Source organism: Geodermatophilus sp. Leaf369 (assembly GCF_001424455.1).
GTDB lineage: Bacteria > Actinomycetota > Actinomycetes > Mycobacteriales > Geodermatophilaceae > Klenkia.
On sequence record NZ_LMQA01000003.1, the window covers coordinates 1 to 55,002 of the forward strand.

The 55,002-nt window shown below is 72.7% G+C and carries 63 protein-coding genes and 1 pseudogene; 21 read left to right on the plus strand and 43 right to left on the minus strand.

What is annotated here, in order from left to right:
* Positions 1-467: 467 nt before the first annotated feature.
* From dapB to ASG36_RS14365, 7 genes are all read right to left on the minus strand, one after another.
* Positions 468-1,268, minus strand: coding sequence for a 4-hydroxy-tetrahydrodipicolinate reductase (dapB, locus tag ASG36_RS14335; RefSeq protein ID WP_055765229.1), 801 nt, complete (start codon positions 1,266-1,268; stop codon positions 468-470).
* Positions 1,269-1,308: 40 nt separating this feature from the next.
* On the minus strand, positions 1,309-1,671 hold the full coding sequence (locus tag ASG36_RS14340) for a hypothetical protein (RefSeq protein ID WP_055765232.1): 363 nt from the start codon (positions 1,669-1,671) through the stop codon (positions 1,309-1,311).
* The gene (locus ASG36_RS14345) at positions 1,668-3,050 is read right to left on the minus strand and encodes a pitrilysin family protein (RefSeq protein WP_235495032.1); all 1,383 of its coding nucleotides are present in this window, start codon (positions 3,048-3,050) and stop codon (positions 1,668-1,670) included. The genes ASG36_RS14340 and ASG36_RS14345 overlap by 4 nt, the downstream gene beginning before the upstream one ends.
* Positions 3,047-5,302 carry a polyribonucleotide nucleotidyltransferase gene (locus tag ASG36_RS14350; RefSeq protein ID WP_055765235.1) on the minus strand — a complete coding sequence of 752 codons (2,256 nt, stop codon included), beginning with the start codon at positions 5,300-5,302 and terminating at the stop codon, positions 3,047-3,049. Before ASG36_RS14350 ends, ASG36_RS14345 begins: the two co-directional genes overlap by 4 nt.
* Positions 5,303-5,593: 291 nt before the next feature.
* Positions 5,594-5,863, minus strand: coding sequence for a 30S ribosomal protein S15 (rpsO, locus tag ASG36_RS14355; RefSeq protein ID WP_055765237.1), 270 nt, complete (start codon positions 5,861-5,863; stop codon positions 5,594-5,596).
* Between the two features lie 269 nt (positions 5,864-6,132).
* Positions 6,133-7,104, minus strand: coding sequence for a bifunctional riboflavin kinase/FAD synthetase (locus ASG36_RS14360; RefSeq protein ID WP_055765240.1), 972 nt, complete (start codon positions 7,102-7,104; stop codon positions 6,133-6,135).
* Between the two features lie 2 nt (positions 7,105-7,106).
* Positions 7,107-8,252, minus strand: a complete 1,146-nt coding sequence (locus tag ASG36_RS14365) for a branched-chain amino acid aminotransferase (RefSeq protein WP_082523156.1) — start codon at positions 8,250-8,252, stop codon at positions 7,107-7,109.
* A gap of 127 nt (positions 8,253-8,379) precedes the next feature.
* Between ASG36_RS14365 and ASG36_RS14370 the strand changes: the two genes are divergently transcribed.
* Complete coding sequence (locus ASG36_RS14370) at positions 8,380-9,357, plus strand: alpha/beta fold hydrolase (protein ID WP_055765243.1); 978 nt, start codon at positions 8,380-8,382, stop codon at positions 9,355-9,357.
* Here ASG36_RS14370 and ASG36_RS14375 read toward each other — a convergent pair.
* Positions 9,332-9,658, minus strand: a complete 327-nt coding sequence (locus ASG36_RS14375) for an antibiotic biosynthesis monooxygenase (RefSeq protein WP_055765245.1) — start codon at positions 9,656-9,658, stop codon at positions 9,332-9,334. The two genes, ASG36_RS14370 and ASG36_RS14375, sit on opposite strands and share 26 nt — an antisense overlap.
* A gap of 43 nt (positions 9,659-9,701) precedes the next feature.
* Here ASG36_RS14375 and larB point away from each other — a divergent pair, with 43 nt between their 5' ends.
* A complete protein-coding gene (gene larB, locus ASG36_RS14380) occupies positions 9,702-10,376 on the plus strand; it encodes a nickel pincer cofactor biosynthesis protein LarB (RefSeq protein ID WP_055765249.1) in 675 nt (224 codons plus the stop codon).
* On the opposite strand, the gene larE is transcribed toward larB, so the two are convergent.
* Entirely contained in the window at positions 10,367-11,206 is an 840-nt protein-coding gene (gene larE, locus ASG36_RS22710; protein WP_235495035.1) for an ATP-dependent sacrificial sulfur transferase LarE, read from the minus strand. The genes larB and larE overlap by 10 nt on opposite strands.
* 31 nt (positions 11,207-11,237) lie before the next feature.
* Between larE and ASG36_RS22715 the strand changes: the two genes are divergently transcribed.
* On the plus strand, positions 11,238-12,059 hold the full coding sequence (locus ASG36_RS22715; RefSeq protein ID WP_055765252.1) for a hypothetical protein: 822 nt from the start codon (positions 11,238-11,240) through the stop codon (positions 12,057-12,059).
* On the opposite strand, the gene truB is transcribed toward ASG36_RS22715, so the two are convergent.
* From truB to rimP, 11 genes and pseudogenes are all read right to left on the minus strand, one after another.
* Positions 12,037-12,951 (minus strand): tRNA pseudouridine(55) synthase TruB, encoded by a 915-nt coding sequence (truB, locus tag ASG36_RS14395; RefSeq protein WP_055765255.1) that lies wholly within the window; start codon positions 12,949-12,951, stop codon positions 12,037-12,039. The genes ASG36_RS22715 and truB overlap by 23 nt on opposite strands.
* Positions 12,952-12,964: 13 nt before the next feature.
* Complete coding sequence (locus ASG36_RS14400) at positions 12,965-14,260, minus strand: MATE family efflux transporter (protein WP_055765258.1); 1,296 nt, start codon at positions 14,258-14,260, stop codon at positions 12,965-12,967.
* The gene (locus tag ASG36_RS14405; protein ID WP_235495037.1) at positions 14,257-15,237 is read right to left on the minus strand and encodes a bifunctional oligoribonuclease/PAP phosphatase NrnA; all 981 of its coding nucleotides are present in this window, start codon (positions 15,235-15,237) and stop codon (positions 14,257-14,259) included. Before ASG36_RS14405 ends, ASG36_RS14400 begins: the two co-directional genes overlap by 4 nt.
* 5 nt (positions 15,238-15,242) lie before the next feature.
* Entirely contained in the window at positions 15,243-15,563 is a 321-nt protein-coding gene (locus ASG36_RS14410; RefSeq protein WP_055766194.1) for a hypothetical protein, read from the minus strand.
* Positions 15,560-16,096 (minus strand): 30S ribosome-binding factor RbfA, encoded by a 537-nt coding sequence (gene rbfA, locus ASG36_RS14415; RefSeq protein WP_055765262.1) that lies wholly within the window; start codon positions 16,094-16,096, stop codon positions 15,560-15,562. Before rbfA ends, ASG36_RS14410 begins: the two co-directional genes overlap by 4 nt.
* Before the next feature lie 9 nt (positions 16,097-16,105).
* A complete protein-coding gene (locus ASG36_RS14420; protein ID WP_055765265.1) occupies positions 16,106-16,402 on the minus strand; it encodes a DUF503 domain-containing protein in 297 nt (98 codons plus the stop codon).
* A 40-nt stretch (positions 16,403-16,442) separates the two neighbouring features.
* A complete protein-coding gene (gene infB / locus ASG36_RS22720; RefSeq protein WP_235495127.1) occupies positions 16,443-18,278 on the minus strand; it encodes a translation initiation factor IF-2 in 1,836 nt (611 codons plus the stop codon).
* Between the two features lie 984 nt (positions 18,279-19,262).
* Positions 19,263-19,406 (minus strand): annotated as a pseudogene (locus ASG36_RS22910) (translation initiation factor IF-2 N-terminal domain-containing protein); the annotation flags it as partial.
* 166 nt (positions 19,407-19,572) lie between these two features.
* Positions 19,573-19,860: a YlxR family protein gene (locus ASG36_RS14430; RefSeq protein WP_055765271.1), complete on the minus strand. Its 288-nt coding sequence runs from the start codon at positions 19,858-19,860 to the stop codon at positions 19,573-19,575.
* Between the two features lie 8 nt (positions 19,861-19,868).
* The gene (gene nusA / locus ASG36_RS14435) at positions 19,869-21,014 is read right to left on the minus strand and encodes a transcription termination factor NusA (RefSeq protein WP_055765273.1); all 1,146 of its coding nucleotides are present in this window, start codon (positions 21,012-21,014) and stop codon (positions 19,869-19,871) included.
* Positions 21,011-21,700 carry a ribosome maturation factor RimP gene (gene rimP, locus ASG36_RS14440; RefSeq protein WP_082523158.1) on the minus strand — a complete coding sequence of 230 codons (690 nt, stop codon included), beginning with the start codon at positions 21,698-21,700 and terminating at the stop codon, positions 21,011-21,013. The genes nusA and rimP overlap by 4 nt, the downstream gene beginning before the upstream one ends.
* Positions 21,701-21,923: 223 nt before the next feature.
* On the opposite strand from rimP, the gene ASG36_RS14450 reads away from it, so the two are divergent.
* Genes ASG36_RS14450 through ASG36_RS14460 form a run of 3 tightly spaced genes read left to right on the plus strand, consistent with a single transcriptional unit; the run spans position 21,924 to position 24,480 of the window.
* Positions 21,924-22,433 (plus strand): hypothetical protein, encoded by a 510-nt coding sequence (locus ASG36_RS14450; protein WP_055765279.1) that lies wholly within the window; start codon positions 21,924-21,926, stop codon positions 22,431-22,433.
* The gene (locus ASG36_RS14455) at positions 22,430-22,921 is read left to right on the plus strand and encodes a ferritin-like domain-containing protein (RefSeq protein ID WP_082523159.1); all 492 of its coding nucleotides are present in this window, start codon (positions 22,430-22,432) and stop codon (positions 22,919-22,921) included. Before ASG36_RS14450 ends, ASG36_RS14455 begins: the two co-directional genes overlap by 4 nt.
* A 47-nt stretch (positions 22,922-22,968) precedes the next feature.
* Positions 22,969-24,480: an Nramp family divalent metal transporter gene (locus tag ASG36_RS14460; protein ID WP_235495039.1), complete on the plus strand. Its 1,512-nt coding sequence runs from the start codon at positions 22,969-22,971 to the stop codon at positions 24,478-24,480.
* Between the two features lie 68 nt (positions 24,481-24,548).
* On the opposite strand, the gene ASG36_RS14465 is transcribed toward ASG36_RS14460, so the two are convergent.
* Genes ASG36_RS14465 through dxr form a run of 5 tightly spaced genes read right to left on the minus strand, consistent with a single transcriptional unit; the run spans position 24,549 to position 31,123 of the window.
* Positions 24,549-26,468 (minus strand): penicillin-binding transpeptidase domain-containing protein, encoded by a 1,920-nt coding sequence (locus tag ASG36_RS14465; RefSeq protein WP_055765284.1) that lies wholly within the window; start codon positions 26,466-26,468, stop codon positions 24,549-24,551.
* Positions 26,469-26,498: 30 nt separating this feature from the next.
* Positions 26,499-27,350, minus strand: coding sequence for a DUF4081 domain-containing GNAT family N-acetyltransferase (locus ASG36_RS14470; protein WP_055765287.1), 852 nt, complete (start codon positions 27,348-27,350; stop codon positions 26,499-26,501).
* Positions 27,351-27,374: 24 nt separating this feature from the next.
* Positions 27,375-28,511 carry a flavodoxin-dependent (E)-4-hydroxy-3-methylbut-2-enyl-diphosphate synthase gene (gene ispG, locus ASG36_RS14475; RefSeq protein WP_055765290.1) on the minus strand — a complete coding sequence of 379 codons (1,137 nt, stop codon included), beginning with the start codon at positions 28,509-28,511 and terminating at the stop codon, positions 27,375-27,377.
* A 34-nt stretch (positions 28,512-28,545) separates the two neighbouring features.
* Positions 28,546-29,925 (minus strand): RIP metalloprotease, encoded by a 1,380-nt coding sequence (locus ASG36_RS14480; protein WP_369794095.1) that lies wholly within the window; start codon positions 29,923-29,925, stop codon positions 28,546-28,548.
* Between the two features lies 1 nt (position 29,926).
* Positions 29,927-31,123 carry a 1-deoxy-D-xylulose-5-phosphate reductoisomerase gene (gene dxr, locus ASG36_RS14485; protein WP_055765295.1) on the minus strand — a complete coding sequence of 399 codons (1,197 nt, stop codon included), beginning with the start codon at positions 31,121-31,123 and terminating at the stop codon, positions 29,927-29,929.
* A 67-nt stretch (positions 31,124-31,190) separates the two neighbouring features.
* On the opposite strand from dxr, the gene ASG36_RS14490 reads away from it, so the two are divergent.
* Positions 31,191-31,505 carry a DUF2631 domain-containing protein gene (locus ASG36_RS14490; RefSeq protein WP_235495044.1) on the plus strand — a complete coding sequence of 105 codons (315 nt, stop codon included), beginning with the start codon at positions 31,191-31,193 and terminating at the stop codon, positions 31,503-31,505.
* 55 nt (positions 31,506-31,560) lie between these two features.
* On the opposite strand, the gene rlmN is transcribed toward ASG36_RS14490, so the two are convergent.
* The 3 genes from rlmN to ASG36_RS14505 all read right to left on the minus strand — a co-directional run bounded on the left by rlmN (position 31,561) and on the right by ASG36_RS14505 (position 34,455).
* Positions 31,561-32,784: a 23S rRNA (adenine(2503)-C(2))-methyltransferase RlmN gene (rlmN, locus tag ASG36_RS14495; protein ID WP_055766206.1), complete on the minus strand. Its 1,224-nt coding sequence runs from the start codon at positions 32,782-32,784 to the stop codon at positions 31,561-31,563.
* Between the two features lie 83 nt (positions 32,785-32,867).
* Positions 32,868-33,704 carry a hypothetical protein gene (locus tag ASG36_RS14500; RefSeq protein ID WP_157498827.1) on the minus strand — a complete coding sequence of 279 codons (837 nt, stop codon included), beginning with the start codon at positions 33,702-33,704 and terminating at the stop codon, positions 32,868-32,870.
* 106 nt (positions 33,705-33,810) lie between these two features.
* Complete coding sequence (locus ASG36_RS14505) at positions 33,811-34,455, minus strand: RNA methyltransferase (RefSeq protein WP_200944507.1); 645 nt, start codon at positions 34,453-34,455, stop codon at positions 33,811-33,813.
* Positions 34,456-34,499: 44 nt separating this feature from the next.
* Here ASG36_RS14505 and ASG36_RS14510 point away from each other — a divergent pair, with 44 nt between their 5' ends.
* Entirely contained in the window at positions 34,500-34,832 is a 333-nt protein-coding gene (locus ASG36_RS14510; protein WP_055765304.1) for a DUF952 domain-containing protein, read from the plus strand.
* Here ASG36_RS14510 and ASG36_RS14515 read toward each other — a convergent pair.
* The 5 genes from ASG36_RS14515 to rpsB form a co-directional block, all read right to left on the minus strand.
* Positions 34,829-35,848: a phosphatidate cytidylyltransferase gene (locus tag ASG36_RS14515; protein WP_082523201.1), complete on the minus strand. Its 1,020-nt coding sequence runs from the start codon at positions 35,846-35,848 to the stop codon at positions 34,829-34,831. The two genes, ASG36_RS14510 and ASG36_RS14515, sit on opposite strands and share 4 nt — an antisense overlap.
* A gap of 37 nt (positions 35,849-35,885) precedes the next feature.
* Positions 35,886-36,443: a ribosome recycling factor gene (gene frr / locus ASG36_RS14520; RefSeq protein ID WP_055765307.1), complete on the minus strand. Its 558-nt coding sequence runs from the start codon at positions 36,441-36,443 to the stop codon at positions 35,886-35,888.
* A gap of 89 nt (positions 36,444-36,532) precedes the next feature.
* Positions 36,533-37,282, minus strand: coding sequence for a UMP kinase (gene pyrH / locus ASG36_RS14525; RefSeq protein WP_055765310.1), 750 nt, complete (start codon positions 37,280-37,282; stop codon positions 36,533-36,535).
* A 173-nt stretch (positions 37,283-37,455) separates the two neighbouring features.
* Positions 37,456-38,271, minus strand: coding sequence for a translation elongation factor Ts (gene tsf / locus ASG36_RS14530; RefSeq protein ID WP_055765312.1), 816 nt, complete (start codon positions 38,269-38,271; stop codon positions 37,456-37,458).
* 93 nt (positions 38,272-38,364) lie between these two features.
* Positions 38,365-39,327 carry a 30S ribosomal protein S2 gene (gene rpsB / locus ASG36_RS14535; protein WP_055766215.1) on the minus strand — a complete coding sequence of 321 codons (963 nt, stop codon included), beginning with the start codon at positions 39,325-39,327 and terminating at the stop codon, positions 38,365-38,367.
* 329 nt (positions 39,328-39,656) lie between these two features.
* On the opposite strand from rpsB, the gene ASG36_RS14540 reads away from it, so the two are divergent.
* Entirely contained in the window at positions 39,657-40,175 is a 519-nt protein-coding gene (locus ASG36_RS14540; RefSeq protein WP_055765315.1) for a M23 family metallopeptidase, read from the plus strand.
* 4 nt (positions 40,176-40,179) lie between these two features.
* On the opposite strand, the gene ASG36_RS14545 is transcribed toward ASG36_RS14540, so the two are convergent.
* From ASG36_RS14545 to ASG36_RS14575, 7 genes are all read right to left on the minus strand, one after another.
* On the minus strand, positions 40,180-40,557 hold the full coding sequence (locus ASG36_RS14545) for a DUF4267 domain-containing protein (protein WP_055765319.1): 378 nt from the start codon (positions 40,555-40,557) through the stop codon (positions 40,180-40,182).
* Positions 40,554-41,117, minus strand: a complete 564-nt coding sequence (locus tag ASG36_RS14550; protein WP_055765322.1) for a hypothetical protein — start codon at positions 41,115-41,117, stop codon at positions 40,554-40,556. The genes ASG36_RS14545 and ASG36_RS14550 overlap by 4 nt, the downstream gene beginning before the upstream one ends.
* On the minus strand, positions 41,114-41,740 hold the full coding sequence (locus tag ASG36_RS14555) for a class I SAM-dependent methyltransferase (RefSeq protein WP_055765325.1): 627 nt from the start codon (positions 41,738-41,740) through the stop codon (positions 41,114-41,116). Before ASG36_RS14555 ends, ASG36_RS14550 begins: the two co-directional genes overlap by 4 nt.
* A gap of 60 nt (positions 41,741-41,800) precedes the next feature.
* On the minus strand, positions 41,801-42,613 hold the full coding sequence (gene whiG / locus ASG36_RS14560; RefSeq protein ID WP_082523163.1) for an RNA polymerase sigma factor WhiG: 813 nt from the start codon (positions 42,611-42,613) through the stop codon (positions 41,801-41,803).
* 59 nt (positions 42,614-42,672) lie between these two features.
* Complete coding sequence (locus tag ASG36_RS14565) at positions 42,673-43,629, minus strand: tyrosine recombinase XerC (RefSeq protein WP_082523164.1); 957 nt, start codon at positions 43,627-43,629, stop codon at positions 42,673-42,675.
* 31 nt (positions 43,630-43,660) lie between these two features.
* Complete coding sequence (locus tag ASG36_RS14570; protein WP_055765328.1) at positions 43,661-44,161, minus strand: DNA-processing protein DprA; 501 nt, start codon at positions 44,159-44,161, stop codon at positions 43,661-43,663.
* A gap of 141 nt (positions 44,162-44,302) precedes the next feature.
* Complete coding sequence (locus ASG36_RS14575) at positions 44,303-45,166, minus strand: toll/interleukin-1 receptor domain-containing protein (protein WP_055765331.1); 864 nt, start codon at positions 45,164-45,166, stop codon at positions 44,303-44,305.
* An 882-nt stretch (positions 45,167-46,048) separates the two neighbouring features.
* Here ASG36_RS14575 and ASG36_RS14585 point away from each other — a divergent pair.
* Complete coding sequence (locus tag ASG36_RS14585) at positions 46,049-46,843, plus strand: hypothetical protein (protein WP_157498828.1); 795 nt, start codon at positions 46,049-46,051, stop codon at positions 46,841-46,843.
* Between the two features lie 86 nt (positions 46,844-46,929).
* Complete coding sequence (locus ASG36_RS14590; RefSeq protein WP_055765342.1) at positions 46,930-47,265, plus strand: hypothetical protein; 336 nt, start codon at positions 46,930-46,932, stop codon at positions 47,263-47,265.
* A 479-nt stretch (positions 47,266-47,744) separates the two neighbouring features.
* Here the strand turns inward: ASG36_RS14590 and ASG36_RS21985 are convergent, their stop codons facing one another.
* Both ASG36_RS21985 and ASG36_RS21990 read right to left on the minus strand, forming a co-directional pair.
* Entirely contained in the window at positions 47,745-48,716 is a 972-nt protein-coding gene (locus tag ASG36_RS21985; RefSeq protein WP_157498829.1) for a hypothetical protein, read from the minus strand.
* A gap of 6 nt (positions 48,717-48,722) precedes the next feature.
* Entirely contained in the window at positions 48,723-49,160 is a 438-nt protein-coding gene (locus ASG36_RS21990) for a hypothetical protein (RefSeq protein WP_157498830.1), read from the minus strand.
* Positions 49,161-50,233: 1,073 nt separating this feature from the next.
* Here ASG36_RS21990 and ASG36_RS14595 point away from each other — a divergent pair.
* The 10 genes from ASG36_RS14595 to ASG36_RS22360 all read left to right on the plus strand — a co-directional run bounded on the left by ASG36_RS14595 (position 50,234) and on the right by ASG36_RS22360 (position 54,603).
* Positions 50,234-50,539, plus strand: a complete 306-nt coding sequence (locus tag ASG36_RS14595; protein WP_055765345.1) for a hypothetical protein — start codon at positions 50,234-50,236, stop codon at positions 50,537-50,539.
* A 149-nt stretch (positions 50,540-50,688) separates the two neighbouring features.
* On the plus strand, positions 50,689-50,844 hold the full coding sequence (locus ASG36_RS21995; RefSeq protein WP_157498831.1) for a hypothetical protein: 156 nt from the start codon (positions 50,689-50,691) through the stop codon (positions 50,842-50,844).
* A 54-nt stretch (positions 50,845-50,898) separates the two neighbouring features.
* Positions 50,899-51,105: a hypothetical protein gene (locus ASG36_RS14600; RefSeq protein WP_055765349.1), complete on the plus strand. Its 207-nt coding sequence runs from the start codon at positions 50,899-50,901 to the stop codon at positions 51,103-51,105.
* Between the two features lie 299 nt (positions 51,106-51,404).
* Entirely contained in the window at positions 51,405-51,665 is a 261-nt protein-coding gene (locus tag ASG36_RS14605) for a hypothetical protein (RefSeq protein WP_055765352.1), read from the plus strand.
* 59 nt (positions 51,666-51,724) lie between these two features.
* The gene (locus ASG36_RS14610; RefSeq protein WP_055765355.1) at positions 51,725-52,096 is read left to right on the plus strand and encodes a hypothetical protein; all 372 of its coding nucleotides are present in this window, start codon (positions 51,725-51,727) and stop codon (positions 52,094-52,096) included.
* A gap of 10 nt (positions 52,097-52,106) precedes the next feature.
* On the plus strand, positions 52,107-52,691 hold the full coding sequence (locus tag ASG36_RS14615) for a hypothetical protein (RefSeq protein ID WP_157498833.1): 585 nt from the start codon (positions 52,107-52,109) through the stop codon (positions 52,689-52,691).
* On the plus strand, positions 52,688-53,131 hold the full coding sequence (locus ASG36_RS14620; protein WP_055765361.1) for a hypothetical protein: 444 nt from the start codon (positions 52,688-52,690) through the stop codon (positions 53,129-53,131). Before ASG36_RS14615 ends, ASG36_RS14620 begins: the two co-directional genes overlap by 4 nt.
* 297 nt (positions 53,132-53,428) lie before the next feature.
* Positions 53,429-53,974, plus strand: coding sequence for a hypothetical protein (locus ASG36_RS14625; RefSeq protein ID WP_055765364.1), 546 nt, complete (start codon positions 53,429-53,431; stop codon positions 53,972-53,974).
* Positions 53,971-54,396, plus strand: a complete 426-nt coding sequence (locus ASG36_RS14630; RefSeq protein WP_055765367.1) for a hypothetical protein — start codon at positions 53,971-53,973, stop codon at positions 54,394-54,396. The genes ASG36_RS14625 and ASG36_RS14630 overlap by 4 nt, the downstream gene beginning before the upstream one ends.
* A gap of 42 nt (positions 54,397-54,438) precedes the next feature.
* Entirely contained in the window at positions 54,439-54,603 is a 165-nt protein-coding gene (locus ASG36_RS22360; RefSeq protein WP_200944508.1) for a hypothetical protein, read from the plus strand.
* On the opposite strand, the gene ASG36_RS14635 is transcribed toward ASG36_RS22360, so the two are convergent.
* Positions 54,600-54,878, minus strand: a complete 279-nt coding sequence (locus tag ASG36_RS14635; protein WP_157498834.1) for a hypothetical protein — start codon at positions 54,876-54,878, stop codon at positions 54,600-54,602. The genes ASG36_RS22360 and ASG36_RS14635 overlap by 4 nt on opposite strands.
* Positions 54,879-55,002 lie beyond the last annotated feature (124 nt).

Consider the following 55,002-nt stretch of genomic DNA (forward strand, 5'->3'; position numbering starts at 1 on the left):
GAGCCAGGATCAAACTCTCCGTAGATGATTTGATCACGGCTGAGAACCAAGAGTTGGCACTCTCGATGTCAATCAACCAAAGGAACCCATCCTGGCAAACCCAAAGGCACCCCAGGACTGGGGTAAAACATATGGCACTGACTTTCAGCACGCTGTTGAGTTCTCAAGGAGCGGACACTCAGGAACGCCAGCCCCAGAGGAGCTTCGTCTTCCCAGTGGATTGTCCTGCTCGGCGTCTCAGGCCCGACCTCGCGGTCGTTCCCGGCGCAGAGAGAAAGTTACGTGCCCGGACACCTGCCGTCAACCACGCAAGGGGCGGTTTCGTCGTCCTCCGGGCCCGTCCGGGTGCACCCGGAGGCAAACGTGCAGGTCAACCGGTTTCGATCCGGCCCGGTCTGCGAGGCAGGTCACGTGTCGCGGGTGTGTCCGGGGCGCGTCGCGAGGGTGTCGGCGCGCCCCGGCACCCGTCAGAGACCGAGGAGAGCGTCGATCCCGATGGTCAGACCAGGCCGGCGGGACACCTCGCGCACGGCCAGGAGCACCCCGGGCATGAACGAGGCCCGGTCGTAGGAGTCGTGCCGGAGGGTGAGCGTCTCCCCCGTGGCACCGAGGAGCACCTCCTCGTGGGCGACGAGTCCCGCCAGCCGGATCGAGTGCACGGGCACCCCGTCGACGTCGGCGCCACGGGCACCGGGGAGGGAGGACTCCTCCTGGGTGGCGTCGGGCGCCGGGGCCATGCCGGCCGCCCGGCGCGCGTCGGCGATCACCGAGGCCGTCCGGGACGCGGTGCCCGACGGGGCGTCGACCTTCCCGGGGTGGTGCAGCTCGATGACCTCGACGGAGGGGAAGAAGCGGGCCGCCTCGGCGGCGAAGCGCATGAGCAGGACCGCGCCGATGCCGAAGTTGGGCGCGATCAGCACACCGAGCTCGGGCTTGGGCTCCAGCCACTCCCGGATGGTGGCGATCTTGGCGTCGTCGAAGCCCGTCGTCCCCACCACGCAGTGGATGTTCTGGTCGATGCAGAAGCGGATGTTCTCCATGACCGACTCGGGCCGGGTGAAGTCGACGGCCACCTGGGCTCCCCCGTCGGCGACGTTGAAGAGCCACTCGCTGCCCTCGACCATGGCGACGAGCTCGAGGTCGTCGGCGTCGTTGACGGCCTTGCAGACCTCGACGCCCATGCGCCCGCGGGCACCCAGGACGGCGACCGAGGTGAGCGGGACCTCGGGGGTCGGGGTGGTGACGGCTTCGGGGGTGCTGGTGGTCATGTCGGCACTCTCACCAACCCCGCCCCGGGATGCAACCCGGTCAGGCGGGCGGGCGGACCCGGGCGACGGACCGCCACAGCAGGAGGCCCAGCGCGACCCCCACGACATCGGCGACCCAGTCGCCGGCCGAGGCGTCCCGGCCCACCAGGTCGGTGCCCTGCACCACCTCGCTCACGGCGGCGTACCCGACGAGGGCGACACCCACGAGCACCTCGCGGATGCCGGCCCACCGGGAGGTGAACGCCAGGACCAGGAAGAGACCGGCGTGCACGAGCTTGTCGACCCCGGGCGGGGAGGAGGGCACGTCGGAGGGGGGTGCGAAGAGCACGGCCAGCGACACCAGCACCGCGACGGCGAACGCGCCGCGGGCCAGCGCCCCGTGCTCGACGAACCACTCCCTCATGCGGCGAGCGCCTCCAGGTCCTTCTGCCGGTAGGGGCCGACCACGGCCAGGCACAGGTCGCGGGTGAGCAGGTCGGCAGCGACCGCGCGCACCGCCGCGGTGTCCACCCCGTCCAGCCGGGCCAGCACCTCGGGCACCGGCACGTACTCCCCGTAGGACAGCTCGCTCTTGCCGAGTCGACTCATCCGCGACCCGGTGTCCTCCAACCCCAGGACGAGACCACCCCGGAGCTGCCCGATCCCCCGGGCAACCTCCTCGTCGGAGATCCCGTCGGCCGCCACCTCGGTCAGCGAGGCGCGCACCAGGCGGAGCACCTCGGGCACCCGCTTGGGCGCACACCCCGCGTAGACCGAGAACACCCCGGTGCCCGCGTAGTGGGTGAGCGACGAGCCCACGCTGTAGACCAGTCCGCGCTTCTCGCGGACCTCCTGGAACAGCCGGGAGCTCATCCCCCCACCGACGGCGGCGTCCAGCACGGCCGCGGCGTACCGGCGGTCGTCCAGCCGCCCCAGCCCGATCCCGCCCAGCAGCAGGTGGGTCTGCTCGGTCTTCCGGTGGATCAGACCCGTGCGGTGCGCCGGCGTCGTCAGTGCCACGTCCTCCCCCGACCGCAACGGGTCGGGCCGGGCCGGGCCTGACAACCGGTCGCCGAAGGCGGCGTGCACCAGCGCCAGCACCTGGGCGTGGTCCACCCGCCCTGCCGCGGCGACGACGATAGAGGGGGTGGCGTAACGGCCCCGGTACCAGCCGTCGACGTCGTCCCGGGTCAGGGACTCGATGGACTCCACCGTGCCCAGCACCGACCGCCCGAGCGGGGTGTCGCCGAACAGGGTGTCGGAGAACAGGTCGTGCACGGCGTCGGCTGGCTCGTCGTCGCGCATCGCGATCTCCTCGAGCACCACCGTGCGCTCGGACTCCAGGTCCGGCGCGGTGTTGAGCGCATCGGTGACCAGGTCGCCGAGCAGCGTCACCGCCAGGGGGAGGTCGCTGGCGAGCACGTTGGCGTAGTAGCAGGTGTGCTCCTTGGCGGTGAAGGCGTTCATCTCACCGCCCACCGCGTCCATGGCGGTGGCGATCTCGAGGGCACTGCGGCTGCGGGTGCCCTTGAAGAGCAGGTGCTCCAGGAAGTGCGAGGAGCCGGCCAGGCCCGGGGTCTCGTCGCGCGACCCCACGCCCACCCAGATGCCGACGGTGGCCGAGAGGACACCGGGCATCAGCTCGGTGATCACCCGCAGGCCGCCGGGCAGCGCGGTGCGCTCCACCCGGCCGCCGAACTCGTCGACGTCCAGCAGCTCGGTGTGCCCGACGGCCACCGGGGTGGGCGCGGCCGCAGCCGCACCCACCCCGGTGCCGTTCAGGCTGGTGTCAGCCGTGGTCACTCACCCGCGGGTGCAGCGGCCTCGGCCGGCGCGTCCTCGGAGGAGGCGCCGCCCTCGACGACCGGGACCAGGCTGATCTTGCCGCGGGCGTCGATGTCGGTGATCTCGACCTGCAGCTTGTCGCCGACGTTCGCGACGTCCTCGACCTTGGCGATCCGCTTGCCGTTGCCCAGCTTGCTGATGTGCACCAGGCCGTCGCGGCCGGGCAGCAGCGAGACGAAGGCACCGAAGGCGGTGGTCTTGACGACCGTGCCCAGGAACCGCTCGCCGACCTTGGGCAGCGTCGGGTTCGCGATCGCGTTGATCTTGTCCACCGCGGCCTGGGCCGACGGGCCGTCGGAGGCACCGACGTAGATCGTGCCGTCGTCCTCGATGGTGATGTCGGCGCCGGTCTCGTCCTGGATCGCGTTGATCATCTGGCCCTTGGGCCCGATGACCGCACCGATCTTGTCCACGGGGATGCGGACCGTGGTCACCCGGGGGGCGAACGGGCTCATCTCGTCGGGGCCGTCGATCGCCTCGAGCATCACGTCGAGGATGTGCAGCCGGGCCGCGCGGGCCTGGGTCAGCGCAGCCGCGAGGACGTCGGAGGGGATGCCGTCGAGCTTGGTGTCCAGCTGGAGGGCGGTCACGAAGTCCTTGGTGCCGGCGACCTTGAAGTCCATGTCACCGAAGGCGTCCTCCGCGCCGAGGATGTCGGTCAGCGCGACGTACTCGGTCTTCCCGTCGACCTCGTCGGAGACCAGGCCCATGGCGATGCCGGCGACCGGGGCGCGCAGCGGCACACCGGCGTTGAGCAGCGACAGGGTGGAGGCGCAGACCGAGCCCATCGACGTCGAGCCGTTGGAGCCCAGCGCCTCGGACACCTGACGGATCGCGTAGGGGAACTCCTCGCGGTCGGGCAGCACGGGCAGCAGCGCCCGCTCGGCCAGCGCGCCGTGGCCGATCTCGCGGCGCTTGGGCGAACCCACGCGACCGGTCTCACCGGTGGAGTACGGCGGGAAGTTGTAGTTGTGCATGTAGCGCTTGCGGGTCACCGGGTTCAGCGTGTCCAGCTGCTGCTCCATGCGGAGCATGTTCAGCGTGGTGACGCCCATGATCTGGGTCTCGCCACGCTCGAACAGCGCCGAACCGTGCACCCGCGGGAGCACCTCGACCTCGGCCGACAGGGGCCGGATGTCGGTGACGCCGCGGCCGTCGATGCGGACCTTGTCGCGCAGGATGCGCTGACGGACGACCTTCTTGGTCACCGCGCGGAAGGCACCGGAGACCTCCTTCTCGCGACCCTCGAACTGGTCGGCCAGCGCGGCCTTGACCTCGTCCTTGAGCGCGTCGGTGGCGTCGTCGCGGTCGGCCTTGCCGGGGATCGCCTGGGCGACGGCGAGCTTCTCGGCGGCCTGGGCGTCCACGGCGGCGTACACGTCGTCCTGGTAGTCCAGGAAGCGCGGGAAGGTGCCGACCGGCTTGGCGGCGGCCTCGGCGAGCGTCGCCTGGGCGTCGCACAGCGCCTTGATGAAGGGCTTGGCGGCCTCGAGGCCCTGGGAGACGACCTCCTCGGTGGGCGCGGTCGCGCCACCGGCGATGAGCTCGATCGTCTTCTCGGTGGCCTCGGCCTCGACCATCATGATCGCGACGTCGCCGTCGGGCAGGACCCGACCGGCCACGACCATGTCGAAGACGGCGTCCTCGAGCTCGGCGTGCGTCGGGAAGCCGACCCACTGCCCGTTGATCAGGGCCACCCGGGTGGCACCGACCGGGCCGGAGAAGGGCAGACCGGACAGCTGGGTCGACGCCGAGGCGCCGTTGATCGCCAGCACGTCGTACAGGTGGTCGGGGTCCAGCGACAGCACGCTGATGACGACCTGGACCTCGTTGCGCAGGCCCTTGGCGAAGGTCGGGCGCAGCGGGCGGTCGATCAGCCGGCAGGTGAGGATCGCGTCCTCGGAGGGGCGACCCTCACGACGGAAGAAGGAACCGGGGATCTTCCCGATCGCGTACATCCGCTCCTCGACGTCCACGGTCAGCGGGAAGAAGTCCAGCTGCTCGCGGGGGGAACGGCCGGCCGTCGTGGCCGACAGCAGGGTGGTGTCGCCCATCGAGACGACGACCGAACCGGCGGCCTGCTTGGCGAGGCGGCCGGTCTCGAAGGTGATGGTGCGGGAGCCCAGGGCCCCGTTGTCGATGACGGCGGAGGCGGTGAAGACGCCGTCCTCGAAGTCGTCGGTGAAGGTGTCTGTGGTGGGTGCGGACATCGTGTCCTCTTCCTGCGCCGCATGCGGCGGCGCCCTCTTGGTCGGCGGGGTGCGCCGGTGGTCCGGGAGACCGGTCTTCGATCGAAGCCCTCGGGTCGCGCGGTCGGGAGGCCCGGCGCGTCGTGCGCCGGACGTCCGCTGCGTCCCGGGGGCCACCACCGAGGACCGGGCCTGTGCGTTCCAGGGGGACCTGCCGGCGGACGGACCGCCTGGGGGGTGATGCCCCGTCCGGCGGGTGCCGGACGAGTGAGGGGACCGACCCGGCAGTGCCGGAGCGGTCCCCTCGACGTGCTAGCGGCGCAGGCCGAGCCGCTCGATCAACGTGCGGTACCGGCCGATGTCGGTCTTGGCCAGGTAGTTCAGCAGCCGGCGACGCCGGCCGACCAGCAGGAGCAGGCCCCGCCGGCTGTGGTGGTCGTGCTTGTGCATCTTCAGGTGCTCGGTCAGGTCGCTGATCCGTCGGGTCAGCATCGCGACCTGCACCTCGGGGGAACCGGTGTCGCCCTCGACCGTCGCGTACTCGGTCATGATCTGCTTCTTCGTCGCACTCTCGAGTGCCATGTGGTGCCTCCTGGGCAGGTCACGTGTGGCCCCCGGTCGGTGTCACGGGGGCAGCATGCACACGCGTCGGTTGCCCGACGCTGTGCCCAGGGTACATGTCTGACTGTCGCCCTCCGGGCTCCGACCGCGGCCAGGAGCCGTGCCCGACCTGGGACGAGTCCGTCGTGCCGGTCCTCGGGGACCCTCCGGGCCCCCTCGTCTCGGCATTCCGGGGACGGCCGTCTCGACGTCGTCCCACCCGGGTCCCGAGGGAGACCTCGGTCGGGCTCTCAGGTGAGGCGGAGGACCTTTCTCGTGTCTTCCACGTCGGTCGCCATCTGGACGACGAGGGCCTCGGCGCCCTCGTAGGCGGTCATGGGGCGCAGGCGCTCGACGAACTCGACGCCGACGTGCTCGCCGTAGAGGTCGCCCGTCCAGTCCAGGAGGAAGGCCTCGACGGTGCGGCGGGTGCCCTGGAAGGTGGGGTTGGTGCCGACGGAGATGGCCGCCGGGTGGGTGCCCTGGTGCCGGCCGCGGGAGTCCTTGAGGACCAGGGTGCCGGCGTACACCCCGTCGGCGGGGACGGCGGTGTACAGCGGGGACTCGACGTTGGCCGTCGGGTAGCCCAGCTCCCGGCCGCGCCGCTCCCCCCGGACGACGACGCCGTCCACCCGGTGCGGGCGGCCCAGCGCGCGGGCCGCGGACAGCAGGTCACCGGCGGCCACGCAGGCCCGGATGTAGGTGGAGGAGATGGTGACCTCTCCCCCGTCGGCGCCGTCCACCGCCATCGCGGTCTCCAGCGCCAGCCCCTCCACGCCGAAGCCGAAGCGCCGTCCCTCGCGGGTCAGCGAGGCGACGTCGCCGGCGGCCCGGTGGCCGTAGCTGAAGTTCTCCCCCACCACGACGGCCGCGGCGTGCAGGTGCTCGACCAGCACGGTGTGCGTGAAGCCCTCCGGGGACAGCCGGCTGAACTCGGGGGTGAAGGGCAGCACGCACATCGCGTCGACACCGAGCTCGGCGACCAGCTCGGCCTTGCGGTCGGCCGAGGTCAGGATCGCCGGGTGCGCCCCGGGCCGGACCACCTCGGCCGGGTGCGGGTCGAAGGTGAGCAGCAGGGCCGGGCGGCCCAGGCTGCGCGCCTTGGCCACCGCGGCCGCGATGAGCTGCTGGTGGCCGCGGTGCACCCCGTCGTACATCCCGACGGTGACCACGGTGCGTCCGAGGTCACCGGGAGTGGCCTCCAGGCCACGCCAGAGCTGCACGGTCAGCCGGCGGTGACGGTGTGCAGCCAGCCGTGGTCGTCGGCGACCCGGCCGTGCTGGACGTCGAGCAGCCGCTCGCGCAGCGCCATCGTGAGCGTGCCGGGGGTGCCGTCGCCGACGGTGAAGTCACCGGTGCGCGCCTTGACCTCGCCGACCGGGGTGATGACGGCGGCGGTGCCGCAGGCGAAGGTCTCGGTGATCGACCCGTCGGCGACGCCGGCCCGCCACTCCTCGACGGTGAACCGGCGCTCGGTGACCGTGTGCCCCATCTCGCGGGCCACGGTGATCAGCGAGGCCCGGGTGATGCCGGGCAGGAGCGTGCCGGTGAGCTCGGGGGTGACCAGCTCGGCGTCGGCACCGGAGCCGAGGACGAAGAACAGGTTCATCCCGCCCATCTCCTCGACGTACTTCTTCTCCGTCGCGTCCAGCCAGACGACCTGGTCGCAGCCGGCCGCGATGGCCTGCTCCTGGGCCAGCAGGCTCGCGGCGTAGTTGCCGGCGCACTTGACGTCGCCGGTGCCGCCGGGAGCGGCCCGGATGTAGTCCTCGGAGAGGTAGACCGACACCGGCTGGACCCCGCGCGGGAAGTAGGCACCGGCCGGGCTGGCGATGACGACGAACAGGTACTCCGCGGCCGGCCGGACGCCGAGGAACGGCTCGATCGCCAGCTCGTAGGGCCGGATGTAGAGCGTCTGGTCGGGGCCGGTGGGCACCCAGTCGCGGTCGGCGTCGACGAGGGCGTCGACGGCGGCGAGGAAGCCGTCACGCGGGACCGGGGGCATGGCCATCCGGACCGCGCCGCGGGCCATCCGGGCGGCGTTCTGCTCGGGCCTGAAGACCGCGACCGAGCCGTCGGGCTGGGCGTAGGCCTTGAGCCCCTCGAAGATCGACTGGGCGTAGTGCAGCGCGGCGGTGCTGGGGTCCAGCTGCAGCGGGGCGTACCCGGTCAGCTTCGCCTCGGTCCAGCCCTGCCCGGCGACGTAGCGGGCCACGACCATGTGGTCGGTGAAGACCTTGCCGAAGCCGGGGTCGGCGAGCAGCTGCTCGCGGTCGGCGGCGGACCGGCGGGGAGCCTCCTCCACCACCAGCGGCACGCCCTCGCTGAAGAGGCGAGAGGAGGCGCGGCTGTCGGTGAGCGTGTCGGTCATGGCTCCCACTCGGGCGGTACGGGCGGCACCGTCCGGCTGCCCGGACGACGCGTCGGGCACGGCGCCCGGCTCCTGCACCCTAGCCGCGCGACCCGTCGGGAGGAGAGCGCGCACCTACCCTGGCCGCATGCAGCCACCGGGTACGCCGTGGACGTCGTCCGGGGTGCGCCGGGTGCAGGTGCGGTTGCACGGGCACGACCTCTCGGCCCGGGTCGGCGGCACCGACGGTCCGGTGCTCCTGCTGCTGCACGGGCTGCTGGGCTCGGGCGCCGCGTTCGGCCCGGCACTGGACGAGCTGGCCCGCACCCACCGGGTGGTCGCCCCGGACCTGACCGGCCACGGGGAGTCGGAGAAGCCGCCCGGGGACTACAGCCTGGGCTCCTTCGCCACCCTGGCCCGCGACCTGCTCGTCGTGCTCGGGGTGGACGCCGCCACCGTGGTCGGACACAGCCTGGGTGGTGGCGTCGCACTCCAGTTCGCCCACCAGTTCCCGGCGATGGCGCAGCGGCTGGTGCTGGTGGACTCCGGCGGCCTGGGCCGGGACGTGAGCCCGGCGCTGCGCGCGGTCACGCTGCCCGGGGCCGAGTGGGTGCTGCCGGCGGTGTTCAACCGGTACACCCGGGCGGCCGGACGACGGGTGCTGGCCCCGCTGCAGCGCTGGACGCCGCCGGGCACCGCCCAGGTGGTCTCCGGCCTGGACACCCTGGCCGACGCCGACGCCCGGGCCGCGTTCGTGCTCACCGCCCGGGCCGTGCTGGACCTCGGCGGGCAGCGGGTCAGCGCCGCCGACCGGGTCTACCTGGCCGAGGCCCTGCCGGTGCTCCTGGTGTGGGGCGGCAGGGACACCGTCATCCCCGCCCGGCACGCCGACGAGCTGCACGCGCTGCTGCCGGGCAGCCGGCTGGAGGTCTTCCCCGGCGCCGGGCACTTCCCGCAGGTCGACGACCCCGGCCGGTTCGCCGCCGTCGTCAGCGACTTCGTGGCGACGACGGCGGACCGGGTGCTCGACCCCACCGAGCGCGAGGCCCGGTGGGCCGCCGCGGTGCGGGGGGCCTCGGCGGTGGTCGACGCGCCGGACGTCAGGCCCTCGGCGACGCCTGGGTGACGACCTCGAAGGACCAGATGCTCGAGCCGGTGGCGGCCGGGCCCTGGCCCTCGGGGGCGCTGCGCGCCTGCGCGTGGCCGCGGGCGAAGTCCTGGCCGTTCTGCCAGGCCTCGAAGTCGGCCTCGCTGCGCCAGCGGGTGTAGACGAGGTAGGAGTCGGTGCCCTCCACCGGGCGCAGCAGCTCGAACCACTCGAACCCGTCGGAGGACTCGACCGCCCCGGCCCGGTTGCTGAAACGCTCCTCCAGTCGCTCGCGGGCCTCGGCGGGCACGGTCAGCACGTTGATCTTCACGACGCTCATGCCCCCGAGTCTGCCCACCCGCCGCGCCCACGACACTGGGGCGGTGACCGAGAACCGCACCGCCGACGTCGGCGTCGCCCGGCTGGACGTCGACCGCGCCGCCCGCACCGGCACCCCCGAGGTGGTCTACGCCGAGGGCAAGACCCCGGCGCAGACCGTCACCTGCCTGGCCGGCCTGCTCGACGCCGGCGCCCCGCTGGCCTGGGCCACCCGGGTCTCCCCCGCCACCGCGGCCGCGGTGCTCGAGCGCTGGCCCGAGGCGCACGTCGACCCGGTCGCCCGCGTGGCCCGGGTGGGCACCGTGCCGCCGCCGGTCGGTGAGGTGCTCGTCCTGACCGCCGGGACGTCGGACGACGCGGTGGCCGCCGAGGTGGCCGCGACCCTCACGGCCAGCGGCGTGGGCTGCCGGCGGGTGGACGACGTGGGCGTCGCCGGCATCCACCGGGTGCTCGCGGTGGCCCCGGACCTCGCCCGGGCCGACGCGGTGGTCGTCGTGGCCGGCATGGACGGCGCGCTGCCCAGCGTGGTGGCCGGGCTGACCGACCGGCTGGTCGTCGCCGTCCCCACGTCGGTGGGCTACGGCGCGGCCTTCGACGGGCTGGCCGCGCTGCTGACCATGCTCACCGCCTGCGCCCCGGGGGTGCTGGTGGTCAACATCGACAACGGGTTCGGCGCCGGGGTGGCCGCGGCGCGGATCGCCCGCTCGGCTCAGCGGTAGCGGGCGGGGTCGGCCAGCAGCTCGTTCATCGAGCCGGACCGGAAGCCGCGGGGGTCGAGCTCGACGGTGTCGAACCCGCGCACCACCGCCAGCAGCTCGGGACCGACCAGCGGGACCAGCTGCGCGTCGAGCTCCACCCGGGCCCGGTCGCCGAGGTCGCGCACCCGCAGGTCGCGCACGGTCAGCCCGGCGTCGGCCAGCGCCAGCCGCAGCGCCACCTCGGCGGCCTCCACCCGGGCCAGCCGGGGCGCCGACACCGGCACCCCGTAGGCGATCCGGCTGGCCAGGCACGCCGCGGCCGGCTTGTCGGCCAACGGGAGACCCCAGGCGCGGGCGGCGGCGCGGACGTCGGCCTTGGTCATCCCCGCGTCGGCCAGCGGGGTGCGCGCCCGGCGTTCGGCGGCGGCCCGGATGCCCGGCCGGAAGCCGGCCACGACGTCGTCGGCGTTGGTGCCGGTGGCCACGTCGGCGATGCCCAGCTCGGTGGCCAGCGGCCGGAGGGTGTCCATCAGCTCGGCCTTGCAGGAGAAGCACCGGGCCCCGCTGTTGGCCACGTAGTCGGGCCGGGCGAGCTCGTCGGTCGAGGGCTCCTCGTGCCGCACCCCGAGGCCGGCGGCGAAGGCCCGCGCCGCCGTCCGCTCGGCGGCGGGCAGGGACGCCGAGACCGCGGTGGCGGCGACCACCCGGTCGGCGCCCAGGGCCCGGACGGCGGCGGCCAGCACCACGCCGGAGTCCACCCCGCCGGAGAACGCCACCAGGACGGCGGGCATCGACCCGAGGTCGGCGTGCAGGGCCGCGACCCGGTCAGCGACGATCTGCTCCAGCACCACGCCTTCGAGGGTGTCACGGACGGGAGTGGGTGTGACGGTCTGGTTCGTGCTCGCCGCGGTCGCGGCGATGGTCGTGAACAGCGCTGCGTCGCTCCTGGAGGCCGAGGGCAGTCGGCGGGTGCGGCCCGGGCGGCCGGTGTGGACCCAACCGGTCTGGGTCGGTGGTCTGCTGCTGGACGCGACGGGCTGGGTGCTGTCGGTGGTGGCCCTGCGCGGGCTGCCGGTCGTGACCGTGCAGTCGGTGCTGGCCGGGGCCGTGGCGGTGACCACGGTCGCCGGGCAGCGGGGCCGCCCCGGTGGGCTGCCCGCGAGGCAGGTGGCCGGGGTGGTCGCCGTCGTCCTCGGGCTGGTGGTGGTCGCGCTGTCGGCGCAGCCGGGCCGGGCCGCGGCGCTGCCCCCGGCCGCGGTCCCCGTGCTGCTCGGCGCGGCGCTGCTGTGTCTGCTGGCGCTGGAGCCGGTGCGCCGCTCGGTGCACCCGCTGCGCATCGCCGCGCTGGCCGGGCTCGCCTACGGCGGGGTGGCGCTGTCGGTGCGCGCGCTGCACGTGCGCTCGGGGGTGTGGGCCAGCGTGCTGGAGCTGGCCGCGGAGCCCCTGGCCTACGCCGTGCTGGTGTTCGGCCTCTGCGGCACCCTCTGGCTGGCCGCCGCGCTGCGGTACGGCGTGGTCGGCACGGTGAGCGCGGTGCAGTCGGTGAGCCAGGTGGTGGTGCCCGGCCTGATCGGGCTGGTGCTGCTCGGTGACCGGGTGCGACCGGGGTGGGTGCCCGCCCTGGGGCTCGGTCTGGTGCTCACCGTGGCCGGGGTCGCCGTGCTGGCCCGGGCCACGGCGCTCAGGCCGGGAAGCCCACGCTGACCCGGGCGGTCGACCCCGCGTCCTCGACCAGGGCGACCAGCCGGCCGTCGGGGGCTACGGCGGCGTGCAGCCCGGGCGCCCCGGAGGCCGGGACCCGCTTCCCGTGGCCCAGGTCGACCGCCTCGGCCGCGGTCACCGGCCGCTCGGGGAAGACCGCGGTGGCCGCGGCGGTGAGCGGGACGAACCCGGGCCCCTCCCCCGCGAGCAGCGCGGCCGCGGCCTCCTCCACGACGAGCGCGCGCGCCTGGTCGAAGGGACCCGAGCGGGTGCGGCGCAGCGCGGTGAGGTGCCCCCCGACGCCGAGCAGCGCCCCGGCGTCCCGGGCGATGGCCCGCACGTAGGTGCCGGTGGAGCAGGTGACGGTGACGTCGACGTCGACCAGGTCCGGTGTCGGGCGCTCGATGCGGTGCACCTCGAGGGCGTGCACGACGACCGAGCGGGCGGTGAGCTCGAACTCCTCCCCCGCTCGCACCCGGTCGTAGGAGCGCACGCCGTCGACCTTGACCGCGCTCACCGACGAGGGCACCTGCTGCAGCGGCCCGGTCTGCGCGGCCAGGGCAGCCCGGACCTCCTCGTCGGTGAGGTGCCCGGCCGGCGTCGTCACCAGCACGTCGCCCTCCCGGTCGTCGGTGACCGTGGTCTGCCCGAGGCGGACGGTGGCCTCGTAGGTCTTGTCGTTGCCGGACAGGTGGCCCAGCAGCCGGGTCGCCGCCCCGACGCCGAGCACCAGCACGCCGGTGGCCATCGGGTCCAGCGTGCCGGCGTGCCCGACCTTGCGGACGCTCAACGCGCGCCGGGCCCGGGCGACCACGTCGTGGGAGGTCATGCCCGGCGCCTTGTCGACGACCAGCAGGCCAGGGGCGACGTCGGCGTCGGGCTTCCGCGGACTCATGGGTGCACCACGCTCATGCCCCCACCGTGACAGAGGCGCGCGTCCACCGGTCACCCAGCACCCGGACGACGACGGCGACCAGCCGCAGCGCGATGAACAGGGTCAGCCCGCTCCACACCCCGGCCAGCCCCCAGCCCAGCGGCACCGACAGCAACGAGAGCGGCACGAACCCGACCAGGGCCGCCCCGATGGTCACCGTGCGCAGGTAGCCGACGTCCCCGGCGCCCATGAGCACGCCGTCCAGGGCGAAGACCACCCCGGCCAGCGGCTGCATCAGGGCCAGGAACCACCAGACGACCGCGGCCTGGGCGAGCACCGCGGGGTCGTCGGTGAACACCCCTGGCAGCACCGGTCGCACGGCGAGGAGGACGGCGGCGACCAGCACCCCGGTGCCCAGCCCCCACCAGACGACCCGCAGCGCGGTGGCGCGTGCCTCGGCGACCCGGCCGGCACCCAGGGCCTGACCGACCAGGGTCTGCGCGGCCACGGCGTAGGCGTCGAGCACGAGGGCCAGGAACAGCCAGAGCTGCAGGGCGATCTGGTGCGCCCCGAGCTCGGCGGTGCTCGAGCGGGCCACCACCCCCGCGGCGGTGGCGAAGGCCGCCTGCAGCACGAACGCCCGCAGCAGGAGGTCCCGGCCGATGACCAGCTGCACCCCGAGGGCTCGCGGACGGGGGCGCCACGCGACCCGCTCGGAGGCCAGCGAGCGGAGGAAGAGCAGCGCGGTCACGGTCTGACCGGCGACGTTGGCCCAGGCCGAGCCGACCAGGCCCATGCCCGCGGTGTAGACCAGCAGCGGGTTGAGCACCAGGGACAGCAGGCTGCCGGCCAGCACGAAGACCACCGGGCGGCGCAGCTCCTGCACCCCGCGCAGCCAGCCGTTCCCCGCCAGTGACACCAGCAGCAGCGGCAGACCCAGCGAGGCGATCCGCAGCCAGCCCTCTGCCGCGGTGGCGACCGGCCCGGCGCCGCCGGCCAGCAGCCGGGTGAGCGGGCCGGCGGCGAGCTGGAAGCCCAGCGTCACGACCACGCCGATCCCGAGCGCCAGCCAGGTGGCCTGCACGCCCTCGGCGACGGCGCCCGCCCGGTCCCCGGCGCCGGCTCGGCGGGCGGCGCGGGCGGTGGTGCCGTAGGCCAGGAAGTTCAGCAGCGCGGCGGCCCAGGCGAGCAGTCCCCCGCCGACGGCCAGCCCGCCCAGCGCCGTCGTCCCGAGGTTGCCGACGACGGCGGTGTCCACCAGCAGGTACAGCGGCTCGGCGGCCAGCACGACCAGCGCCGGGAGCGCCAGGGAGGGGACCGACCTGCTCACAGCGCAGCGCGGATCGCGGCGACCGTCTCCTCGAGGTCGCGGTGGGAGGTGAAGCCCGCGGCCATCCGGTGCCCACCACCGCCCAGGGACTGGGCCACCGCCGAGACGTCGGTGCCGCCCCGGGACCGCAGCGACACCGACCAGCTGCCGTCCGCGGCGCCCTTGAGCACGCAGGCCACGTCGGCCTCCTGCGCCGAGCGGACGACGTCCACCAGCGCCTCGAGCTGGTCGGCAGCCAGGCCGTGCTCCCCGGCCTCGGCGACGGTGGCCCAGGTCCAGACCAGGCCCGCGCCGGTGTCGGGTTCGAGCACCGCGCGTCCGGTCGCGGTCGACAGCAGCCCCAGCCAGCCGAAGGGCGCGGTGTCGAAGAGCCGCTGGCTGATCCGGGCGTGGTCGATGCCGGTGTCCAGCAGCCGGGCCGCCAGGTGGTGCGTGCCGGGCGCGGTGTTGCCGAACCGGAAGGACCCGGTGTCGGCGGCGAGGCCGGCGTACAGGCAGGTGGCGAGCGTGGCGTCCAGCGGGACGCCGAGGCCGTCGAGCAGGTCGGCGACCAGCGCGACGGTGGCCGCGGCGTCGGGGTCGATCAGCGTGACGTGGCCGAAGCCGGGGTTGGAGGCGTGGTGGTCGACCACCAGGGACGCCGGGGCGGCCAGCAGCACCGGCCCGACGTCGCCGAGGCGACGCAGGTCGGCGGCGTCCAGGCTGACCACCAGGTCGGGGTCGGCGGGCAGCCGGTCGCTGGACACCAGGGCGTCGGCCCCGGGCAGCCACCCCAGCGAGGCCGGCAGCACGAAGGGTGCCGGGAAGGTCGCGGTCACCCGTGCCCCGCGCCGGCGGAGTCCCTCGGCCAGGGCCAGCGTGCTGCCCAGCGCGTCCGCGTCGGGCTGCACGTGCCCCGACAGCACCACGGTCGCGCCGTCGTCGGCGGCGCGGGTGAGCAGCGCGACGGCGGCCTCGAGGGCGCCGACCGGGGCCACCGGGGTCAGCTGTCGGTGGGGCCGGGGTCGGCCACCGGCACCTCGTCGGGCTCCTCGCCCGGTGATCCGCCGGCGACCGGGATGGCCGGGCCGCCGTCGGAGGGCTCGTCGGCGGCGATCGAGGCCGCGTTCGCGTCGGTGGCCGGGTCGGCGTCCCCTGCCATGCCCTGCTTGCCGCCGGCGGTCGGGTCGGCGGAGTCGGGGCTGCCGGCCTGGTCCCCGGGCACGCTGCGCCCACCCAGGGTCGACTCGGGCTGGGACTCCGCCGGGGTGTTCGGGTCCGGGTCGACGGCCTCGGTCGCGGCGCGGTCCTGGGGCTCGGTCACGGGGTGCTCCTCTGGTCCAGCGTGTGGGCCCGCAGGTCGTGCAGGTCGCCCGCGGTCGGGTCGGCGGGGGTCTCCTCGGACCCGCTGGCGTCGTCGTCCTCGTCGTCGTCCTCGAGGGCCGGCTTCTTGTACGGGTCGGGCTCACCGGCGTACGCGGCGCCCTCGCGGGCCCGGGCCAGCTCGGCGTCGGCGTGCCGGGCGCGCTCAAGGGCCTCCTCGAGCTCGCGGGCGGTGTCCGGGACGACGTCGGCGATGAACTCCAGCGTCGGGACGAACTTGATCCCGGTCTGCTTGCCGACCGTGGACCGCAGCACCCCGGTGGCGCTGGCCAGCGCGGTCGCGGAGTCCGCGACGGTCTGGGCGTCGCCGTAGACGGTGTAGAACAGCGTGGCCTCGCGGAGGTCGCTGGTCACCCGCGCGTCGGTGATGGTGACCATCCCCAGCCGCGGGTCCTTGATCTGCATCTCGATCGTGGCGGAGACGATCTGGCGGATGCGCACCGCCAGCCGGCGTGCCCGGGCGGGGTCGGCCATCGGAACTCCTCAGGAATCGGTCGAGCTGATCAGTTGGCGGTGCGTGGCGAGCAGCGTCACCTCGGGGCGGTCGGCCAGCAACCGCTCGCACGCGTCGAGCACATCGGTGACCTGGGCGGCCTCGCCGGCCACCGTGGCGACCCCGACCTGCACCCTGCGGTGCAGGTCCTGGTCGCCGACCTCGGCGGCCGCGACGGCGAAGCGGCGCCGCAGCTCGGCCACGATCGGCTTCACCACGGCGCGCTTCTCCTTCAGCGAGTGCACGTCGCCCAGCAGCAGGTCGGCGGTCAGCGAACCGGTGAACACCCGTCCGCCTCCCGCCGACCTGCTGTCGTGGAGATGTCGATCAGACCCGCGGCTTCTCGCGCAGCTCGAACGTCTCGATGACGTCCTCGGGCTTGATGTCGTTGAACGACCCCAGCCCGATGCCGCACTCGTAGCCCTCGCGGACCTCGGTCGCGTCGTCCTTGAAGCGGCGCAGCGAGTCCACCGACAGGTTGTCGGCGACGACCGCACCGTCGCGGATGAGCCGGGCCTTGCTGTTGCGCACGATCGTGCCGCTGCGCACCAGCGAACCCGCGACGTTGCCGATCTTGGGCACCCGGAAGACCTCGCGGACCTCCGCGCGGCCCAGCTGGACCTCCTCGTAGATCGGCTTGAGCATGCCCTTGAGCGCGGCCTCGATCTCCTCGATGGCCTGGTAGATGACCGAGTAGTACCGGACGTCCACGCCTTCGCGGTTGGCGAGCTCGGTGGCCTGACCCTCGGCCCGGACGTTGAAGCCCAGGACGATGACGTCGTCGGCCAGCGCGAGGTCGATGTCGCTCTTGGTGATGCCGCCGACGCCGCGGTGGATGACCCGCAGCGACAGGTCGTCGTCGACCTCGATCTTCATCAGCGCCTCTTCCAGCGCCTCGACGGTGCCGGAGTTGTCGCCCTTGATGATCAGGTTGAGCTCGCGGCTCTCCTTGAGCGCTGCGTCCAGGTCCTCGAGGCTGATCCGCTTGCGCGCCGAGGCGTTCTGCGCGTTGCGGATCCGGGCCTCACGGCGACCGGCGATCTGCCGGGCCGTGCGGTCCTCCTCGACGACGAGGAACGTGTCGCCCGCGCGGGGGACCGAGGTGAGGCCCACGACCTGCACGGGGCGGGCCGGCAGGGCCTCCTTGAGCTTGTTGCCGTGCTCGTCGAGCAGCGACCGGACGCGCCCGTAGGCGTCACCGGCCACGATCGAGTCGCCGACGCGGAGCGTGCCGCGCTGGACCAGCACCGTGGCGACGGGGCCACGACCCTTGTCCAGCTTGCCCTCGATGACGACGCCCTGCGGGTCCTGCTCGGTGTTCGCGCGCAGGTCCAGCGAGGCGTCGGCGGTCAGCAGCACCGCGGCCTCGAGCTCCTCGAGGCCCTGGCGCGTGGTGGCCGAGACGTCGACGAACATCGTGTCGCCGCCGTACTCCTCGGCGACCAGGCCGTACTCGGTGAGCTGCTGGCGGATCTTGGCGGGGTTGGCCCCCTCCTTGTCCACCTTGTTCACCGCGACCACGATCGGCACCTGGGCGGCCTGGGCGTGGTTGAGCGCCTCGACGGTCTGGGGCATGACGCCGTCGTCGGCGGCCACGACCAGCACCACGATGTCGGTCACCTTGGCGCCACGGGCACGCATCGCGGTGAACGACTCGTGACCCGGGGTGTCGATGAAGGTGATCGGCCGCTCGTTGCCGTCCAGCTCGGTGACGATCTGGTAGGCGCCGATGTGCTGGGTGATGCCACCGGCCTCCTTCGCCACGACGTTCGTGTGGCGGAGGGCGTCCAGCAGCTTGGTCTTGCCGTGGTCGACGTGACCCATGACCGTGACGACCGGCGGACGCCAGTCCCAGTCGCTCTCGTCGCCCTCTTCGTCGCCGAAGGTCAGGTCGAAGGTCTCGAGCAGCTCGCGGTCCTCGTCCTCGGGGCTGACGACCTGGATGACCCAGTCGATCTCGGCACCGAGGAGCTGCAGCGTGTCCTCGTTCACCGACTGCGTGGCGGTGACCATCTCGCCCAGGTGGAACAGGGCGGTCACCAGCGCGGCCGGCTGGGCGTCGATCCGCTCGGCGAGGTCGGTCAGCGAGGCACCGCGGGGCAGCCGGACGGTCTGCCCGTTGCCGCGGGGCAGGCTGACGCCACCCATCGAGGGCGCCGACATGGAGTCGAACTCCTGACGCCTCTGCTTCTTGCTCTTGCGTCCACGGACGGGTCCGCGGCCACCGGGACGCCCGAAGGCACCCGCGGTACCGGCACCGGAACCACCGCGACCACGGCCACGGCCGCCGCCACCGCGGAAGCCGCCGGCAGGAGCACCGCCACCGCCGCCGCCGGGGCGGAAGCCGCCACCGGCACCGGGCGGGCCGCCGGGACCGCCACCGGGACGACCACGGCCGCCGGGGGCACCGGGACGACCGGGCGCACGTGCGGGCATCATGCCTGGGCTCGGACGCTGCGGCATCATGCCCGGGTTGGGACGGGGCCCACCGGGACCAGCAGCAGGACGCGGGCCGCCGGGGCCCGACGGCGGACGGGGACCGCCGGCGCCGGGAGCCGGGCGGGGACCGCCGGCACCGGGGCCGGGACGGGGACCGCCCGGACCGGGCGTGCCCGGGGAGGCCGGAGCCTGGCCACCGGGAGCGCTCGGCGCACCGCCGCCGGGGCGGGGAGCCGCCGGACGCGGGGCACTGGAGAAGGGGTTGTTGCCCGGACGCGGCGCGGGACGGGGTCCCGGACGCGGGCCGGCGGCACCGGGACGCGGCGCGCCCTGGGCCGGGGCGCCACCCTGGCCGGGCCGCGGGGCGGCCGGACGGGACGGCGCGGGAGCCGGCGCCTGGGCAGCAGCTGCCTGGGCCGCGGGGGCCTGGGGAGCGGGTGCCTGGACGGCCGGGGTCTCGACGACCGGGGGCTGCGGTGCCGGGCGGGGGCCCGGACGCGGGCCGGGGGCACCGGGACGCGGAGCGCTGGAGGGCGCCGAGGGTGCTGCGGGAGCAGCAGCCTGCGGGGCCGGGGCCGACGGGGCGGCCTGCACCGGGGCAGGTGCGGCAGCAGCCGGTGCCTGCGGCGCGGGGGCGGCCGGACGGGGACCGGGGCGGGGCCCCGGGGTCGGTGCACCGTTGCCGGCACCGGTGGACCCGTAGGCCTCACGCAGGCGGCGGGCCACGGGGGCCTCGACGGTGGACGACGCGGACTTCACGAACTCGCCCTGCTCCTTGAGCTTGGCGAGCACTGCCTTGCTGTCGACACCGAGCTCTTTAGCGAGCTCGTGTACGCGGGCTTTGCCTGGCACGGGTCTCCTCAGTGGTGAGGCCGGCGGCTGGCCCGCTCGACCTCGTTGCTAGTTGTGCATTGTCTGCCCAGTCACAGGTGCGACTTCACGGGTGGGTCATCCGAGGACGTCCTGCTCTCGAGGACGGACCGGCCGGGTGCCGGTCCGACGGTGGTGCGGGTGGGGCTCAGGCCCCGGCCGGTGCGGTGTCGGGTGACACCGCGCTGACGTGGGACTCGAGCAGGTCGGTCTCCACCGGGATGCTGCTGCGCAGCGCCCTGGGGAAGGCCCGACGTCGGACCGCTGCCCGCAGGCACTCCGGGGTGGGGTGCAGCGAGGCACCCCGACCGGGGAGGCGTCGAGCGGGGTCCGGGATGAGCCGGGAGCCCTGCACGACGACGCGCAGCAGTCCGGTGACCGGAGCGCGTCGTCGGCAGCCCACACAGGTGCGGACCGGGATCAGCGGTTCGGCCATCGTCGAGTCTAGCGCGCCGAGGGCCCGCGGTGTTCCGGCCGGCGCACGGTCGGCCGCTGACCACCCCGCGGGCCGCCCCGCGGGTCACGACCGGGCAGACCGCCGGTCTCCCCCGCCGGACGGGGGGCCGAGCGCAGCGGGGCGCGGCCGACGCCCGGGGACACGGTGTCCTCGCCCTCGGGCTGGGCGTCGCTGCGGATGTCGATCCGGCAGCCGGTCAGCCGGGCGGCGAGGCGGGCGTTCTGGCCCTCCTTGCCGATGGCCAGCGACAACTGGTAGTCGGGGACGACGACGCGGACGGCCCGGGCGGCCGGGTCGACCACCCGGGCGCTGGTCACCCGGGCCGGGGAGAGCGCCGAGGCCACGAAGGCGGCCTCGTCGTCCACCCAGTCGACGATGTCGATCTTCTCGCCGTTCAGCTCGCTCATCACGTTGCGCACCCGCTGGCCCATCGGGCCGATGCAGGCGCCCTTGGCGTTGAGCCCGGGCACCCGGGTGCGGACGGCGATCTTGGACCGGTGTCCGGCCTCACGGGCCACGGCCACGATCTCGACGCTGCCGTCGGCGATCTCGGGGACCTCGAGGGCGAAGAGGGTGCGCACCAGGTTGGGGTGGCTGCGCGAGACGGTCACCTGCGGACCGCGGAAGGTGCGCGCGACCGAGACGACGTAGGCCTTGAGCCGGCTGCCGTGCGGGTACTCCTCGCCGGGCACCTGCTCGGTGGGGGGCAGGTTGGCCTCCACCTTGCCGATGTCGACCAGCACGGTGCCCTCGTGGTTGCGCCGGTCGTGGGCCTGGACGATGCCGCCGACGACGTCGCCCTCCTTGCCCACGTACTCACCGAAGGTCTGCTCGTGCTCGGCGTCGCGCAGCCGCTGGACGATGACCTGCTTGGCGGTGCTGGCCGCGATCCGGCCGAAGTCGGTGGGGGTGTCGTCGTACTCGTGCACGACCTCGCCGTCGGGGCCGAGCTCCTGGGCGAGCACGGCGACCTCGCCGCTCTTGCGGTCGATCTGGACCCGCACGTGCTTGGCTGCGCCCTCGGCGTGCCGGTAGGCCGTCACCAGGGCGCTCTCGATCGCCTGGAGCACCGTGTCGGCGGGGATGCCCTTCTCGCGCTCGACCGCCTTGAGGGCGGTCACGTCGATGTTCACTTGTCTCCTCTGTCCCGGGCACCGGCCGCGGTCGGCCGGTCGCCCTCGTGCTGCTCGTCGAGCTCGTCGTCGACGTCGTCGGCGGTGAGCTCGGTGTCGTCGTCCTCGGACCCGTCCTCGGGCCCCTCGTGCACCAGGTGCTCGTCGCGGTGCCCGGCCGGCCGGTTGAACTCGACCTGCACCCGGCCCTCGCCCAGCTCGGCCCAGGTCAGCACGCGGTCGCCCACGGCCTTGCGGACCTGGCCCTTCTTGGCCCCGCCCTTCTCCACGGCGAGGGTCACCCCGTCGCCGTCCACGGCCACCACCCGGCCGACCAGCTCGGCCCCGCCGGCGCTGGTGGTGACCAGGCGGCCGATGTTGCGGGCCCAGTGCCGGGGCAGGGTCAGCGGCCGGTCGACGCCGGGGCTGGTGACCTCCAGGACGTAGGGCGAGCGCCCCAGGTCACCCTCCTCCTCGGCGTCCAGCACGTCGGACAGCGTGCGGCTGACCTCGGCGACGTCGTCGAGGCTCACCCCGCTGTCCCGGTCCACGACCACGCGGACGACGAACCGGTTGCCGGCGGCCCGGACGTGGACCTCCTCGAGGTCGTACCCGGCCAGGGCGACGACCGGTTCGATGGACGCGGTGAGCCGCTGCGTGGCGGCGACGCCGGTCCTGCCCTGCTGCGGGTCGGGGTGGCTGGACACCGGGGGCCTCCTCGGGCTGTTCGCGGGCGTGGCACCGACACGGGGGTGGCGGTCGACGACCGGGACGGGCCCGACGGCACCGACGGGCGCACGGGCGTGGCGGCGGGAGGGGACCCGCCGGACCGGACTGCCCACGGTACCGCCCGGGGGGTGGTGACGGGCGCCTCGCCGTCGGCACCTCCCGGCACGCCCGACCGGGTGCGGGCTGCCAGGATGGCCACCGATGTCCGCCCCCGCTCCCCCGCCCAGTGAGGCCCCCGCGGTCACCCGCCGGGCCCTGCTGGTCGCCGGCGTCCTGCTGCCCGGCCTGCTGGCCGTCGGCTGCTCGACCGACGAACCGGCCGGCGCCGACGCGGTCACCCCGGCCCAGGTCGACCAGCTCGCCGGGCAGCTCGCGGTCCAGGAGCAGCTGGTCGCCGCGTTCGCCACGGCGTTCGCGGCGTCGGCGGAGCTCGCCGCGGCGGCGTCGGTGCTGGCCACCCAGGCAGGGGAGCAGCTGGAGCAGCTGCGGCAGGCGGCGCCGACCGCGACCACGGCCGCCGCGTCTGGCACCCCCTCGTCGGCCCCGGCCGTCGCCGTGGACGCCGCGGCGGCCCGGGCCACGCTGCGCGCCCAGGTCGCGGCCGCGGCCACCTCGCACGCCACCGCGTGCCTGGACTTCACCGGCGCCCGCGCCGCACTGCTGGGCAGCATCGCCGCCGGGCTGCGCGGCCAGGACGGACAGCTCGCATGACGACGCCCAGCACCTCCACGACGACCGCGCCGACCAGCGGGGAGGCCGGGTCGGTGCGCGCCGAGCAGGACGCCCTCCAGCTGGCCCTGGCCGCCGAGCACGCCGCGGTGTGGGGCTACGGGACCGTCGGTGCGGCGCTGGCCGAGGGGACCCGGGCCGAGGTCGTCCTCGCCCAGCAGGCGCACCGCGACCTGCGCGACCGGGTGGCCGAGCTGCTCCGGGCGGCCGGGGTGGACCCGGTCGCGAGCTCGGCGGCCTACGCGCTGCCCTTCCCCGTGCTCAGCGCGGTGGACGCCGCCGCGCTGGCGGTGACCCTGGAGGACGGCACCACGGTGGCCTGGGTGTACGTGCTGGACCAGGCTGCGGCACGGGACACCCGGGAGCTCGCGGTGACCTCGGCGTCGGCCGCGGAGGTGCGCGCGGTGTCGTGGCGGGCGCAGGCCAGCCGGACCCCGGTCACCAGCGCGACCCCCGGCCTCGGCGGCTGACCGACGCCGACCTGCGCGTCGGCTGTGTGCCCTCGATGATCACCGGCATGGCACGCAGCGGCGCCGACGCCGACCCCACCCCGACCACCGGCGCGAGCCCCGGCACGGACCCCGGCGGGGACCCGTTGGCCGCCCAGGAGCCCGGACGCACCTTCCCCACCGGGGGCGGTGCGTTGCCCATGCCCGGCACCGCCGACCTGCCCGAGCCCCGGCCGCTGCGCAAGGTGCTCGGCCCCGGCGTCATCGGTGCCGGCATCGGACTGGCGTCGGGTGAGTTCGTGCTCTACCCCTACATCGCCAGCGAGGTGGGGCTGTCGTTCCTGTGGGCGGCCTTCGTCGGGGTCACCCTGCAGCTGTTCATCAACATGGAGATCGAGCGCTACACGCTGGCCACCGGGGAGACCGCGCTGACCGGGTTCTCCCGGCTCTGGCGCCACTGGGGCCTGGTGTTCGCGCTGCTGACGATCCTGGCCAACCTCTGGCCGGGGTGGGCCACCAGCTCGGCGACGGTGCTCACCTACGCGGTGGGCGGCGGGAACGTCACGCTCATCGCGCTGCTCATGCTGGCCTCGATCGGGCTGGTGCTCACCCTCTCGCCGGTGGTCTACACCGCGGTGGAGCGGATCGAGTTCGTCAAGGTCGGCGCCGTGCTGGCCTTCATCGTGATCGCGTTCATCGCCGTGGTCGGGGCCGACGACGTCGCCGAGACCCGGCGGGTGGTGACCGACTTCGGGTCGGTGCCCAGCCAGCTCGGCCTGGCCTTGGTGCTCGGTGCGCTGGCCTTCGCCGGCGGTGGTGGCGGGCAGAACCTGGTGCAGAGCAACTGGATCCGGGACAAGGGCTTCGGCATGGGCGCCCGCATCCCCCGCCTGGTCTCCCCCGTCACCGGCGAGGACCAGGCGAAGCCCTCCACCGGGTTCCTGTTCCCGGCCACCCCGGACAACCTGCGCCGCTGGAAGGGCTGGTGGCGGGTCGCCAACACCGAGCAGATGGTCAGCTTCTGGTTCCTGACCTGGCTGACCATCTCGGCCACCTCGGTGATCGCCTACGCCACCGTCTTCGGCCGGGACACCCCGGGCAACGACATCAGCTTCCTGCAGACCGAGGGCCAGGTGCTGGCCGACACCGTGGGCGGCTGGTTCGGCACGTTCTTCTGGTGGATCGGCGCGGTGTCGCTGTACGCCGCGGCGCTGGGCATCTGTGACTACACCGCCCGGCTGGTCGCCGACACGGTCAAGGTGAACTACCTGGCCCGCTCCGAGCGGTGGAGCGAGAGCCGGGTCTACTCCTTGGTCGTCTGGGGCCTGCTCGTCGTGGGCGCCGTGGTGCTGCTCTCCGGGTTCGACCAACCGCTGGTCCTGCTGGTGATCAGCTCGGTGGTCGGCGGGTTCATGATGTTCGTCTACTCGATCCTGCTGATCCGGCTCAACCGGACGGCGTTGCCCAAGGCGATCCAGGTGCGCGGCTACCGGCTGGCCGTCATGGTGCTGGCGGTGCTGGTCTTCGGCGGGATCTCCGCGGTCATCATCGGCAACCAGGTGCTCAACCCAGGGGGCTGACAGAAGGACCTCATCGCCCCCCAGGACGCGCTCCGCACGTCCCGGGCCCCTACGACGAGGCCGTTCCATCAGGTCGCGAGGTTCGACAGGAAGGCGTCGGCGACGCCGACCGCGACGCTGCTGGACTGGCCGGCCTCGACCAGGACGGCGAAGGCCAGGTCGCCCTGGGGGCCGCCGAGCTGGTAGCCGACGAACCAGCCGTGCGAGTCCGGCGGGGTGTTGGTGCCGAACTCCGCCGTCCCGGTCTTGCCGTAGACCTCGCCCTGGTCGGCCAGTGCGGTCGCGGTGCCCGACAGCACCACCTCGCGCATCATCGGCCGCAGCTGGTCCAGCACCGCCTGCCCCGGTCCCGCGGGGGCTGCACCGGCCGGCTCGGCGCCGACCACCTCGACGGGGGCGGCCGGGGTGCCGCTGGCGATGCCGGCGGCGACCAGCGCCATCTGCGCCGGGCTCATGAGCACCTCGCCCTGCCCGATCGCGTCGGCGGCCTTGGTCGTGCCGGTGCTGGTGGCCGGCACCGTGCCGGAGAAGACCCCGACGGGCAGCTGCCAGTCGGTGCCGACGCCGTAGGACGCCGCCGCGGCCGACAGGGCGTCGTCGGGCAGGGTCAGGCCCTGCTGGATGAAGGTGGTGTTGCAGGACTGCGCGAAGGCCTCGGTGAACGGCACCGTGCCCAGGTCGAACTCGTCCTCGTTCTCGAACTCCCGGCCGTCGACGACCGTGGTGCCGGGGCAGGCCACGGCGGTGTCGGGGGTGACCGTGCCGGCCGAGAGCAGCGCGGTGGCCGTCATGGTCTTCATGCTGGACCCGGGCGGGAACTGGCCCGACAGGGCGTTCGCCGCGGTGGCCGCCTCGTTGGAGCTGACCGCCAGCACCTCCCCGGTGCCGGGGCGGACCACCACGAGGTGGGTGGCCAGCGCCTGACCGGCGACGGCGGCATCCGCGGCGTTCTGCACGGCCGGGACCAGCGGCGTCTGCACCGGGGTGCCGGGGACCGGGTCGACGGTGTCCACGACCCGTCCGGTGTCCCCGGTGGCGGTGTCCAGGCTGATCACCGCGACGCTGAACCCCGCCGTCCCGGCGAGCTGCTCCTGGTAGGCCCGCTGCAGGCCCGACAGACCCAGCTGGTCGCCCTCGGCGTACAGCGGCTGGTCGTCGTCGCCGGTGGTCTCCTCGAGCACCTCGGCGGTGGCTGCACCCACCCGACCCAGCAGCGCGGCGCCGAAGCGCGGGCTGGGGGCCAGCAGTCGGGTGTCGGTGGGGAAGACCGCGCCGGGCAGGTCGAACACCTGGGCCCGGATGGCCTCGAAGTCCGGGCGGCGCAGCGTGATGACCGGGACGAACTGCCCGCTGGGAGCGGCCTGCACGTCGGCGGTGATCTCCTCGGCGCTCACCCCGGTGGCCGCGGACAGACCGGCGGCCAGGGCGGGCAGGTCGGTCACCTGGGCGGTGTCGACGCCGACGTTCACGACCTCGGTGGGGCTGAACAGCGGCGCCCCGGTGGCGTCGGTGATCGCGGCGCGGTCGGGCAGCGTGCGGGTGAGCTGCAGGTGCTGCCCCTGGGCCAGCTCGGGGTGCACCAGCGTGGGTTCGGCCGTCACCGTCCAGCTGTCGCTCTCCCCGTCGCGGGTCAGGTCGAGGGTGGCCTGGTAGGTCCAGTCGGGCGCGGCCGCCAGGTCCCACGTCGCCGTCCACGTCGCGGTGGCCGTGGACCCCTCGTCGGTGTCGACGGAGACGTCGCCGAGGTCGGCGGCGAGCGTGGCGCCGGGGAGGTCGGTGGCGGTCTGGTCGAGCAGGGTGGTGGCGAGCGCCTCGTCGTCGGTGCGGGCCGCAGCACCGGCGGTGTCACCGCCGGACCAGTCGGCCAGGAACGCCTGGGCGGTGTCCCGCACCTCGTCGGTGGGGTCGGCCGAGGTGCAGGCGCTGAGCACGGGCCCGGCCAGCACCGCCGTCGTCACCAGCAGGACCGTTCCCCGTCGAGTCGCCACCCGGGCACTCTGACAGACGGGTACGACGATTCAGAACAGGACGGAGGAGTACGTGCCGACGTCCCGGAAACCGACCTTGGCGTAGGCCGCCCGGGCCCCGGCGTTGAAGTCGTTGACGTACAGGCTCACGACCGGCGCGATCGCCCGGCGGGCGTACTCCACGACCGCCGCCGTCCCGGCCTGGCCGATGCCGCGGCCCCGGTGGCGCGGCGCCACCCAGACGCCCTGCACCTGGCAGGCCGCACGGGAGACGGCGCCGATCTCGGCCTTGAACACGACCTCGCCGAACTCGATCCAGGCCAGCGACTGCCCGGCCCGCACCAGTTCGGTGACCCGGGCCCGGTAGCCCGCGCCGCCGTCGACCCGCAGCGGGCTGACGCCCACCTCCTCGGTGAACATCGCGATGGCTGCGGGCAGCAGGGTCTCCAGCTGCTGGAGCCGGACCGGCTGCACCCGGGGCTCGGCGGGCACCAGCGGCGGGCCGTCGATGGCCAGCAGCGGCTGGACGGCGCGGACGTCGCGGGCCGGGCCCCAGTGCGGCTGCAGCCGCTCCCACAGCGGGTTCACCGCCTGCGCCGGCCCCACGATGGTGGAGCACCGCCGCCCGCCGCGGCGGGCCCGGTCGGCGAAGGCCCGGGCCGCCTCGAGCTCGGCACCGGGCCGGGCGAACGGGATCAGGTTCGCCCCGGCGAGGCAGACGGCGTCCAGCTCGGCCCCGGACCCCAGACCCCAGAGCGGGGCCCCGAGGGTCGCCGGGGCCACGCCGTGGGTCTCGATCCGGCCGGCGAGCATGCAGGCCGCGACCGGGTCGGTGGCCAGCAGGTCGCGGACGGCCCGCTCGTCGTCGGCGTCCAGCACCCGGGCCGGGAGGGCGCGCAGCACCGCCTGACTCCCCTTCCTACGGGGTCAGGAGACGCTGACGACGGGCGCGCCGGAGGCCACGCCGTCGTCGGCCTGCTGCTCGGCGATCCGGAAGGCCTCCTCGATGAGGGTCTCCACGATCATCGACTCGGGCACGGTCTTGACCACCTCGCCCTTGACGAAGATCTGGCCCTTGCCGTTGCCCGAGGCGACGCCGAGGTCGGCCTCGCGGGCCTCCCCCGGGCCGTTGACGACGCAGCCCATGACGGCCACGCGCAGCGGGATCTCCATGCCCTCCAGGCCCGCGGTGACCTCGTCGGCGAGCTTGTAGACGTCGACCTGGGCGCGGCCGCAGGACGGGCAGGACACGATCTCCAGGCCACGCTGCTTGAGGTTCAGCGACTCCAGGATCTGCAGCCCGACCTTGACCTCCTCGACCGGAGGGGCCGAGAGGGAGACACGGATCGTGTCGCCGATGCCCTTGCTCAGCAGCGCACCGAAGGCCACGGCGGACTTGATCGTGCCCTGGAACTGCGGGCCGGCCTCGGTGACGCCCAGGTGCAGCGGGTAGTCGCACTGCTGGGCCAGCAGCTCGTAGGCGCGCACCATCACGACCGGGTCGTTGTGCTTGACCGAGATCTTGATGTCGCGGAAGTCGTGCTCCTCGAACAGCGAGCACTCCCACAGCGCGGACTCGACCAGCGCCTCCGGGGTGGCCTTGCCGTACTTGGCCAGCAGGCGCTTGTCGAGGGACCCGGCGTTGACCCCGATGCGGATGGGGGTGCCGTGCTCCTTGGCCGCCTTGGCGATGTCGCCGACCTTGTCGTCGAACTTCTTGATGTTGCCCGGGTTCACCCGGACGGCGGCACAGCCGGCCTCGATCGCGGCGAACACGTACCGCGGCTGGAAGTGGATGTCGGCGATGACCGGGATCTGCGACTTGGTCGCGATCGCCTTGAGCGCCTCGGCGTCGTCGGTGTCGGGGACGGCGACCCGCACGATCTGGCAGCCCGAGGCGGTGAGCTCGGCGATCTGCTGGAGCGTGGCGTTGATGTCGGCGGTCTTGGTGGTGCACATCGACTGGACGCTGACGGGCGAGTCGCTGCCGACACCGACCCCGCCCACGTCGAGCTGACGGGTCTTCCGGCGGGGTGCGAGCACCGGCGGCGGAGGGGTGGGCATGCCCAGGCTGACTGTCACGGAGTCGATTCTCCTCTTACTGCAGCGTGATGGGGTTGACGAGGTCGGCCACCAGGAGCAACCCGGACAGCGCGATGAACAGTCCCGCGACGACGTAGGCCACCGGCATGAGCCGGGCGATGTCGAACGGGCCGGGGTCGGGCTTGCCGCGCACCCGGGCGACCGACGACCGGGCCTTCTCGTACAGGGCGCCGGCGACGTGCCCGCCGTCCAGCGGGTAGATGGGCACCAGGTTGAACAGGAACAGCACCAGGTTGACGCTGGCCAGCAGGGACAGGAAGAAGCTGAGCTTCTCCTGGCCGGTGAACTCGGTCAGCGCGAACACCTCGCCGGAGATCCGGCCGACCCCGACGATGCCGATCGGGCCGTTCTCGTCGCGCTCGTCGCCCAGGAAGGCGGCGCCGAACAGGGCCGGCACCCGCTCCGGGATGCCGATCAGCCGCTCCACGGACTGGCTGACGGTGTTGGCGAAGTAGCCGGGCAGCTCGGTGATCGACTGCCGGGCGAACGCGCCGACCGGGCTGATCCCGACGTAGCCGGCGGTGATCGTGTCCTCGGCGGTCTGGTCCTCGTAGACGGTGTTCGGGATCGGGGTGACCGTCAGGTCGGTCTGCGTGCCGTCCCGGTCCACGGTGAACTGCAGCGGCTCACCCGGGCTGCTGCGGATGGCCTGCTGCACCGTCGTCCAGCTGTCCCACGCGGTGGGGTCGACCTGCTGGCCGTCGATGGCGACGATCGTGTCGCCGGGGCGCAGCCCGGCCTCGGCGGCCGGGCTCGCGACCGGCAGGGCGCAGTTCGCGCTGCCCGCGGTGCACTCCTGACCGGCGTCTGCCCCCGAGGTGACGATGGGGACGTCGCAGGCGTCGTCCTGGGCGGCGGTGGCGGCGTTCGCCGGGAGCACACAGGCCGGCACGGTGCCCACCTGGGTGGTGAGCACGCTGGTGCCGATCGTGGTGAGCGTCAGGGTGAAGAACAGCACCGCCAGCACCAGGTTGTTCACCGGCCCGGCGGCCATGACGATGACGCGCTGCCACCAGGGCTTGGCGTAGAAGACCCGTCCGCCGTCGGTGGGCAGCACGTCGTTGAGCGCCTGCCCGCGCACCTCGGCGATGAAGCTGCGCATCCGGGTGGCGCGCTTGCTCTCGTGGGGCTCGGCCGGCGGGATCATCCCGACGATCCGGATGTACCCGCCCAGCGGGATGGCCTTGACGCCGTACTCGGTCTCACCGCGGCGGCGGGAGAACACGGTCGGCCCGAAGCCGACCATGAACTGCGGCACGCGCATGCCGAACTTCCGGGCCCAGAAGAAGTGGCCGAACTCGTGGAAGCCGATGGAGAACAGCAGCCCGACGAAGAAGGCGACGATCCCCAGGACGGTCAGCAGGAACCCGCTCAGCTCAGCCTCCGGCGATCGCGCCGCGAGCGTGCTCCCGGGCCCACTTCTCAGCGGCCAGCACGTCCTCGACGCAGGTGGGTACGCCGAGGTCCGGCGCCTGGTCGAGGGTACGCGCGATCGTCTGGACGATCCCTGGGAACGGCAGGCGGCCGGCCAGGAAGGCGGCGACCGCCTCCTCGTTGGCGGCGTTGAACAGCGCCGGGACGACGCCCCCGGCCTCCCCGGCCGCGCGGGCCAGGCGGACGGCGGGGAACGCCTCGTGGTCCAGCGGCGCGAACTCCCACGTGCTGGCGGTCGACCAGTCCAGCGCCGGCTGCACGTGTGGGAGCCGGTCGGGCCAGGCCAGCGCCAGGGCGATCGGCAGCCGCATGTCCGGCGGGCTGGCCTGGGCGATGGTCGCGCCGTCGGCGAAGGTGACCATCGAGTGCACGATCGACTGCGGGTGCACCACGACGTCCACGTCGGCGTACGGGACGCCGAAGAGCAGGTGCGCCTCGATCAGCTCGAGGCCCTTGTTGACCAGGGTGGCCGAGTTGATCGTCACCACCGGGCCCATCGCCCAGGTGGGGTGGGCGAGGGCGTCCTCGACCGTCACGTCGGCGAGCTCGGCGGCCGGACGCCCCCGGAACGGCCCGCCGCTGGCGGTGAGCACCAACCGGGCGACCTCGCCCCGGGCGCCGCCGCGCAGGCACTGGGCCATCGCGGAGTGCTCGGAGTCCACCGGCACGAGCTGTCCCGGTGCCGCGGCGGCCAGCACCAGGTCACCGCCGGCGACCAGGGACTCCTTGTTGGCCAGCGCCACCGTGCGCCCGGCGCGGAGTGCCGAGAGCGTCGGCCCCAGGCCGATCGAGCCGGTGATGCCGTTGAGCACCACGTCGGCCGGCCGGGTGGCGAGCTCCTCGGCCGCCCGGGGGCCGGCCAGGATCTCCGGCAGCCGGTACTGGCCCTGCGCCCACCCGCGCTGCTGGGCCGCGGCGTAGAAGGCCAGCTGCAGGTCCTGGGCGGCGGTGGCCCGGGCGACGGCGACCGTGTCCACCTCGAGGGACAGCGCCTGCTCGGCCAGCAGGGCGACGTCGCCCCCGCCGGCGGCGAGGCCGGTGATCCGCAGCCGGTCGGGGTTGGCCCGGGCCACCTCGATCGCCTGGGTGCCGATCGACCCGGTCGAGCCCAGGACCGTCACCGTGCGGGGGGTGCTCATGGCGCCCATCCTGGCCGACCGGCCCGGCCGACGGGTGTGCCGGGTGCGGGCCTGCCATGATGTGCCGGTGAGCCAGCGAGACCCAGGTCAGCAGACCTCCGCAGCCGTCGTCGCCCAGCCCGACCGCGAGGAGGCGATCGTCCGTGCCGGCTCCGAGCCGCTGCACGACACCGACCGCCCCGAGGACTGGGGCTGGCACGGGGAGACCGGCAAGAAGGGGCGCATCGGCGTCTTCCTCGCCGCCCTCGTGCTCTTCTCCTTCCAGTTCACCAACCACGAGGGCAATGTCGAGAACCTCTGGGTGAACTTCTTCGTCCTGGTCCTGCTCGGCATCCTGGTGTGGGACTGGCGCCGCCGGAAGAACGCCTGGCGTTCCGAGTAACAGACGGCGCAGACGAGGCCGGTCCCCCCGCGGGGGACCGGCCTCGTCTGCGTCCTCAGCCCAGGTCGGCGCCGAGCTCCACGGTCTCCTCCAGCTGCGGCTGGGGCAGGGCGACGGCGGGGATCCCGGCGCTCTGCGCCAGGTCGGCGGCCGCGAGCTGACCGCAGGCGCCGTCGATGTCCTGACCGCGGGTGTCGCGCACCGTCGTCGACACCCCGTGGGCGCGCAGCCGGGCAACGAACTCGCGCTGCGCGGGCAGCGGGCTGGCGTCCCACTTGCTGCCCGGGGTCGGGTTCAGCGGGATCAGGTTGACGTGCGCCAGCCGCTTGGCCAGCCGTGAACCCAGCAGGTCGGCCCGGAACGGCTGGTCGTTGACGTCCCGGATGAGGGCGTACTCGATGGAGTAGCGGCGGCCGGTCTTCCGGGCGTAGGCGTCGGCGGCCTCGAGCACCTCGGTGACGTTCCACCGGGTGTTGACCGGCACCAGGGTGTTGCGCAGCTCGTCGTCGGGGGCGTGCAGGCTCACCGCGAGGGTGACGTTGAGACCCTCCTCGGTGAGCTTGTGGATCGCCGGCACCAGGCCGACGGTCGACACGGTCACCGAGCGCTGGCTCAGCCCCAGCCCCCACGGCGCCGGCGTCAGCAGCGCGTCGAGGGTCTTGCGCACCCGGGCGTAGTTCGCCAGCGGCTCCCCCATGCCCATGAACACGACGTTGGACAACCGGCCCGGGCCGCCCGGGATCTCCCCGGCGGCCATGTCCGCGGCGGCCGCGACGGCCTGGCCGATGATCTCCGCGGCCGACAGGTTGCGGGTCAGCCCGCCCTGCCCGGTCGCGCAGAACGGACACGCCATCCCGCACCCGGCCTGGCTGGAGATGCACACCGTGGCCCGGTCGGGGTAGCGCATGAGCACGCTCTCCACGAGCGCGCCGTCGTGCAGCCGCCAGAGGGTCTTGCGGGTGCGGCCGCCGTCGGCGCTCTGGTGCCGGACGACGGTCAGCAGCCCGGGCAGCAACGCCTCGGTGAGGTCGGCCCGGACCGCGGCGGGCAGGTCGGTCATCAGCGCCGGGTCCGTGACCCCGGCGTAGTGGTGCCGGGCCAGCTGCTCGGCCCGGAACGCCGGCTGGCCCAGCTCGACGACGGCCGCGCGGGCCTCCTCGCGGGTCAGGTCGCTCAGGTGCCGGGGTGGCTTCGAGGCCCGCCGGGGCGCGTCGAACACCAGGGGCAGCGTCACCGGGGCGCGCTCGGGCTCGGTCAGGGTCGGGGGTTCAGCAGTCATGGCGGGTCCCACTGTCCCACCGCCTGGCCAGGAGCGGTCCGGTCGGTGGGGGTGAGATGCCTCCCCGGAGGTGGCGGCAGGGCTCAGGGGGCGGCCGTGGTGGACGCCGTGCCGGCCGTCGGGGCGGCGGTGGTCGGGGCGGCCGTGGTCGGCGCGGCGGTCGTCGGGGCGGCGGTCGTCGGGGCGGCGGTCTCCTCCGGCCCGTCGGTGGGGACCGGCCCGTCGGTCGGGGTCGGCTCGTCGGTGGGGGCCGGCTCGCCTGTCGGGGTCGGCTGGTCCGTCGGTGTCGGGTCCTCGGTGGACGTCGGCTCCGTCGTGGGAGCCGCTGACGTGGCCACGGTCTCGTCCGGCACGGCCGCCGCGGTGGTCGCGGCCGGTTCCGTGCCGGAGGGCTCCGCGGGGACCGGCTCCGACGTGGGCACCGGTGCCACGGCCGGCGCGACCGGCGCCGCGGTGGGGACGACGACCCGGACGACGACGGGGTCCGGGACGACGACCCGGGGCAGCGCGGAGACCCCGGGGGCGCTCCCGACCGGTCGGGGGGCCGAGGCCGCAGCGGGCCCCGGGGCGGGGGTCTGGACCGCAGCCGAGGGACGCGGGACGAGGTCCGGCGTGGCACGGGCCTCGGGCGCAGTCGCCGCGGAGACCGCCGGCGCCACGGCTGCGGCCGGCTGCGGTGCCCCCGACGCGGACGCGCCCCAGGCCCCGGCGAACACCACGGCGACCGCGGCCACCGCCGCGAGCACCCGGTGCCGGGCGGGGGTCGACGGTGCGGTCGGCGGAGCGGCCCGGACCACGGCCACGGCGGGCGGGGTCGATGGGGTGGGCGGGGTCGGCGGGTCCACGGGTGCCGGCCGGTCGGTCAGCCAGCCGGGGAGCCACGAGCTGTCCCAGCCCTCGGCGTGCCCCTGCTGCGTCACGGCGGCCTCCCCCCGGACGCTCCGCACCGTGCGGTCGTCCCCGGGCATCGTCCCGAGCCCGGGCCCGCGGGTGTGGGAGGCGCGGCGACGCGCAGTGATCAGCCGGTCACGCGTCGTTCACCGGGGTGGCGTGCTGGCGGATCCAGCCGTGCATGGCGATGCCGGCCGCGACCCCGGCGTTCAGCGACCGGGTCGAGCCGTACTGGGAGATCGACACCGTGAGGTCGGCGCCGGCCCGGGCCGCCGGGGTGAGGCCCGGGCCCTCCTCGCCGAACACCAGCACGCAGTCGCGCGGCAGGTCGACGGTCTCCAGCGGGATGGACCCGGGTCCGTTGTCCACCGCGACGACGGTCAGGGCGTGCTCGGCGGCGAAGTCGAGCAGGCCGCCGACCTCGGGGTGGTGGCGCAGGTGCTGGTACCGGTCGGTGACCATCGCCCCGCGACGGTTCCAGCGCCGCCGGCCCACGACGTGCACCTCGGCGGCGAGGAAGGCGTTCGCCGTCCGCACCACCGTGCCGATGTTGAGGTCGTGGCCGAAGTTCTCGATCGCCACGTGGAAGGGGTGCCGGCGGACGTCGAGGTCGGCGACGACGGCCTCCAGCGTCCAGTACCGGTAGCGGTCGACGACGTTGCGGCGGTCGCCCTCGGCCAGCAGCTGCGGGTCGTACCGCTCGTCGTCGGGCCACGGCCCTGGCCACGGGCCGACCCCCACGGTCTCGCCCCACTCGGTGGGGCCGGGCAGCTCGGTCATCCCCGGCAGCCTCGCACGGCCGGCCACTCGGGTAGACAGGCCCGATGCTGCTGCACCTGACCACCCCCGAGGCCTGGTCCGCCGCCCGCACGGCCGGCGCGGTCCACCCGCTCCCCGAGGTCGGCTTCGTCCACCTGTCGACCCCCGACCAGGTGCACCTGCCGGCCCAGCGCCTGTTCGACGACACCGACGACGTGGTGCTGCTCGTCGTCGACGAGTCGGCGCTGGTCGACGAGGTCCGTTTCGAGCCCGGTGTCCCCACCGACCCGGCGTCGATGCGGTTCCCGCACCTGTACGGCCCCCTGCCGGTGACCGCCGTCCGGTCGGTGGTGGCCTGGCCGCGCCCCCGCGGGGCGGGCGACCTGCCCGAGCTCTAGGCCGGGACGATCGCCGTCAGCAGCAGCCAGGCTACGACGGCCGAGGGCAGCAGGGAGTCCATCCGGTCCATCAGGCCGCCGTGGCCGGGCAGCAGGGTGCCCATGTCCTTGATCCCGAGGTCGCGCTTGAGCAGGGACTCCCCCAGGTCGCCCAGGGTCGCGGTGAGGGCGATCGCCACGCCGAAGACGACCCCGCCCCACCAGGGGCCGTGGAAGGTGAGGGTCAGCAGCAGCACCCCGGCCGCCACGCAGAGCGCGACCGACCCGGCCAGGCCCTCCCAGGACTTCTTCGGGCTGACCGACGGGGCCATCGGGTGCTTGCCGAACAGCACCCCGGCGGCGAAGCCGCCGACGTCGCTGCAGACCACGCAGACGATGAACGCGAGCACCCGCGCGACCCCGTCGTCGGGTGCCAGCAGCAGCACGGCGAACCCGGCCAGCAGCGGCACGTAGAGGGTCACGAAGACCGCCGCGGAGGCGTCGCGGAGGTAGCCGACCGGACCGTCGCCCAGCCGCCACAGCAGGACCGCGACGACGGTGAGCAGGAAGCCCACGACCAGCCCGGATGACCCGCGGGTCCAGGCGAGCCCGACCATGAGCAGGCCGCCGACCAGCACCGGGGGCAGCGGCGGCCGGTGACCACCGGCGTCCATCGCCCGGGTCAGCTCGGTCACGCTGACCACCACCGCCAGGGCGATGACGACGAGGAACGCCGGCCGGTACAGGAACAGCGTGGCCAGCACGACCGCGCCCAGCCCGAGGCCGACGCCCACCGCCGAGCCCATGTTGCGCCCGGCCCGACCGGTCGGCCGCGGACCGGCGGGGGTGTCCTGCGGCGCCACCCCGGTGACCTCCGCGCCCAGCGCCCCGGGGATGGCCGTCAGCGGGGGCCCCGCCAGCTCCTCGGGTCCGGCCGGCTCGGCCGGGGGCAGGAGATCGGGGTACTCGTCGTCGGCACCCGGCTGGTCCCCGTCGAGGGGGGAGTCGCCGGGGACGTCGTCGTCGGAGCGGGTCATCGCGGAGGGCCTGGTCACGGCGGCGGGTTCGGGCGGCTCAGACCTCGAGCAGCTCGGTCTCCTTGTTCTTCATCGCGTCGTCGATGCCGGAGATGTGCTGGGCGGTGAGGTCGTCGAGCTCCTTCTCCGCGCGGCGCACCTCGTCCTCGCCGGCCTCGCCGTCCTTGTTGATCCGGTCCAGCTCCTCCTTGGCCCGGCGGCGGACGTTGCGGATCGCGATCTTGGCGTCCTCGCCCTTGCTGCGGGCCTGCTTGACCAGGTCGCGCCGACGCTCCTCGGTCAGCTGGGGGAAGTTCACCCGGATCAGCTGACCGTCGTTGGTCGGGTTCACGCCGAGGTCGGAGTTGCGGATGGCCTTCTCGATGGCCGTCAGCTGCCCGGAGTCGTAGGGCTTGATGACGGCCATCCGCGCCTCGGGGACGGTGATGGAAGCCATCTGCGGGACCGGGGTCATCGCGCCGTAGTACTCGACGACGATGCGGTTGAACATCGACGGGGCAGCGCGGCCGGTGCGGACCGAACCGAGGTCCTCCCGGGCGACCGACAGGGCCTTGTCCATCCGCTCCTCGGCGTCGAGCAGGGTGTCGTCGATCACGTGTGTCTCCTCCTGGTGCCCGGGTGCCGGGCGGTGCTGCGGCTGGTGGGTCGAGCGGTCCCGGGGACCGCCGGTGCTGCGCGGGGCGGTCAGGCGGGACGGCTGATCAACGTCCCGATCCTCTCACCTGCGACCGCGCGGGCGATGTTGCCGTCCTGCAGCAGGTTGAACACCACGATCGGCATCCGGTTGTCCATGCAGAGGCTGATCGCGGTGGCATCGGCGACGGCGAGCTGGTCGGCCAGCACCTTGGCGTAGTCGAGGTCGCGGTACATGGTGGCCGCGGGGTTGGTGCGCGGGTCGTCGTCGTAGACGCCGTCCACCCCGTTCTTGGCCATCAGCAGCACCTGGCACTCGATCTCCAGGGCCCGCTGGGCCGCCACGGTGTCGGTGGAGAAGTAGGGCATCCCGGCGCCGGCGCCGAAGATGACCAGCCGGCCCTTCTCCAGGTGCCGCATCGCCTTGCGCGGGATGTAGGGCTCGGCGACCTGGCCCATCGTGATGGCGGTCTGCACCCGGGTCTCGATGCCGGCCTTCTCGCAGAAGTCCTGCAGGGCCAGGCAGTTCATCACCGTGCCGAGCATGCCCATGTAGTCGGCGTGCCCCCGGTCCATGCCGGCCTGGGAGAGCTCGGCACCGCGGAAGAAGTTGCCGCCGCCGACCACGATGGCCACCTGGGTGCCCCGGTCGACGACGGTCTTCAGCTGCTCGGCGATGTCGCGGACGATGACGGGGTCGACGCCGACGTTGCCGCCGCCGAAGGCCTCGCCGGAGAGCTTGAGCAGCACCCGGTCGTAGCCGCCGGCATCGGCCGCCTTGAAGGCGGTGGGGGCCGACAACGGGAGTTCGTTCGCAGTCACGGGGTCCTCATCCGTACAGCTGGGCTGTACCGCGTCGTGGGCTTCTGGGCGATCCTGCCGCATCCGTGCCGCTTCGGCAGCGGCGCCGGACAGACCACCGGCCCCGCCCTCGTGGAGAGGGACGGGGCCGGTGGGGTCGTGCTGGGTGGGACTCAGGACTGGCCGACCTCGAACCGGACGAACCGGTCGACGGTCAGGCCCGCGTCGCCGATGACCTGCTTCACCGTGCGCTTGGGCTCGGTGATGGACGGCTGCTCCAGGAGCACGAAGTCCTTGTAGTAGGCGTTGACCCGACCCTCGACAATCTTGACGATCGCCTGCTCGGGCTTGCCCTCCTCCTTGGCCGTCTGCTCGGCGACCCGACGCTCGGTCTCGACGGTCTCCGCCGGGACCTCCTCGCGGGTGAGGTAGCGCGGACGGGCGGCGGCGATGTGCATCGCCAGCGACCGGGCGGCGTCCTCGGAGCCGGCCGAGTACTGCACCGCGACACCGATGGCCGGGGGCAGGTCGGTGGCCCGCTTGTGCAGGTAGGTGGCCGTGGGGCCCTCGAAGACGGCGAAGCGGGAGAGGACCAGCTTCTCGCCGATGCGCGCGGACTCGCCCTCGACGACGTCGGCGACGGTGGAGCCCTCCATCGGCGCGGCCAGCAGGGCGGCCACGTCGGCGGGCTTCTCGGCCACGACGACGTCGAGCAGGCGCTCGGCCAGCGCGGCGAAGTCCTTGTTCTTGGCGACGAAGTCGGTCTCGCAGTCGAGCTCGAGCAGCACGCCGTCGCGGCTGACGACCAGGCCGTTGGTCGTCGAGCGCTCCAGGCGCTTGCCGACGTCCTTGGCGCCCTTGACGCGGAGGATCTCGACGGCCTTGTCGTACTCGCCGTCGGCCTCGGTCAGGGCCTTCTTGCAGTCCATCATGCCGGCGCCGGTGGCGTCGCGGAGACGCTTGACGTCGGCAGCGGTGACAGCAGCCATGTCACTTCCTCTTCTGTGCGGATCTGACGGTGGTGGGGACATGCCGCGGCGCCGCCGTCCGTCCCGGTGGGAACGGACGGCGGCGCCGTCGGGTCACGCCTGGGGGGTGCTGGACTCCGCGGTCGCCTCGGCGGCCGGCTCGCCCGCGTTGGGGGCCTGCTCGGCCTCGGTGACGACCGGGGCCTCGGCCGCGGGGGCCTCGGCAGCCGGGGTCTCGGTGGCGGCGTCGGCGGGGACCGAGCTGTCGGCCGGCGCAGCGGCGTCGGCGCCCTGACCACCGGTCAGCAGCTCCTTCTCCCAGTCGGCCAGCGGCTCGGCGGCCGGCGCCTGGGCACCGTCCTCGCCGCGACCGGCGTTGGCCTGCGCGGCCGAGCGGGCCATGAGGCCCTCGGCGACGGCGTCGGCGATGACCCGGGTCAGCAGGGCGGCGCTGCGGATGGCGTCGTCGTTGCCCGGGATCTTGTAGTCGACCTCGTCGGGGTCGCAGTTGGTGTCGAGGATCGCGACGACGGGGATGCCCAGCTTGCGGGCCTCGCCGACGGCGATGTGCTCCTTCTTGGTGTCGACGATCCAGACCGCGCTCGGGACCTTCTTCATGTCCCGGATGCCGCCGAGGGAGCGCTCGAGCTTGGCCTTCTCGCGGGAGAGGACCAGCTGCTCCTTCTTGGAGAGGCTGACCAGCGAGCCGGTCGACTCGAGGTCCTCGAGCTCCTTGAGCCGCTCCAGGCGCTTGTAGACGGTCTGGAAGTTGGTGAGCATGCCGCCCAGCCAGCGCTGGTTCACGTAGGGCATGCCGACGCGGGTCGCCTGCTCGGCGATGACCTCCTGCGCCTGGCGCTTGGTGCCGATGAACATGATCGAACCGCCGTGGGCCACGGTCTGCTTCACGAACTCGTAGGCCTGGTCGATGTAACCCAGCGTCTGCTGGATGTCGATGATGTAGATGCCGTTGCGCTCGGTGAAGATGAAGCGCTTCATCTTCGGGTTCCAGCGACGGGTCTGGTGCCCGAAGTGGACCCCGCTGTCGAGCAGGTTCTTCATGGTGACGACTGCCACGTGCACAGCCTCTCTGTGTCTGCGCGCGGGGGTCGGCCCACAGGCCGTCCGCACCGCGCTTCCTCGGTTGTCGCGGGCGCCGGGTCGGCGCCTCGCCCTGGTGTCCCGGACGAGCCACTCCCCCGCTGGGCGGGACCGAGGAGGCGTCGCCCCACCGCAGTGGCGGTGGGAGGGGGACACGCGAAGTCGACCGGTCGTGAGACCAGCCGCGTACGAGAGCATACGCCCCGGCAGCGGGTGGTCCCCGCCGGTCGTCCCCAGGCGGGGCCGCCGTCCACAGGTGTGCCCGTCGAGCACCGTTCGGCCCGTCGCGGCCCGAGGCTGACGGGGTGTCCCGGGTACGCGTCGCCGTCGTCGTCCTCGCCCTGCTGTGGGGCGTGGTCGCGGGCCCGGGACCGGCGGCCGCCGCTCCCCCGGCAGCGGTGCCCGTGGGTCTCTACGGCTGGCCGGTGCCCGGGCCACCGGTCCTCGGCCGGGTGCTGGACCCCGAGGCGGGCCGGTACGGCCCCGGGCACCGCGGGGTGGACCTCGTCGCCGCGGTGGGGACGACGGTGCTGGCGGCCGGGCCCGGCGTCGTGGTGTTCGCCGGCCAGGTGGCCGGGCGACCGGTGGTGAGCGTCGACCACGCCGGTGGGCTGCGCACCACCTACGAGCCGGTGACGGCCGTGGTGGCAGCCGGGCAACCGGTCGCGCGGGGCACCCCGCTGGGCACCCTGCTCACCGGCCACGCGCCCTGCCCCGGCGAGGCCTGCCTGCACTGGGGCCTGCGCCGCGGCGAGGTCTACCTCGACCCGCTCACCCTGCTCGTCCCACCCCGCGTCCGACTGCTGCCGTGGGAGCCGGGGTGAGCGGTCAGCGGCGACGCCAGTGCAGGAGGCCCGCCGTCGACGTGGCGAGGACGGCCAGCGACAGCACCGCGCTGCGGGCCTTCGTGTCCCCACCCCGGGTGGCGACCAGCACGGCTGCGGCGTCGATCCCGGTCAGCAGCAGCGTCACCTCGGTGGTGCGCTGGGCCTGCGGTGGCGGGGTGACCAGCAGAGCGGCACCCATGGCGATGTTGCGGGCGGCGACCAGCCGGACGAGGAGCGGGAGCGCGACGTCGGTGTGCGTGGCGTCGGCCCGGACGCCCAGGAGCCGGGCCATGCGACGGGGGGCGAAGAGCGCGACGGTCCCGAGCCACATGGACAGGGACCCGATGCTCAGCCGCGTGGTGGCCCAGGTGTCGGTCATCCCCGGTCCCTGCCCAGGCCTCCCCCAGGACCAACCGCCTCCCGGGAGCCGGCGAGCACCAGGACGAAGGCCAGGAACGGCAGGGTCACCACGCTGGCGACCACGTCGCTGACCGCGGCGACGGCGAAGGCCCCCACGGCCGGGGAGTCCAGCGGGCCGAGCAGCCGGTCCAGCCCCAGCGCGGCCACCGAGGCGGGCAGGGTCAGCAGCGCGGAGACGGCACCTCCGGTCACGAGGCCGGCCAGCACCGTGCGGGGCGCACGGCGGACCGCCACCCAGGCCAGTCCGGTCCCCCGGCGCAACGCACCGGACCACCGGGCCGACCCGTCGTGGGTCAGCCCCGCCACCACGCCGGTCACCCAGAGCTGGGCCACTGCGGCGGTGAGCACCCCGACGACGGCCACGGCGAGCGCGTGCCACCCGCTCGGGTCGTCCCAGACCAGGACCTTGCGGCCCACGTCGGGGACGGTGTTGACCAGCGTCGCGAGCAGGGCGGCCAGGTAGGCGGGCCCGGCGTGCCGGCGCAGCAGTGCCAGGGCGGAGCGGAGCGTGCCGGTCACCGGCGGGTGGCGACGCCGAGCAGCCAGCGGCCGCCGGCCCGGCTGCGGTGGGTGCGGGCCGGGACGTCGAACCCCGCTGCCCCCAGGGCGAGCAGCAGCTCGTCCTCGGAGAAGCGGTCCGCCGGGTGCCGGGAGACCGCGCGCAGCGGGCGGGAGTCCACGAACCGGGCGGTCATCTCGGCGTAGGCCAGCCGGCCGCCGGGGCGGAGCACCCGGGCGTACTCGCGCACCGCGGACCGCCAGTCCACGACGTGGTGCAGCGTGTGCAGCGAGACGACGAGGTCCTGGCTGTCGTCGGCGGACGGGAGGGCGGTGGCGTCGCCCTCGCGGACGACGACGCGGTCGCCGAGGTCGGCCAGTGCGGCCCGGGCGGCGTCCACCGAGGCCCGGTGCACGTCCAGCGCGGTCACCGAGGTGGCACCGAGCCGGGTCAGCGCGACCCGGGCACCCAGACCCCGCCGCCCGGTGCCGACGTCCAGGGCGGTCTCGCCCCGCGCCCCCAGGTCGGCCAGGGCGCCGCCCTCGACGCGCAGGCCGATCTCGAAGCGGGCCCGCGAGTCCACCCAGAGCCGGTTGGCGTCGACGAGGGTCGGCGGTGGCCGGCGGCCAGGGGTGACGGTCATGCCGGGGGCTACCCGGCCGGGCGGGAGGCCGACACCACGGTCGGCCTCCCCGCCGCGCCGTCAGGCGATGTCGGCGAGCTTGGTACGCAGGTGCAGGACGGCCTTGGTGTGCAGCTGGCAGATCCGGCTCTCGGTCACCCCGAGCACCCGGCCGATCTCGGCCAGGGTGAGCCCCTCGAAGTAGTAGAGGCTGACCACGACCTTCTCCCGGTCGGGCAGCTGCTCCACGGCCCGGGCCAGGAGCTGGCGGGCCTCGCCGTGCTCGGCCATCGCCTGGGGGTCCAGGGCGTCGGAGTCCTGCAGGGTGTCGACCAGCCGGGGGCTGCTGCCGTCCTCGTCACCGAGCAGCTCGTCCAGAGCCACCACGTTGACCAGGGACAGCTGGCCGAGGAACTTGCGGATCTCCTCGACCTCGACGCCCATCTCGGCGGCGACCTCGGCGTCGGTGGGGCTGCGCTGCAGCTGGGTCTCCAGCGCCGCGACCGTGCGCTCGAACTCCCGGGCCCGCATCCGCACCGAGCGCGGGATCCAGTCGGTGGAGCGGAGCTCGTCGATGATCGCGCCGCGGATGCGGGCCATCGCGTAGCTCTCGAACTTGACCTCGCGGGAGGGCTCGTACCGGGTGATCGCGTCGATCAGCCCGAAGGTGCCGTAGGAGACCAGGTCGGCCTGCTCCACGTGCGCGGGCATGCCGCTGCCGACCCGGCCGGCCACGTACTTCACCAGCGGTGCGTAGTGCAGGATCAGCCGGTCCCGCAGGCCGGAGTCCCGGCCCTGCACGTAGCGCGCCCAGAGGTCGGCCAGCGCCGCGTCGGCCGGGTCGACCGCCCCCGCACCACCGCCGCTGATCGGGTGGACCGTCGCCTCAGCCACGTGTCCACCTCGCCGAGCCGGTGCTCCCGTCGGACATCCCCGTCACTGCTGCGTCCCCCTCAGGCCCGTGGGTGTGCTCGCGCATGCACCGCACGGAGCCGTTCGACCGTCACGTGCGTGTAGACCTGCGTCGTCGCGAGGCTAGCGTGACCGAGCAGCTCCTGGACCGAGCGGAGGTCGGCACCGCCCTCCAGGACGTGCGTGGCGGCCGAGTGCCGCAGCCCGTGCGGGCCGATGTCGGGGCTGCCGGGGACACCCGCGGTGGCCGCGTGCACGGCGCGTCGGACCTCCCGGGCGTCCAACCGCCCGCCGCGCACGCCGAGCAGCAGCGCGGGCCCGCTGTCGGGGCGGGCCAGCACCGGTCGGCCCGCGGTCAGCCACCGCTCCAGGGCCTGCTCCGCCGGCACCCCGTAGGGCACGCTGCGTTCCTTGCGGCCCTTGCCCAGCACCCGCAGCAACCGGCGGCCCCGGTCCACGTCGTCGACGTCGAGCCCGACGAGCTCCCCGACCCGGATCCCGCTGGCGTAGAGCAGTTCCAGCGCCAGCGTGTCGCGCACCGCGGCGGCCCGGTCCTCGGCGGTGGCGTCGGCGGCCGGCGGTGGCCGCTCCTCGAGCACCGCCCGGGCCTGGTCGACGGCCAGGACGTCGGGGAGGGTGCGGTGCCGGGCCGGGCTGGCCAACCGGAGGCCGACGTCGTCGGCGCGCACCCCGGTCCGCCGCAGGTGCGCGGTGAAGGACCGGGCCGAGGCGGCGCGGCGGGCCGTGGTCGACCTCCCGTCCCCACGGGTGCGACCCAGGGCCAGCCAGCTGCGCAGGGTCGCCAAGTCGAGGTCGGCCGGGCTGGTGCCGCCGCCGCGCCGGAGGTGGTCCAGCAGCGAGACGACGTCCCCGGTGTAGGCGCGCACGGTGTGCTCGGACAGGTCCCGCTCGACGCCGAGGTGCTCGACCCAGGCCTCCAACGGCTCGAGCAGTGCCGGGGGCAGCCCGGCACGCAGCTCCGCGGTCCGGCTGGTCACCCGACGACCCTCTCCCCCGGTCCGGTGGTGGTCAACCCACCGCGCCGTCGGCGGACCGCCCCTCCCCCGTGACCCGCCAGCCCGTGCCCGTCCACTCGACCAGCCCGGCCAGCTCCAACGCAGGGAGCACCCGCAGCACGTCCAGGCCGGTGCAGCCGGCGATGGCGGCGAGCCGGTCCGGGGAGACCCCGGTGCGGACCGGGCAGGCGTCGAGCACCCGCCGGGCGACGTCGGACAGGTCGTCCCGCGGACCGGCGGCGACCGGTGGTGGCTCGGCCAGGTCCGCACCCAGCCGGCCCACCGCCTCCAGCACCTCCGCCGCCGACGTCACCAGCAGCGCCGGACGGTCGGCCTCCTCGCGCAGCAGCTGGTGGCACCCCACGCTCATCGCCGAGGTCACCGGCCCCGGGACCGCCATCAGCACCTTGCCCAGCGACCGGGCCCGGTGGGCGGTGGCCTGGGCCCCGGAGCGGGCGGCGGCCTCCACCACCACGGTGCCCCGGGTCAGTGCCGCGATCAGCCGGTTCCGCACCAGGAACCGGTCGGTTACCTACTCAGACGCAACAGGTGGACGCGCGTCAACCGGACGGGGTTGACCAACGTCAGATACTTGGCCGAGCCTGCTGTTACGCGGGTAGGGGGTGGGCCCGCCAGGCGCGGCCGAGGGTGGGCGTCAGCCCGTCGGGGTCACTTCATCCGTGCCCGGGGGGCGGATCCTGCGGCGGGTGACTAGTTCCCACCCCACTTCGTCCACGGCCTTCCTCATCGCGAACTTGACGGCGTTCCGCTCTTGAGCCTCCATGTGAGAAGGAGCTATGAGCCGAACAGTCTCGGCCTCTTCGTCGATCGACACCGTCAACCCCGGATGGTTTGCCGCCAGAGTGTTGGAGACCGCCCGCAGCCGTTCGACGTCCGCAAGCACCTCGTGGGTCCGCACCGACTGCGTTCGGGCTGGAGACGGCGACTGGGACGCTCGATCGTTGGCCTGCGCACGCAACAGCTCCAAAATCTCCTCCAGCAGCTCTCTGTCCTCCCGCTTCGGGCTCGTTACCGTTGCCGTCGGCGCCGCGACGGCGTCCAACTTGACCTTCAGCTCGGGCCACGTGCGCACGAAGGCGCGACGAAGAGCAGGCTCATCGCGGCTCGTGTCCAACGAGTTGTTGATCGCTTTGACGGTCTCCCAGACACCGTCTTCGTCGTCTCGCACTGCCATGAACTCCGAAAACGGCGACCCGACGTCGCCAGGGCTCAGATCGTGCAAGAGCGGAACAACACGTGCCGTCGCCACGGTCTTGCTCAATGCGCCCGCCTCAAAGTTCAACCATGGGGCGCCGAGGTTGCTTGGCGTGCAGCACAAGATGCCGAACGAGCTCTCCTCCAACTGTTCCGCGATGACCGTTGACCACCGAACGCCCGCGCCGTTGTCCTGAGCGCTCATGTACGGGTCCACCGCCTCGAACATCTCCGGGAGCCACTCCCGCAGCGCCTCAGCGATCTGCTTGCTCTCAGGGCCGGACCAGCTGATGAAGACCTTCACAGCTGAGACTCAACAAGCCCGGTTGACGGTCGTCAACCGGCGAGCGGGTAGAGCCGGGACGCCGACACCCACTGCACGACCCCGCGCTCGGTGACGATCAGGCCGTGCCAGCCACCAAGGCCCGGCCGACGACCCCACCCATACAGACGAACAGGTTCCACAACGTCACTGACGGACCACCGGGGCCGCACGACGGCTACGTCAACCGGGGGCGTCACCGGGTCCTGCACCCGGGCCAACTCCTCGGCCAACTCCACGCTGACGACCGTCACACCGACCACCGACAGTCAGTCAGCAGCCGTGGTTGACCCCCGTCAACTCGGCCCGACGGACAGACCGACGGTGCTCAGCGAACTCGGGTGCCAGTACCCGACGAGGGCTGTAGTACTGGACCCGTCCGGCCCTCTGGCCGGGCATGAAGTGGCCCCGCATCCGTTGGTAGCGGACCGGGGCCGTGACCCGACTTTGTAGGAGTCGAGCGCCATGACCATAGCCGTTGACGACCGTCCGGCACCCGCGTTCTTGCCCCTGCTGCCAGGCGATGCGTACCGCCTGCACCACGGCCGTCCCCACGCCCCGGGCGCCGACCTCGGTCGACTCAACCGGCGCGGCATTGACCAGGACGGTGTCCCCCTCGGGTGGACGGGCGCCTACAACTACCAGTCCGACCGATCCTTGGTCTTCGACCTCACCCGGGCGGCCCTGACGCAGGGTGTGTGGAGCCGGGAGGAAACCTTCGGGCACCTGATCGGCGGGGTCGGGGGCGCGTGGCTCCTGGCGCAGGAAGACCCTCAGAAGGCCTTCGACGCCGTCGCCGCGGACATCAAGCACCTGGGGTCACCCCGGCACTCTGTTGAGTCCGTCGTCCGCCTAGTCCTCAGGATGGCCGACAACCTGGAGCCCGTGCGCCGGTGCCATCTGGTCGCCGGGCTGACTACGTACTTCGCGGGCCGGGACAAGCCCGCCACCCCCAACAACGGGGACTTCAACTGGATCCTCGACTTCATGGCCGCCGAGGGCTTCACCAGCGAGACCAGGAAGGTCGGCCCTAAGGGCAAGACCGTCGCCCGGTGGATCTACCGGACCACCAAGGGCAGCGTGGACCAGATCGTGGCTCTAGTCGTCCAGGCTGCGAGTGCTCGCATGAGCAAGATCAAAAACCACACCCGTCGAGTTGCACAGACAAGTCCGTCCCACACAGGAGCACGCGTGAGCGCCCCCGAGGGTGCCGACCAGGACCACCAGGTCACCGACACCGTCCACGAAGGTCAAGACCCGACTCAGTTGGGGGTCGGGGTGCTGGTGGAGACCACGACGACCAAGCCCGAGTCCATCGACCCCAAGATCACCCCCCGAGACACCCAGGAGGCCGAGAAGGCCGACACGGGCAGCACCGACCACCAGATCAAGACACCCCGACGGCCGCGAGGATCGAGCCGGGTGCGAGCTGCGCTGAGCCTCGCCCGAGCACGATGCCAGCGGGTACTCCGACGTCGGCAACACCACCAAGCCACCGACGTCCCCGAGGAGCAGCCCACCCCCGCCCCGGCACCCAGGAAGCTGACCCTCACCGAGATGCGCGACGTCGACCCGTGGGGCATCGACAGCGCCAACCAGGCCCAGGAGCCCACCCCGACGTCGACAACGTCAGGTAGGGCCCAGGAGGGCCCACGCTGAACCCAGCTCAGCCCACCGGGTGACTCACCTGGACACGCAGATCAAGGTCTGGTGGCGTCCGACGCTCCCAACCACGTAGAAGGAGCATGACCACCGCGATGGCACCGCCCAAGAAGACCGCCGCCGACGTCGTCAGCGACTACACCCGGGACCTCACCCGGCTCCAGGTCCAGCTCCAGGTACTCCAGGAGCGCCACGTCGAAACCGTGGCAGCCGACCCCCGGGCCGCCGGGGAGCTGGCCGACCGTCTGCGGACCGCAGCGCGTGCGCTGACCCACGCTGCCGACAGCCTGGATGGGCAGCGCCGGACGGCCCACGAGGCCGCGGCACCGGCTCCCCGCCCGAGCGCGAGTGACCTGCTCATGGACAAGACCCCCAAGGTCATCACGGTCGTGCGCGTCGAGGCCACCGACCCGGCTTAAGCACTTGACCGCCCTGCGCCTCGCGTAGAGATCAGCCTCTTCACCAAGCCTCCCCGCCCACACTGGCGCAACCAACCCCACGCGGGGCTCAAGATGGGCCTGCACCGTGAAGAAGTGAGGGAGCTGAGCAGATTGCCAGGCGCTACCAACCCGTCAAGGTATTGCGTCTTCAGCAAGACCTTCCGGACGTCCACCCGTTACAACTTCAGTCAGAGCCTCGCACGGCCCGCGCCGGGCACTTCCGCCCCTATGCCTAGAAGACCGATCAGTGGTCTCGCACGACTCGGCACGGCTGAGGGCAGATGCGAAGGCAGGGCCGCCAGGGCCCTGCCTGAACTACCAACAGGCACTTTGTGCGCTTGGCGACTAAGTGCGAATGCCGATCATTGTAACGCTAGGGTACGGGTCGGGACAGGAGAAGGAGTTGACGCTCAAGCAGGCTTTAGTCGGGCCCAATGCGGCACGGGCGGCGAAGAGCATCATTTTAGTTGCCTAATTGTTGCTTCTACCGAATCGAAAGCATAGCGAGGGAGACTATAGCGCATGCGAAATTGTTCACGAGCGTAAAGCCGAGCCGCAATTGGATCTGTTTGGGCGCGCTCGATAATTTGCGCAACAATATGGTCGACCGTTCGGCGTGATGGAATTATCGTCCGCTGCCAAGAGCTAGTTCCGGTCTCGGTGTCAACCTGTGAATTCTTGATTACGGCTATCCAGCAGAACGTCTCCTCGATCACGATCGTCCCCTGATGTAACCGGCGTCGATCTTTGAGTGTGAATATTGGCATCAAGAGGGTACGACGCATACTTCTAACCGGATTGATCATGGATTCAATGGGGCTATTCTCGAGTGCAACGAAATCGCGCTGGCTGAACTCGTCCTCAAGCATGTGCACTAAAAAGGTGGTGTTTACGTGATAGCAGGCCACGAAAAGTCGACGAAGATTGTCGCACCAGACCTCATAATTAAAAGATTCGTTGATCAGGCGAGACCGAAGGTCGTTGAAACTCGAAACTGTGAACTCGAAGAGAGATTGTAGCGCTCCAGATGACGCCGTCTGACACATGAGGAATAACGCTCGTGCCATTTGATCCTGGAGGAAATCCTTTCTCGGTGTCCTGCTGTCAACCGGGATATTGGAATCCAACAAGGAGCCCAGGAGCTCGACGCGGATTATCTCGTTAGCCTCCTCACTAAGACCCTCTACCGCTAGCCGTCTTGCTATCTCGAGGAGTGACATCAAATGAGATGCCCATAGCACGCTGATTTTCTCGCTAATTACCAGCTCATCAATTTCCTGAGCTATAGCCTCGATCCTCTTACCTATTGGAATGCTTGACCTGGCGGCCTCTTGGATTGCCTCTCGCGTGAGTGGCGGTAATGGTGGGCAATCAACTCCTCCCCGCGTTCCCGCCAGGAAAAGGGAGGGGGCGGCCTCGGCACTATTCACGGACGCCTACTCGCTACTGCGGTTACGCTCGCGGAGAGCCTCGCGCATATTGTTAACCACGCGGTTGACTAGCTCTTCGTCAATGCCACGCTCTTCCAAGGAACGCCGGGCAGCATGTAAAATCGCCCTCTCAAACTCGTCCTCCCTGACCTGAGAAAAAGCGGAGATTAATTCCAACGCAAGGGCTCGGTGGTCTACAGCGGGTTCGTTCTCAGATGCCCTCGTCCTCGCCAACAGTTGATCAAGGACGCCTCGGCCACTGTATGTAATTGTCGCGACAAGCGACCCGGCAGCACCAGTCAAAATGGCAAAAACTGCCTGCTCGATCCATTCTGATGCCAGGGCATTTCGATGATCTACGTACTGCACCTGCAGCAACTCTGCATCATCAGACACCGCGTCGATCAGAGCCAGGTAGGTTTCAATTGGATCGCCTTTAGGCACTACTCCCCCTTATATCGCACGCTAAATATGACGTTCCGCAGTGCGCAGCCGTGCGATCGACACGCCCTCCTGAACAGCCCCCGCGGGCCAGGTCGGTGTTGACGTACGCCGCACCCGCCGGTCTCGAAGAGTGTTCCGGCAATGTAGTTGGTGACGTTGTGGAAGCCAAGGGCGGAGCCGCGCGGAGGTGCTCGACACCCGCACCCACGGCCTCGTTCTCAGGCCGGGAACCGACCATGGCGGGCGGGCCTGGCAGGTCGCAGACCGATTGCACACAGAAGGAATCGCGGCGCTCGCGATGGCGTACAGGGTTCGCGTCTGGGGGGCGAACGTCCAAGATGAACTGGCCGCCCCCATCAGAGGTCAAGGTGTAAGGCGTCACGGCGTCGACCATCTCCTAGAGGTATCCCTGGCGCCTCCGCGATCTGCATGATGTACGAGCCCGACCAGCTGATGAACACCTTCACGGCCGGTACTCGATTGACCCACGTTGGCGAGCGTCAACCGGCAAGGGAGTAGAGCCGCCGCGCGGACACCCACTGCACGACACCGCGCTCGGTGACGATCCGGCCGTGCCAACCACCAAGGTCCAGCTGACGTTCCCACCCGTACAACCGGACGGGTGCCGGTGGAGATCACGACGACCAAGCCCGAGCCCATCGACCCCGAGATCACACCGGGATCGTTAGGGGGGCCACGAAGGCAGACATGGGCAGGACCAACCACCAGATCGAAATACCCCGACGCCCGCGAGGATCAAGCCGGGTGCAAGCTGCACTGAGCCGTGCCTGAGCACGGTGCCAGCGAGCCCTACGACGTCAGCGCCACCACGACTTGTCGGTGCCAGGCCAACCCGCCCCCCACGAAGTCACTCCCACACCGCGACACAGAAGCTGACCCTGAGCGAGCTGAGCAACTACGCCGACCAGGGCATCGACGCCGGTCACCTGGCCAATGAGCCCATCCCGACGTCGATAACGTCAGGTGGGCGCCACCACAGGGCGGAGTTGACTGCTCCCTGCCGAGATCACCACGCGGGTGGCGTCAGCACCTTACGAACACGTAGAAGAACCGTGACCACGACGACGAAGACCCCCAGGACCGCCTGGCTGCCCGCGACGGTCATCCGGACGCTCGCGACGCTGCAGGCACAGCTCCGGATCCTGCAAATGGGCCACGACCGGAACACCATCGACACCCGGGCCGCTCAACAACTGGCGACTGAGCTCCGAGATGCCGCTCAAGTGCTCACCCACGCTGCCGACCTCCTCAACCTCACCATTCGGGACGCCTGCGAGGACAAGCCCGCACGCATAGTTTGCGAGGCGTCCGAGGTGGACTTCTCGGACCTGCTTGCGGCTACCAGAACCGAGATATGAGCAACCCGCGACGGACCTCTGGCGGCGGACAGCCTCACGACCCCGGCCCTGCGACCCACCCGACCGGCGATAGCCCCAGGAGGGGCCAACGCAGGGCGAAGCTGACCCCTCCGGGTGACCCGCTTGTCTTCGCTGGTCGAGCTGCACCGATGGTCGACGAGGATGACGCGGTGGACCCCGACCTCATGGATCAGCACGAGATGCCCAAGTTCACTGACCCGTCGGAGGTCGCGATCTGGGCTGGCTACCAGGTGCACTGGCTGGGTCGGGTCTTCACCCGCGATGAGCTGTGGAACCTCGTCTAGCACTACGGCAAGCGCGAGGCCCCCTCGATACTCGCCGAGCTGCGCTTCGAGGACGTGATGGACCGCGATCACGGCGCCAACTTCGTCTACGACGTCTGGCACATGGCCGAGGCGCCCTTACAGCTGGCCGGAGAGGGTGAGTGGGCGACCCTGTTCAGCTGGGTCGGGTTCGCCAGGAACGGTGCGCGGGCTCGACGACCACGCAAGGTCATGTCCCTCTACCGGGGCGCCGTCGAGGGACACGAGGTCGGCTCGGCCTAGACCGAGGATCGGTGACCGCCCAGTGGTTCGCCGACCGGTGGGCATACCAGGCCCACCCGGGCGAGGTCTGGACAGCACAGGTGGAGGCCAAGTACCTGCGAGCCCACATCACCTCGCGGGAGGAGAGCGAGTGGGTCGTTGAGCCTCACGCGTTGGAGACCACCGAGGCACCACCCCTGCCTGAGCCCCACGTGGACTCAGAACCCTCCACTCCTGACTCCCCCACTTCGCGACGCCACCAGCCCCACGTAGGACCCATGAGGGCCCGCGATGGGCTCGCACCGTGAGAGCGTCCGGCTGTGACCAGCTACCGGATCGGCCAAGCACGCAGGATGCGCACTCTCGGCTCCTCGATGGACGGCCGGGACCGTGCGGTGGAAGTACTCGATGGCCCGCTCCACGCACTGGCCCCCGACCAGGTACACGCTGACGGTGACCAGCTCGGCACTGCCGTCTGTGGGGACCGGGTGCAGCTCTCCGGTGAGCGCGAGTTCGACCCCGCGATGTTGGTCGACGTCGGCATCTGCCCCCGCTGCCGCCGCAGGGTCGCCGCCGACTAGACCGACCACGAAGGCCGGCGTTCGAGGGGTTGAAGGCACCCAGCTCCGAAGAAGTAGGTGTGGGACACCCGAGCAAACAACTCAACCGGCAGTACGTCGCCGAGCTGATCTCGCACCTGCGCGGCCACGGCTTCCCCGGCGCCCATCTGGACGCCGCCACGTGCACGGTGGAGCTGGAGAAGACCGACTCCTCAACGGCCACCACGTGGGCACTGCGAGCCCGTACAGCCCGCCAGATGCTCCTAGCCGCCTCGGTCGACCGGGCCCGCGCTGACGCAGACGCCCTGCACCGCCCGCTGGCCGCCACCATCCAGCGCCGGTGGGGCTCCCCGGTCGAGGCGTCCTTCGTCACGCTGAGCCTGGCCGACTTCACGAGGGTCATCCAGGCCACCACGACCGCCGAAAGCGCCGGGGAGGGACCCCGTGCCTAGGCCCTGCACCGTGTGCCACCACGAAGAACGCCGCCAGATCGACGCCGACCTCCTCCCCACCGAGCCCTTCCGCCGTGTATCGCTGGAGACCATCGGACGGCGCTACGGGCTCTCCCCGCGCAGCCTGGGGCGTCACCGGGACGAGCACCTCGCCCCGCAGGTGAGCCTGGGCATCCAGCGCCAGCACGAAGACATCCGCATCGGCCAGCTCGTCGACCGGGTGCTCGCGCAGGTCGGTGCAGCAGCCGACATCCGGGACCACGCGATGCGAGAGGGAGACGGGCGCCTCGCCCTGCTGGCCTCCCGCGAGGAGCGAGACGCAGTCACCTTCCTTGTCGACCGGCTGGGCATCGCCAACGACGGCGCCCGCGCCGAGCTGGCCGAGGGCGTGGCGTTCAAGCACGCGGTGTTCGACCTCCTGGGCAAGGCCCCAGAGCTGGCCGAGGTCGCCGCCAAGGCCGTGGAGCAGACCGGCCAGGAGGAGATGGCTGCCGCCCTCCGCTCCCTCGGTGAGGCCCACCTCCAGCGCCGCGCAGCCGGTGATCCCAGCGCCCGACTCCAGCTCGTCCGCCCCAACAACGAGGAGACCCCATGACCAGCACCCAGACCGAGACCACCGAGGCGCCCTTCCAGGTCCACTTCGTCGGAGGAGGCATCACCGTCCCGACCCAGGTCGACCACGAGGGCAACGCTTCCTGGGCCGAGTGCTTCGGCTACGGCGCGGACTTCATCGTGACCCCCGAGATCCTGGAGGCCGCCCGCCGGAACTCCAGGGACGGACGCAGCATCTTCGACCTCTCCGAGGAGGAGCAGGTGGCGCGCTGGGGCGAGGTCAAGCTCAAGCGCGGCCCATGGCCGGAGGGCAAGACCCGGCACGAGCCCGGTGGGATCCGGTGGATCACCGCCCGCGAGGAGGCCGTCTACCGGGCCAACAACCTGGCGACCGAGGGTGAGCAGAAGGCCGCCCGCGCCCGCATCGCGGCCGAGTTCGGCCCCGTCCCCACCAAGCAGAGTTCGACCTTCATCGTCCGCTGACCGCACAGACTCCCGGCCCGAGAGTCGCTCCTCGGGCCGGGCTCCAGCTTGGCGCCCCGGACGGCGGCGACGCCGTCGCCAAGCTGGACAGCTTGCACCGGGACCTCGTGGCACGGACTCCTCCGAGGTCCCGGTGCAGGCCCCCAGCACCACGGCACGACCCCGCCGACTTCCAGCGGGGCGCACGGCAGCCCCCAGCCGGGATTGGAGCCTCGGCTGTGGGTGGGGGGTCCTCCTGGCCCGCCGTGCGCCCCGCTGGGAGCCGGAACCCCTAGCCCAGACAGCGAGGACACCGCCATGAAGTACGACCCCAGTCAGCTCACCGTGCTGGCAGGCAAGCTGCGGGGCAAGCCGCAGGACCCCCAGCTCATCGCGACGACCAACTCCGAGCGGGGTGGGGTCTACGACTCCCCCACCTACGCCGCCAGCCTGGAGGGCCGGGCCCAGCAGGCCACCCCCAGCCGGTGGCAGCAGACCGAGATCGACCGGATCACCTCGGAGTACGCCCCGGGCTCCTCCAGCCCCTCCAAGGCGCCGCAGCGGCCGTCGAACGCCGCCTTCTCCGACCGGGTGGAGCTGACCGCCCCCGAGGTCGAGGCCCTCGACGACGAGAACACGTTGGCCGACGGCGACGACAACGGGGTCCAGCGGCAGGCCGCCCACCCCACCGCGTTGGAGATCATCGAGATCGACCGGATCACCGCCGTGCACGCCGACGCTCTCGGGCTCCCCCCGACCGGCGGCACCGAGTACCTCGATGACAGCCCGGAAGCCCACGAGGTCACGCGCATCCTCGGCAGCGTCGAGTCCCGGGGTCTCAAGCCCCGGCCGGTCACGCGATGACCGCCCCAAAGTTCCCGCTGCACCTAGTCCCCACCCCGGGGACCGCGCTGACAGGCGGGAAGGTCAACTATCAGCCCGGCATGCTCTACAGGTTGTCGGAGAACGACTACGAGAACAGCAAGAACTCCCTCGGCCGGAGCTGGATCGATGGACTCAGCGAGGCCGACCAGCTCGGACGCTGGAACCGCATCCAGATACAGGTGGTGGAGGACCACGTCGCGCGCCCCGGCGCCGCGCTGGTGCGTCTCAGGGCGCTGGCGGACGTCCCCCTCCAGGGCTCGGGCCGCCTTGCCGCCGGGGAGTCGATCGTGCTCACCGCTGAGCTGATCCGGCAGCTCACCTGGCTCGATCCGGAGACCCAGCAGAGTGCCTACGGACGGGTCGTGCTGGTGGTCGAGCCCATCAACCCCGAGGACGAGTGACCACGATGCCGCGTCGCAGCGAGCAGAGGGAGCATCGACGTCGTGACGACCGACGAGGACAACGTCGACCCGGCCGCCGTGGCCGACACGCTGCGCAAGCTGCTTAACGCCGTCGATCATGGCGAGATCACGGCGACGAGGGCCGAGCGCCACCGGCTGGAGGGTGCTGTCACCGCCCTGGACGCGGTAGCCCAGACGTCGAACTAGAAGGCCGACCCGATCAGGGACAGCAGGTGCACCACGGTGATGGTCAGCGCCACGATCGCGAGCAACGCCCCGGCCTGCCCCTTGCTGGGTGCTCGATCCCGAACAGCGTCACCGATCGATACCGCGATGCCACCCAGGACCGCACACCCGATCAACACAGTGAAGTTCCAGTCGTTGGTGAACAGCCACCACCCGAAGTGCACAGCAGCCACCCCCAGGGTCAGCAGCGCCAAGATCAGCGCGGAGACCGCCCGCTGCTCAGCGCGCACGTCCATGGCGACATCCCCGTTCATGCCGCGCACAGTCTCGGAACGCAACCACGCTGTCAACGACCGGGGCGACCGTGTCCCCCGTCAGGGCGGCACTGGACTCGTAGTTGATCTTGTCCAAAGCCAGGAC

Excerpts from the sequence above, each read along its gene's own strand:
- dapB (WP_055765229.1), bottom strand. The coding sequence starts at position 1,268 with ATGACCACCAGCACCCCCGAAGCCGTCACCACCCCGACCCCCGAGGTC.
- ASG36_RS14340 (WP_055765232.1), bottom strand. The coding sequence starts at position 1,671 with ATGAGGGAGTGGTTCGTCGAGCACGGGGCGCTGGCCCGCGGCGCGTTC.
- ASG36_RS14350 (WP_055765235.1), bottom strand. The coding sequence starts at position 5,302 with ATGTCCGCACCCACCACAGACACCTTCACCGACGACTTCGAGGACGGC.
- rpsO (WP_055765237.1), bottom strand. The coding sequence starts at position 5,863 with ATGGCACTCGAGAGTGCGACGAAGAAGCAGATCATGACCGAGTACGCG.
- ASG36_RS14365 (WP_082523156.1), bottom strand. The coding sequence starts at position 8,252 with ATGACCGACACGCTCACCGACAGCCGCGCCTCCTCTCGCCTCTTCAGC.
- ASG36_RS14370 (WP_055765243.1), top strand. The coding sequence starts at position 8,380 with ATGCAGCCACCGGGTACGCCGTGGACGTCGTCCGGGGTGCGCCGGGTG.
- ASG36_RS14375 (WP_055765245.1), bottom strand. The coding sequence starts at position 9,658 with ATGAGCGTCGTGAAGATCAACGTGCTGACCGTGCCCGCCGAGGCCCGC.
- truB (WP_055765255.1), bottom strand. The coding sequence starts at position 12,951 with ATGAGTCCGCGGAAGCCCGACGCCGACGTCGCCCCTGGCCTGCTGGTC.
- rbfA (WP_055765262.1), bottom strand. The coding sequence starts at position 16,096 with ATGGCCGACCCCGCCCGGGCACGCCGGCTGGCGGTGCGCATCCGCCAG.
- infB (WP_235495127.1), bottom strand. The coding sequence starts at position 18,278 with ATGTCGGCGCCCTCGATGGGTGGCGTCAGCCTGCCCCGCGGCAACGGG.
- ASG36_RS14430 (WP_055765271.1), bottom strand. The coding sequence starts at position 19,860 with ATGGCCGAACCGCTGATCCCGGTCCGCACCTGTGTGGGCTGCCGACGA.
- ASG36_RS14450 (WP_055765279.1), top strand. The coding sequence starts at position 21,924 with ATGTCCGCCCCCGCTCCCCCGCCCAGTGAGGCCCCCGCGGTCACCCGC.
- ASG36_RS14455 (WP_082523159.1), top strand. The coding sequence starts at position 22,430 with ATGACGACGCCCAGCACCTCCACGACGACCGCGCCGACCAGCGGGGAG.
- ASG36_RS14460 (WP_235495039.1), top strand. The coding sequence starts at position 22,969 with ATGGCACGCAGCGGCGCCGACGCCGACCCCACCCCGACCACCGGCGCG.
- ispG (WP_055765290.1), bottom strand. The coding sequence starts at position 28,511 with ATGCCCACCCCTCCGCCGCCGGTGCTCGCACCCCGCCGGAAGACCCGT.
- dxr (WP_055765295.1), bottom strand. The coding sequence starts at position 31,123 with ATGAGCACCCCCCGCACGGTGACGGTCCTGGGCTCGACCGGGTCGATC.
- rlmN (WP_055766206.1), bottom strand. The coding sequence starts at position 32,784 with ATGACTGCTGAACCCCCGACCCTGACCGAGCCCGAGCGCGCCCCGGTG.
- ASG36_RS14505 (WP_200944507.1), bottom strand. The coding sequence starts at position 34,455 with ATGACCGAGCTGCCCGGCCCCACCGAGTGGGGCGAGACCGTGGGGGTC.
- ASG36_RS14510 (WP_055765304.1), top strand. The coding sequence starts at position 34,500 with ATGCTGCTGCACCTGACCACCCCCGAGGCCTGGTCCGCCGCCCGCACG.
- ASG36_RS14515 (WP_082523201.1), bottom strand. The coding sequence starts at position 35,848 with ATGACCCGCTCCGACGACGACGTCCCCGGCGACTCCCCCCTCGACGGG.
- tsf (WP_055765312.1), bottom strand. The coding sequence starts at position 38,271 with ATGGCTGCTGTCACCGCTGCCGACGTCAAGCGTCTCCGCGACGCCACC.
- ASG36_RS14545 (WP_055765319.1), bottom strand. The coding sequence starts at position 40,557 with ATGACCGACACCTGGGCCACCACGCGGCTGAGCATCGGGTCCCTGTCC.
- ASG36_RS14555 (WP_055765325.1), bottom strand. The coding sequence starts at position 41,740 with ATGACCGTCACCCCTGGCCGCCGGCCACCGCCGACCCTCGTCGACGCC.
- ASG36_RS14585 (WP_157498828.1), top strand. The coding sequence starts at position 46,049 with ATGGCCGACAACCTGGAGCCCGTGCGCCGGTGCCATCTGGTCGCCGGG.
- ASG36_RS14590 (WP_055765342.1), top strand. The coding sequence starts at position 46,930 with ATGACCACCGCGATGGCACCGCCCAAGAAGACCGCCGCCGACGTCGTC.
- ASG36_RS21995 (WP_157498831.1), top strand. The coding sequence starts at position 50,689 with ATGGTCGACGAGGATGACGCGGTGGACCCCGACCTCATGGATCAGCAC.
- ASG36_RS14620 (WP_055765361.1), top strand. The coding sequence starts at position 52,688 with ATGACCAGCACCCAGACCGAGACCACCGAGGCGCCCTTCCAGGTCCAC.
- ASG36_RS14625 (WP_055765364.1), top strand. The coding sequence starts at position 53,429 with ATGAAGTACGACCCCAGTCAGCTCACCGTGCTGGCAGGCAAGCTGCGG.
- ASG36_RS14630 (WP_055765367.1), top strand. The coding sequence starts at position 53,971 with ATGACCGCCCCAAAGTTCCCGCTGCACCTAGTCCCCACCCCGGGGACC.
- ASG36_RS14635 (WP_157498834.1), bottom strand. The coding sequence starts at position 54,878 with ATGGACGTGCGCGCTGAGCAGCGGGCGGTCTCCGCGCTGATCTTGGCG.